This is a genomic window from Halomicroarcula saliterrae (assembly GCF_031624395.1).
Classification (GTDB): Archaea; Halobacteriota; Halobacteria; order Halobacteriales; family Haloarculaceae; genus Haloarcula; species Haloarcula saliterrae.
This window is the reverse complement of sequence record NZ_JAMQON010000007.1, coordinates 110,928-164,067: the sequence shown is the minus strand read 5'-3', so window position 1 is coordinate 164,067 and position 53,140 is coordinate 110,928. Positions and strand designations below refer to the sequence as shown.

The following is a 53,140-nucleotide window of genomic DNA, read 5'->3' as shown; positions in this document are numbered from 1 at the left end:
CGAACGCGTGCTGCGCGAGACGTTCGACGACGCGGGGGCGGCCGGGGTGGTGGCGCGACAGGCCGGCGACATGGCCGACGGGGGGCAGTACGACGCGGACTTCGACGGCGAGCTCACGGTCGATATCGTCGTCGCGAACCTGCAGGACGCCCCCGCCGACTACTCGCTCGCCGAGCGATGGAACTGGTGGCTGGGGGCGCTGGACCTCTCACACGGCGGATACACGCGTTTTAGCGTGCGGCCGGACGTGGACACGCAGTCCTGAAAACGAGCGCCAGCCTCAGAATACTGAGAGCCCGTGAGCCTCTCGTGCGTGGTCGAGGAGCTCCTGTGTCGTGTCGAACTCCTCGCCGCAGCTGCACGTGTGGTACGTGGTCGGGGATTGCTGGCGTGTTGCCATGACGAGTTCACCTTGTTCGGCAATCATAATAATTGTTTATGTAGTAGTGTTACCAGCCCACAAAAGCGATGCTACCACGTCACATGTCCGGGCCGAAGCTATAGTCTGAACAATACTTTTCCCCGCCGGTCGCGTCAGTCACACCATGCGCTCCCGTCTCCGGCCGCTGCTTGCCGCCCTCGGGGCGGCGGTCACGCTCTGGGTCGCGTGGGGACTGTACGTCACCCGGACGACGGCGCGGGTCCCGTTCGAGACTGTCGACGAACTGGACGGCGTCGAGATACGCCAGTACCCACAGACCGTCCTCGTCGAAACGACGGCGCCGACGGCCGGCGAGGCCTTCCGCCGGCTGTTTGGCTACCTCTCCGGGGCGAACGAGGGCGAGAAGCGTGTCGAGATGACGGCACCGGTTCGGACCGACGGCGCCACCGTCGCGATGACGGCGCCGGTGCGGACCGACACGGACGGGGACGGCGTGACGATGACGTTCTGGCTCCCCGCGTCGTACACTCCCGCGACCGCTCCCGTGCCGACCGACCCCCGCGTCAGTCTGGTCGTCGAGCCACCACGGACGGCCGCCGTCCGCGAGTTCGGCTGGTACGCGACCGCCCGCCGCGTCGGTCGCGCCCGCGAGCGACTGCTCGGGACGCTCGCGGCCGACGGCGTCGAGGCGCTGGGCGACCCGGTCGTCCTCCAGTACAACGACCCGTGGACCCCGCCGTTCATGCGGCACAACGAGGTCGCGGTCGATATCGACCCGACGACGCTTTCCGTCGACTGACTCGGCGGCTCCCGTCGCAGTGGCCGTTTATGACTGTCTCCTGCCAGTGTAACTATATTGCTCGAACGCTAACTGTAGCCATCACACGTCTCGAACCATGACCGGCGCAGACTCGTCGGCGGACTACCGTGAGCGGGTGTACGAGGCCTTCGCCGACCGGAGCCGGCCGTTCCCGACGGCGGTGGAGGCGGCACTCACTGCCGGGACGGGCCGGCTCGGCGCCGGCATCGGCTTCCTGACGCGAATCGAGGACGGGACCCAGTATATCGAGCACGCCGTCGGCGGACACGCCGATATCCAGCCCGGGGAGCAGTGCCCGCTGGACGAGGCGTACTGTCGGCGGACCGTCCAGCTGGAGGGCCATCTGAGCGTTCAGGACGCGCGGGTGTCACCGGACGTCCCCGAGCGCGCCTACGAGGCCTTCGGTCTGGGGTCGTACATCGGCTGTAAAATAGTCGCTGGCGATGCGGTGTACGGCACGGTCTGTTTCGCCGACGAGGACCCGCGTGAGCGCCCCTTCTCGGAGGCCGAACAGCTGTTCGTCGAACTCGTCGCCCGGCTGGCCGGCCGTGCCATCGAGCGCCGGGAGTACGAGCGCGAACAGGCCGAACGGACGGCCCAGCTGCGGGCCGAGAAATCCCGGTTCGAGGGCATCGCCCGGAACAGCTTCGACGTCATCTACCGCATCGACACCGCCGGGCAGTTCACCTACGTCTCCGAGGCCGTCGAGCGGGCGCTGGGCTACGGGCCGGCAGCGCTCGTCGGCGATAACTTCGCGACGCACATCTCCGACGCCACGACGCCAGATGCGCTCGACGCGTTCGGTCGGCTCCTCGACGGGCAGACGGTCCAACAGCTCGAACTCACGTTCCTCCACCGCGACGGCCGGGAGGTGCCGATGGAAATCAACGCGACGCCCATCACGAACGGGGGTTCGGTGACGGCGATACAGGGCGTCGCCCGGGACATCACCGAGCGCAAGGAGCGCGAATCCGAGATTCGCCTCCGGACGCGGGCGATGGATGCGGCCGAGGTCCCCATCACCATGGCCGACGCGACGGAGCCGGACAACCCCATCGTCTACGTCAACGACGCTTTCGAGACGGTCACCGGCTACAGCGAAGCCCAGATACTCGGGCACAACTGCCGGATGCTTCAGGGACCGGGCACCGACCCCGAGGGAGTGGCGGTGTTGCGGGAGGGCATCGAAACGAATCAGCCCGCCACGACCCGGATTCTGAACTACCGCCGCGACGGGACGCCGTTCTGGAACCGCATCACGGTGACCCCCATCGAGGACGAGACCGGGACGGTGACGCACTACCTCGGCTTCCAGCAGGACGTGACCGAGCAACAGCGCATCACGCGTCTCGTGGAGCTACTGAACCGCGTGCTCCGGCACAACCTCCGCAACGAACTCACCGTCATCGAGGGGTACACGGACTTCATCCACGACCCTCCAGAGGGGATCGACGTCCAGGCCAAAATCCGCCGGCCGCTCCGCCGGCTGGTGTCGCTCAGCGAGCGGGCCCGCGAACTGGAGAAGCTCGCAAAGCGGGCCCACCAGCCGGTCCGGCTCGACCCGTCCACCGTCCTGACGGCTGTCGCCGACAGACACCGCGAGGAGTTCCCGGCCGCGACGGTCGAGGTCGCCGTCGACACCGGCCGGGACATCTGTGCCGGGACCGAACTCGAGACCGCCATCGGCGAACTGGTGACCAACGCCATCACCCACGACACCGACGGCGACACGACCGTCTCGCTTTCCGCCCGCGACGACGGCGACTGGGTCGTCGTGACCGTCAGCGACGACGGCCCCGGCATCCCGCAGATGGAGGTCGCGGTCGTCGAGGCGGGTCAGGAGACGCCGCTGGAACACGGCAAAGGGCTCGGGCTCTGGCTCGTCAACTGGGTCGTCACGCAGTACGGCGGCTCGTTCCAGCTCGCTTCGGAAGAGGGGACCGTCGCCACGCTCCGCCTGCCGGCCGTCGGGGAGGGCCAGTCTCTCGCGGACGCCGCACGACGGCCGACGGCGCTGTTGCGGTAGCCCGAGCGTACAGCCGTGTTTACTGGAACCATGCAGAGAGCCAGAAAGCCCCGGCTGGCTTCGGTCCCGCGACTCGCTGTGCGCGCTCGCTTTGCTCACGTGCTTGCTTCGTCGGGGTTCCCGAAGCCAGCCGCCCCTTTCATTCCGCCCGTAGCCGGTTGGTCAGCCGGCATGGGCGGGACTGAAAGGGGCCGTGTTCTCGACGAAGCACGGCGACACAAGCACCGCAGGCCAAAGGCCGAGGAGCGCAGCGAGCCGCGCGAGTCGAGAACACGGGGGCTTTCTGGCTGTTTGCGGTCTGGCTCTCCGTACTAAGGACTGCCGCCCTGAACCGACGAAGGCAAACCACGTCGCGGTCTATGAGAGTTCAATGGAGGTCCAGTTCCTGGGTGGGGCCGACGAAATCGGGCGCAGCGCCGTCCTCGTAGACGAGTCGCTACTGCTCGACTACGGCATGGCCAGCGAGTCCCCGCCACAGTACCCGGTCGGCGACGTCGACCCCGACGCCGTCGTGGTGAGCCACGGCCATCTGGACCACGCCGGCGCGGTGCCGGCGCTCATGTCCAGTGGCGACCTGCCGCCGGTCCACTGGACCCCGCCGACGCGGGACCTGGCGACGACGCTGGCCGAGGACACGCTGAAACTCCACGGCTCGACGCCGCGCTGTCCCTTTACCGATACTGACGTCCGACGGCTGACACAGGCTTCGGAGACCCACGGCTACGACGAGTCCTTCGAGGCCGCGGGCTACGAGGTGACGTTCTACAACGCCGGTCACATCCCCGGCAGCGCCCACGTGCTGGTGGACGATGGGGAGACTCGCTTGCTCTACACCGGCGACTTCCACACCGGTGACCAGCGACTGGTCGCGCCCTCGACCGCTCGACCCGAGGCCGACGCGGTCATCTGCGAGTCGACGTACTCGGACGTCACTCACGAGGTCCGCGAGACGGTCGAACAGCGCTTCGCCGAGAGCGTGCAACAGACGGTGTGGGAGGGCGGCACCGTCGTGGTTCCGGCGTTCGCTATCGGCCGAACGCAGGAGGCGATGTTAGTCTGTAACGCTCACGATATCGACTGCTACGTCGACGGGATGGGCCAGCGGGTCACGAAACAGCTGAAACGCCATCCCGAGTTCCTTCGGGACGCCGATGCGTTGCGCGGGGCCACGTCGAGCGCGCGGTTCGTGACCGGGCGGGACGGCCAGCGAAAGCGCATCGCCGAGCAGAACACCGTGATTATCACCACGTCGGGAATGCTCAACGGCGGGCCCGCGATGACCTACGTTCCGGCGATTCGCCACCATCCCACAAACAAGGTCGCGCTGACGGGCTACCAGGTCGAGGGAACGCCGGGCCGCTCCCTGCTCGACACCGGCAGCGCCGAACTCGACGGCCGCGTGATGCCCGTCAGCGCGCAGGTCGAACTCCACGAGTTCTCGGCCCACGCCGACCGCGACGGACTGGTCGGCTTCCTCGACAACTACCGCGACACGCCCGTGCTGGCAGTCCACGGCGACCGGACCGCCGCGTTCGCCGAGGAGCTACGGGCGGAGGGGTTCGAGGCCTCGGCACCGACGCTGGGCGAGACGGTACGGCTCTGAACGGCGTACTCAGTCCCCGTCCCGCTGTTTCAACCACTCGTCCAGCAGGTCGCGGATGGCGGCGTCCCGGTTGTCCCGGTGGTCCGCGAAGGCCTTCTCGTCGACCGCATCGAGCAACGCCTCGTCCAACTCGACGTCGACCTCCTCGAGGTTGAGGAACGCTTCGTCCATGGGTTTTGGGCAGGTGCCGCCCGGATAAATACCCTCGTCAGACGGCCGTCTGGCGTCCGTGTGACGCCGGTCGCTCGCCGTCGAAACCGACTCCACGACGCCGCCCCACTCACCCGCATGGAGCGAACCCATCTGGAGTTCGACCGCTACTTCGAGGTCGCTATGGCGACCGAGGAGGCACAGGCCGCCGAGATGACCGTCGAACCCGGCCGGAGCGTCGGCGGGCCGGAGAACTACCACGCCGACAGCGACCAGTGGCTGTTCGTCGTCTCGGGGACGGGCGTCGCAACGGTGGACGGTGCCGACGAGCGCATCGACGCGGGCGACCTGCTCCGCATCGAGGCCGGCGAGCGCCACGGCATCGAGAACGACGGCGACGAGCCACTGGAGACGGTGAACTTCTACACGCCGCCCAGATAGCGCCGCCGGCTCGCGCGCTTCGCGCCTCGCTCTCACCGCGTCGCTTTCGAGGGTCTGAACGGAGTGAGGAACCTCGCTACTGCTCCGCGGCTCCCGATGGTCGCCGCGTCGCTTTCGAGGCGGCGAGCGTCGCTCGCCGCCTCGCTATGCCACTCCAGCCTGTTCGTCCATCGGGTCGCGGATGTCACCCACGACGGCTTCCAGCGCGTCGGTGACGGTGAGCAGGCCCAACACCTCGCCGTCTTCGAGCACGACTGCCAGCTCCTGACTCTCGGCCTGGAACCGGTCGATGGCGTCGCTGACGCTCGTGTCGGCCGACATCGTCATGGGCGGGGCGGCGACGGCTTCGAGGTCCACCCCGGCCAGCAGGTCGCCCTCGCTCGCGGTGTCGGCCGCCGCCCGGAGCAGTTCGGGGACGTAGACGGTGCCGAGCAGGTCGTCGCTGTCCGCACCGGTCAGCGGATACCGGGTGTGGGGCGTCTCGGCGACCTTCCGAGCGTTCTCGGCGTCGCTGTCGGCCGTCGAGAGCGCGACGACGCTCCCGGCGGGGACCATCACGTCACGGACCTGCTGGTCGCCGGCGTGCAGCGCCGCGAGCACCTCCTCGCGTCGCTCGTCGGAGAGGTCGCTCTCGTCGAGAGTCGCGTGGAGCTTGTTGCGGAGGTCGGCCTGCGTCTCGATGACGTCCTCCTCGGCTTCGAGCCACGCGCCGGACATCTCGACGCCGAAGAGGCCCAGGGTCCACTTCGCGACCCTGTCGCCGACGGAGATGAGCGGCGAGATGAGCTTCGCGAACCAGTACAGCGGCGTCGCGCCGTACCGACAGACGAAGCGAGAGCGCTCGACGCCCAGATACGTCGGCGTCTGCTCGCCGTGGGTGAGGTGCACGAGGTTGATGATGGCGAAGGCGATGGCGGCCCCGAGGCCGATACCCGCCAGCCGCGACCCAGCGAAGGCCGGCTCGAACAGCGCCGCGAGCGCCGGTTCGGCGACGATACCGACGGCGATGGAGGAGGCCGTGATGCCGACCTGACAGCTGGTCAGATATATCTCCAGTTCGCTCGTCATCTCCCAGGCCCGTTCGAGCGCGGGGTTCCCGTCGCCGACGAACTCCGACTCGGTGAACTGTCGCGCCCGGGTCAGCGCGAACTCGATGGCGACGAAGAAGCCGTTGGCGAGGATGAGCGCGAGCCCGGCCAGCAGTCTGACGGTGATCTCGACCGGTTGCATAGGCTGACCGTGGGTTCCGTGTCGTCGCCTGAAAACCTGATGGTTCGGTTACCCGAAGTCGTAGCTGACGCCTGTCAACTCTTCGGACACCGTCCACAGCCGCTCGGCGTCGGCCTCGTCTTGCGAAGCGGCGTTGGACGTCTGGAACTCGGGCGCGCCTCGCATGTCCAGGAACCCGCCCGGGCCGACGTACTCGCCGCCGATGACGTCGTCGCTGACGGCGGCGTACAGCATCGGCAGCGCCCCCTGCGCGGCCGACTGCCCGAACACGGCGTTGGCGACTTTCATCACGCCCATCCGGACGCTCGACCCCATCTCCCGGGGGCCGCGAAACTGCAGGTCGGTGTCCGCGTAGCCGGGGTGGCAGGCGACGCTGACGACGTCCGCGTCGGCCTCGCGCAGCCGCCGCTGGAGCTCGTAGGCAAAGAGGAGATTCGCCAGTTTCGACCGGCCGTAGGCCGACCACTTCCCGTAGTCCCGCTCCGACTGCAGGTCAGAAAAGTCCATCTCGCCGGCGGTGTGGGCCTGCGAGGACTGCGTGACGATACGGCTCTCGCCCTCGCTCGCCCGGAGCGCCGACAGCAGCTGCCCCGTCAGCGCGAAGTGGCCGAGGTGGTTCACGCCGAGTTGCATCTCGAAGCCGTCGGCCGTCTCCTGTCGCGGGATGGCCATCACGCCGGCGTTGTTACAGAGCACGTCGATGCCGTCGTAGGTCTCGATGGCCTCCTCGGCGAAGGCCGCGACGCTGTCGAGGTCGGCCAGGTCACACACGTGGACGTTGAGCGCGCCGCCCCGGACGGTCCGGCGGATATCCGTCGCGGCCGCCTCGCCGCGCTCCGCGCTCCGACACGCCATCACGACCGTCGCGCCCGCGTCGGCGAACGCCTTCGCCCCCTCGTAGCCGAGGCCGCTGTTGGCCCCGGTGACGACCACCGTCTCTCCGTCCATCGCCGGCATCTCGTCGGCGGTCCAGCCTGACATACCCCGATTTGGGACTGCAGACACAGAAACCCCTCGCAATCTGTACGCCTTTGTCGCTCGGGCCCGTACCGCCGGGCGATGAGCGACGTTTCGGTCACCGTCTACACCCGCGAGAACTGCCACCTCTGTGCGCAGGCCGTCGACACTATCGAACGCGTCGCCGACGAGGAAGGCGTCGCAGTCGATATGGACCTCGTGGACGTGGACACGGACGAGGAGCTCCGGGAGGAGTACGGCGAGCGCGTGCCCTACGTCCTGCTGGACGGCTCACCGGCGTTCAAATATCGGGTGGACGAAGCGCGGTTGCGCCGGAAGCTGACGGAGTGAGCAGCACTGTGAGAACCGGCTTCACGTGTTCGTAGTCGCGGTGTACCCATGGAACGCTTCGATTACCGTCGCGACGAGCGCAGCGTTCAGAACTCCCTGTTGTCTGTCCAGGTCCCGATGCTTGAGCGTCGCCGTGTACCACGGCGAGACGTACGACTGCTTCTGGGACCCGCCTCGAACCCAGGCGTCCTCGGGGACGGCGATTCCCGACTCGTGCTTCTGTGTCGTCATCGCAAGTCCGATACACTCGGTATCAGCGAACGGCTGTGTCCCGTCGCTGACGACGACCCACGGTCTGTATGCGGGCCCCGATTTATGCGGTGCCGGGCCCCACCAGACCTCCCCCTGTTCGTCGCTCATCACTCCGTCTCCGCGTCCACTCCTGGTCCCCACTCGTCGGGGTCCTCGGGTCCGAACCGTTCGGTGACGGCCCGTGCGACGCCCATCGAAGCGAGTGTCGTCTCCACGTCGTCTGCATCACCGATGGCCCAGTAGTCGCCCCGGTGGCGAACGAGGTCGCGACCTTCGAGCCGCGAGAGCACGACACCGACGCTCCCGCGCGCGACGTCAGTGGCCTCGTGTATCTCGCTGGGCGTGTACGCCCGGTCCGGATGGGCCCCGAGAAACCCGAGTATCTCCTCGGCGTTCGTCGGGCCGCCAGCACGGAGTTCTTCGACCGGTCCCTCCTCGAAGCGGTCGATGTCAATCGGCATAGCCGGACGTATGTAATCGAGTGTAATAGCTGTAATGGCGACCGCACTCACCGCTGGCTCGGACCGGACGTCCGCTCCCGCTTCCCCTCGGCGACCGCCTCACCCAGCGACGCCGTCGCCGCCCCGGGGTCGTCGGCCCGCGTAATCGCGGTGATGACGGCTACGCCGTCGGCGCCGGCCGCGGCGACCTCGCCGGCGTTCTCGGCCGTGATGCCGCCGATGCCCACGAGGGGGATGTCGACCGCGTCGGCTATCTCGGCCACGCGCTCGGGTCCCACGCCGTGGTCCGCCTCCGGGATGTCGTCTTTCGACTGTGTGCGGTAGACGGTCCCGACGCCGAGATAGTCGGCACCGGCGTCCGCGGCGGCCTCGGCGGCCTCGACCGTCGACACCGAGCGGCCGATGACGGCCTCGGCGCCCAGTAGCTCGCGGGCGACCGGCACCGGCAGGTCGTCGTCGCCCAGATGGACCCCGTCGGCGTCGAGCGCCCGTGCGAGGTCGACCCGGTCGTTGACGACGAAGGCGACGCCGGCCTCGCGGCACTGCGCCCGTATCTCCCGGCCCATCTCGTAGCGCTCGCGGACGGTGCGGTCTTTCTCGCGCAGTTGCACGACGCCGACGCCCCCCTCGATGGCGGCCGCGACGATTTCGCGGGTGGTTCGTCCCGCCGACAGCGACTCGCCGGTCACCAGATAGACGCTCCAGTCGGGCATAGCTGTTCGTGGGGCCGTTGCGGCCCTGACTCTTTTGTCTCCGCCGTGCCCGAACTCGTCTGTCACCGGCCGATGTTTCTCGGAACCGAGCGCGCGTCGCTCTCGCGGCCGCCCTCGCGCTCGCTGAAGACGTACATCGCTTCGATGGCCCCGCCAAAGAGGAATCCGAGGAAATGCGAGAAGTCCGCAATCCATCTGGGACCGGCCAGTATCACGATGAGAAAGAAGCCGGTCGCGAGCGGTATCATGAGGCCGGCGACGACGGTCTGGACTGTTTCGAGCGATGCGTCCTGCAGTGCGTAGTCAGTCGACCGCACGAGCGCGGCGGCGGCGACTCCGAAGACGACGCCGCTCATGCCGACCGTCGGCCCCTGAATGAGGATACCCGTCGCCGTCTTTCCGACCCCCACGGCGATAACCAGCCAGAGGACGTGGCGGTTGCTCGTCAACCACGTCAACACGATTCCGACGGGGAGCCACAGCCGCATGTTCCCGGCGTAGTGGCCCCAGCCAGCGTGAAAGAGCATGTTTACGGTGTAGTTGAAGGGGTTGAACAGGTAGGGGACCCCAGGTAGCCCGAAGACGTCGTCGAACCGGACGCCGTTGGCCGCGAGCACCCCGCTCACCACCGCGACGCCGACGACCGTCACCGGAACGTACCCCACCAGCCGCCTGACCGAGAGCTCCATTCGCTTGCCAGTCGCTTCTGTCCGCCCGCTTGAATTCCTTTCGCCTTTTTCGATGTGAGAATAGCCGTTCGCGTGCCCGGCTCGACTCACGGTCCGAGTGCCGAAACTATTACTCCCGTCGTGCCGTCCGTCCCCACGTGCGAAACTTCCGCGTCGCGACGATATGGGGTATCCCGATAAAGATCAACATCTCCTTGCTGGTCTTTCTACCGGTGCTTGCGTGGCTCATCGGCAGCGGCACGCAAATCGAGACCTACGCCGGCGTCGTCGGCGCCCTCGCCGGAACGGAACTGGACCTCTCGGTCCTGCGGGCCGGTTCGACGCCGTGGCTCATCGGGACACTCGCCGCCGTCGGTCTCTTCGCCAGCGTCACGCTGCACGAACTGGGCCACGCCTGGGCGGCGATGCGCTACGACCTCGAAGTCGAGTCCATCACGCTGTGGATTCTCGGCGGGCTGGCCAGTTTCAAACAGCTCCCCCGGGAGTGGAACCGCGAGCTCGCCATCGCCGTCGCGGGGCCGATAACGAGCATCCTCACCGGCGTGGGCTGTTACGCCGCACTGCTCGTGTTGCCCGACAGCGCGCCGGTGCTCCTGTTCGTCGTCGGCTGGCTCGCCGTGACGAACATCATCCTCGCCGTGTTCAACATGCTGCCGGCGTTCCCGATGGACGGCGGGCGGGTCCTGCGGGCGCTGCTGGCCCGGAGTCGCCCCTACGCCTCCGCGACGCGCATCGCGGCGCGCGTGGGGACCTACTTCGCGATTCTGTTCGCCGTCTTCGGCGTAATTTCCTTTTCGCCGCTGCTGCTCTTGCTCGCGCTGTTCATCTACGGCGCCGCGAGCGGTGAGTCACGGACCGTCGCACTGGCGGACCTGCTCGAAGGCCTGACCGTCGGCGACATCGCACGCCCGACGCGGCTCACCGTCGACGCCGACGCCACGGTCGAGGAGCTGGTCGACCTGATGTTCGCCGAGCGGGCGACGGAGTTCACCGTCACGCAGGGCGGCGAGGTGGTCGGCGTCGTCACCGTCGCCGACTTCCGCGAGCTCTCGACGGCCCAGCGAGAGGCCGATACCGTCGCGGACCTGATGCTGACGGACCTCCCCCGACTGGACGCGGCGATGTCCGCCTTCGACGCGCTGGTCGAACTCGACACCAATCGGGCGACTGCCGCCCTCGTCGAGAGCGCCGAAGGGACCCACGTCGTCTCCCGCGAGGACTTCTCCTCGGCGATGGAGATGCGCCGGCTGGCACAGGCCGACGGCCCGTTCTGACGCAGTCGGTCCGAGCGCCCCGCTGCCGGTAGCTACAAAACCCCGGGTCACACACGACTGGACGATGCAGTCCGGATTCACCGAGACGATTACGTCGCTCGTCGGCACGGACGCGCTAGTGTTGGGGCTGCTGGGCGGGCTCGTCATCGCCGCGATGAACCTCTTTGGGGCGTCGCTGGTGCTGGTGTGGCGCAACCCCTCCGAGCGCGCCCTCGACGCGGCGCTTGGCTTCGCGGCGGGCGTGATGCTCGCGGCGGCCTTCACGAGCCTCATCATCCCCGGCATCGAGGAGTACTCCGGCGGCAACCCGGTCCCGACGCTCGTCGGCGTCGGTCTCGGCGCGCTCTTTCTCGACCAGGCCGACCGCTTTCTCCCCCACGCCCACTATCTACTGACCGGGAGCAAGCGCGAGGACGCGGCCCGGCCCAGCGAGTCGCTACCCGTCGACGAGGAGCGGCTCGCGGGCGTGGTCCTCTTCATCCTCGCTATCACGCTCCACAACATGCCCGAGGGGCTGGCCGTCGGCGTCGGCTTCGGCGCGGCGGCGAGCGACCCCAGCCAGCTCGGCGCGGCCGTCTCGCTGATGCTCGCCATCGGCATCCAGAACATCCCCGAGGGGCTGGCGGTGTCGGTCGCCGCCATCAACGCGGGGCTGGACCGCCGCCTCTACGCCGTCGTCGCGGGTATCCGTGCGGGTGTGGTCGAGATACCCCTCGCCGTTCTGGGCGCGGTCGCCGTCGCTACCGTCGAACCGCTGCTCCCCTACGCGATGGGCTTTGCCGCGGGCGCGATGCTTTTCGTCATCTCCGACGAGATAATCCCGGAGACACACCGGAGCGGCTACGAGCGGGTGGCGACCCTGGGGCTGATGGCCGGCACTATCGTCATGCTGTATCTGGACATCGCGCTCGCGGCGTAAGCCGAACTCAGTTTCAGTAAGGCGGCCAACAGAACTGTCGTTCTGCGAACAGTAATGTGGCTCCCGCGGCTGGCTACACGTATGCCACCGAAGCAACCGCGACCGCTGGTCGTCGGCGTCGTCGGGAGTCTGAACGACGAGAGTGTCACTCGCATCGCCACGGAACGGGCCCTCGAAGCCGCCCGACAGCGCGGCGCTCGCACCGAACTGCTGGACCTGCGGGCGGTCGCCCTCCCCACGTTCGACCCGAACGCGGAGCCGCCGGCCGACGTGGCAGCGCTGACCGACCGCATCGAGGCCGCCGATTCGGTCGTCCTCGGGACACCGATGTACCACGGCTCCTACAGCTCGCCCCTGAAGACGCTGCTCGACTACTGCGGCTTCGACGAGTTCGACGAGACGACTGTCGGCCTGCTGGCCGTCGCCGGCGGCGGCTTCCCGCTGCCCGCCCTCGAACATCTCCGGGCGGTCTGTCGCGCCCTCGACGCGTGGGTCCTCCCACACCAGGCGGCCGTCACCGACTCCCACAGTATCGGCGACGAACTCCCCGAGGGCGACCGGGACCGGGTCGACGAACTCGGCGAGCAGGTCGTCGCCTACGCGGCTATCGACCCCAGCCCGCCAGCCGCGGACGCTCCCGTCCCGACCGACGACTAGTCGAACCGCGTGACGGTGCCCGACTCGTCGAGGACGGCCACGCGCTCGGCGTCGCCGGCGGTGACCGTCACCGCGACCTCCCACGGGTCGTCGTTCCGAACCGCGACGGCGCCGGGGTCGACGACGAACGGGAGCTCCCAGAGCGGGCGCTCGCGGAGGTCCACCCCGTGCTCGTAACAGAACCCCAGGACTTCCGGGTGGTCGAGCAGTATCGCCCCGGCCGGCACGTCGGCGTGGTAGCTGCACTGCTCGCAGTCGAACCCGACCGTGACGGGATGGCCCCGGACGGCGACCGCCTTCGGCGGCGCGTCGTCCCTGACTCGGACCTCGACGTGGCCGGAACACACCGGACAGACGTCGGCGCGGGCCCGCGCCCACGTCGAGCGCGCCACCCGGTCGAACGCCCGCCCCAGTTCGTCGCCGCTGCGGTCGACCAGCCCGCCGGGGTCGAAGGGGTACCGGAGGTGTCGCCGCCCACACGCCACGCAGGCGACGCGGCCGCCCCTGATAGTCTCGTAGGTGAACGCGAGGCCGCCGCCACAGTCGATACAGGACCCCGAGAGGGGCTCGCGCTCGACCCCGTGTTGCTGGTGGAAGGCCCCGTCGTGGATGGCGTCGACGACGCGGTGGCCGGGGTAGGTCAGCGCGTAGGCGCCCGAGCCGGTCTTGGCGACGAAACGGCCCTCCAGCTTCGAGAGGTGGTAGTTGAACTTCCCGCTGTCGCGCTCCCCGACGCGCTCGCGCAGCGCCGAGAACGAGAGGCGCTGTTCGTCGGCGTCACCCAGCTCGCGCAGGATGCCGATACGCAGTTCGTGGCCCACCAGCCCGAACGCCGCCTCCGGCGAGATGTCCGCCCGGTCTTCCTCGACCATACCGGCGTGTGTGCCGGGCGACTAATAGGTCCTACCTGTCGTAGGGCCAGTTCGGGTCCCGGTCGAACTCGTCCGGGTCGAGACAGCTCCCGGCCTCGTCGGGCGTGCAGGCGCCGTATTCACGAAAGTTCTCCCGGGCTGTCGACAGGGAGACGTGGTTGCTCTCGCCCACGTAGTCGTCGTCGCCGAACTGCGTCGGGTCGTCGAGCCAGTGACAGACCGGACAGACCTCGTAGGACCCCGGCTGTCCCTCCGGCAGCGTCTGATAGCCACAACACGGGCAGTACCCCAGTTCCCGCGCTGCGGGGTTGCCGGGCGTGTCGGTCGACATGTGCCGTGGTATGGCACGACACATCAAAGAACTACCGGGTCGTTCGACGGACCGCCTCACTCGGACTGGGCGGCCTCTACCTTGTCGGCGTGTTTCTCCAGTTCGGCGGCCATCTCGCGGGCCTGTGCCGGCGTGAGTGTCACCTTGTCGGCGTGGGGTTTCACGCTGTCCAGTTGGGTGTTGTCCAGTTCGAGCTGGAGGGAGACGTGGTCGGGGTTCTTCTTCGGCGAGGTGACGTTCAGCACGGCCAGGGCCTCCTCGTCGAACCCGTGGCCCTCTATCTCGCCGTCGAGCAGGTCGAAGGTCGTGTACGCGTTGACCGTCATGATTCGGTCTACCATATGCCTGCTTTCGGAGGCGCCGACTTAACGACTGTCCGTCGACCGCTGGGTTCCGTTCGCGTTCAACACGTCGAGGACCTGTACGTTGGCACGGTCGAAGACGGCGCGCATCTCCTCGCTCAACGGGGCGTCCGTCACGAATATGTCGACGTCCTCGACGCTCGCGAACTCCCTGAAGCTCTGTCGCTCGACTTTGCTCCCGTCCGCGACGAGGATGACGAGCCGCCCGCCGTCACACAGCAGGGACTTGATGCGCGCCTCGTCTTCGTTGGAGACCGAGAGCCCGCCGTCGGACTGGATGGCGTCCGTTTCGAGGAACACCACGTCGAAGTTCGTCTTCCGGAGATACGACTCGGCGCTCGGGCCGACGAGCGCGTCGGACGTTCGACGGAGCGAGTCCCCGACGACTTTCACGTCGCCACAGGTCTCACGGAGCTCGAACGCGTTTTCGGGTGAGTTCGTCGCCACGAGTAGGGTGAGCGACTCCGGGAGGACCTTCGCCACTTCCATCGTCGTGGGCCCGGTGTCGAAGAACACCGCGTCGCCGTCGCTGAGTTCGCCGACGGCGCGCTCCGCGATTGCCCGCTTGCCGCTCGGGTTCGTGACCGTCTCCTGTGCCTGTGTGCGGCCGGTGCTGCCGTTCGATGCCGGGAGAGCCCCGCCGTGGAACCGCTCGATGAGACCGTCCTCGGCGAGGGACGCGAGGTCCCGTCTGATCGTCGCACCGGACACGCCGAACTCCTCGGTGAGCTCCTCGACAGTGACTCTGTCGGAGTTGTTCACCATTTTGGCGATCCGTTTGCGTCGTTTGTCTGGCAACATGTCTACTGGCGAATCTGCTCCTTCCGTGCCGACACCGCACAGCGACGGACGGACGTGTGCGACTCAGCGTCGTTTGCGCGTATCACCGTGTACCCCCCGAGACCGGCGTCCGAACGCGGCTTCGCTCGACCCGAGCTTCACGTATCATCGAGATATCCGGGCGTTTGGAGCGACCGCTGGTAACTGATAATACTGTGGTACCAGTGATAAATACTGTGTCTCATGACTACGTGAGTAACCCGAACAGCGTCACGACGACGGTGCCGATGCTGCTCACTATCGCGCCGCCGTAGACTCCGGTCGCGTAGTTGGACGCGGCAATCACTGCGAGTCCGAGGGCGATGGCGAACACGGCGAGCGTCGTCGGAGGGGCCTCGCGAAGAGTTTCGGTCTCCATTGTTAGACCGTGACTTTCTGTTCGGGTTTCGAGTCGTGTGTCAGCGACTCCCCGGTCTCCGGGTCGAAGTACTGCAGCGAGTCTCTGTCGAACCGGAGGTTCACGCTGTCGCCCCGCTCGACCACCGTGTCGGGGTCGACGGCGGCCTTGATGTTCTGGCCGGTGTCGAGGCTGAGTTCGAGTATCGTCTTCTCGCCCTGTGGCTCGACGACGTTGACGGTCGCCGGGTGGACGTTCGCCGGGACGCCGTCCTTGTTCAGCGCGATGTTTTCGGGCCGGATGCCGAGGACGACACGGTCGTCCAGATAGGGCGTGAGCGGGTCGATGAACTCGTCGGGCACGTCGTGCGTGTCCCCGCCCAGTTCCAGCAGGAACTTCCCTGTCGAGGACTCTTCGAGGGTCCCTTCGAGGAAGTTCATGCTCGGTGAGCCGAGGAAGCCGGCGACGAACATGTTCCGCGGGTTCATGTAGACGTGTGTCGGTTCGCCGACCTGCTGTATCTGACCGTCGTCCATGACCGCGATCTGGTCCGCGAGCGTCATCGCCTCGACCTGGTCGTGCGTGACGTACACCGTCGTCGTCGACAGTTCGTCGTGGAGCTTGTTCAGCTCCGCGCGCATCTTCACGCGGAGCTTCGCGTCGAGGTTCGACAGCGGTTCGTCCATGAGGAACACCGCCGGGTCACGGACGATAGCGCGACCCAGCGCGACCCGCTGTTGTTGCCCGCCAGAGAGCTCGGCCGGCCGCCGGTCGAGCAGGTCCTCTATCTGTAACAGTTCGGCGGCCTCCTGGACGCGGTCAGTGATGACGTCTTCGGGGGTGCTGTGCTGTTCGAGACCGAACCGCATGTTCCCGCGGACGGTCTTGTGCGGGTACAGCGCGTAGTTCTGGAACACCATCGCGATGTCCCGTTCGTAGGCGCGTCTGTCGTTGACGACGTCTTCGCCGATGTGGATATCGCCGTCCGTCGCCCGCTCGAGTCCCGCGATGAGACGGAGGGTCGTGGTCTTTCCACAGCCCGACGGGCCCACCAGCACGGTGAAGCTCTCGTCGGGAATATCCAGCGAGATACCGTCGACTGCCGTGACGTCGTCGAATTCCTTTACAAGTTCGGTGAGTTCTACGTGTGACATGATTGTTACTCCTTGACCGCTCCCTGCGTCAGTCCGCTCACGATGTACTGCTGGAAGAACAGCCCGAACAGGATGCCGGGCAACGCAGCTATCATCCCTCCGGCGGCCAGATGCGCCCAGTCGACGAAGTCGTCCGCGACGAACAGCGACACCGCAATCGGGAGCGTCTGTGCCGACTCGGAGGACGTGAGGACCAGTGCGAAGACGAACTCGTTCCACGAGAAAATAAAGGCGAGAATGGCCGTCGCCGCGATGCCGGGCTTGGCCATCGGGAGAATTATCTTGAAGAACGCCTCCCAGCGCGAGCAGCCGTCGATTCGGGCCTGCTCGTCGAGGGACTCGGGGACGCCGTCGAAGTAGTTCTTCATTATCCAGACCGCGAAGGGGAGGTTGAAGAAGGTGTACGTGAGTATCAGCGCCAGGCGCGTGTCGTACAGGCTCCCCGTGAGTCCCCCGATGAGCGGCGGGCTCGACATGATCTGGAAGAACGGGACGATGAGCGCTATCGGCGGAATCATCCGCGCGCCGACGATCGACAACAGGAGCGTCTTGTTGCCCATGAAGTCGTGCCGGGAGAACGAATACCCCGTGAGCGTCCCGAGCGTGACACAGACGATAGTGGTCGTTATCGCCACTATCATACTGTTCATCGTGTAGAACTCGAAGGGCCGGTTCGTGAAGATGTCTACGTAGTTCTGGACCGTCGGGTCCCGTGGGAAGAAGGTAATCGGGAGTGACAGCACCTCACTCGTCGGTTTGAGGCTGGTAATGAAGATGTAGTAGATGGGGAACCAGATGACGACGAGATAGATTCCGAGCAGCAGGTACGTTCCCAGTCGCTCGCGCACGACGGACGGCCACTCGTTTTGCGTCTCCAGTCCCAGCGACCGACGGATGCGGTTGAGTCTCGATTTTTCCGTGCTCATGCTTCGTAGGGTGATTCGCCGAATATCTTGTACAGCGTGGCCACGATGGCGAACGTCACGGCCAGTAGAACGACGCCCAGCGCCGCGCCGGAGCCGGGCGAGTTGAACACCTGTGCAGTACGGTACAGCCAGGAGGCCCACACCTCGGTGGCCTTCCCGGGACCGCCACCGGTCATCACCCAGACGAGGTCGAGCGCGCGGATGTCGAAGATGATGCGGATGGTCAGTGCGACCAGAATCGACGGTTTCAGGAACGGATACGTGACGTTCCAGAACCGCGACCAGCGGCTCGCTCCGTCCACCTCGGCGGCGTCATACAGCTGCTCGGGGACGTTCTGGAGCCCCGCGAGCAGGATGATGATGATAAACGGTGTGAACACCCACACGTCGGCGATGATGAGCGCGACCATCGCCAGCGCCCCGTCGGACAGAAACGGGATGTTTCCGCTGATGATGCCCAACCGTTGTAATAGCCCGTTTATCGCGCCGAAGTCGGCCTGGAACATCCAGCGCCACATGAGGCCGCTCATCACGTAGGGCAGAATCCACGGGACGATTACCGCCGTTCGGAACCACCCTCTGCCCTTGAGGTCCTTGTTTAGCAGTATCGCGATACCCAGCCCGAGGAGAAACGAGATCGTCACGCTGCAGCCGACGTAGACGACCGTGTTTCTGGTGAAGGCCACGAAGTCCGGATTGAAGAGACCGAACGCCGCGTTGCTGCCCTCACGCGCCAGTATGAGCCGCCTGAAGTTCCGGAGGCCGACGAACTCCATCTCGTTTGTGACGGGGTTCCGGAACTGGAAGCTACTGATGAGCAGCTTGGCGGTCGGATAGACGATGATAGCAGCGATCCACAGCAGTGTCGGCCCGACGGTCAACGGGACGAACAGCTTGTCGAGTTTGCGCCGCCACTCTTGCCTTTCTGTTGACATTATGGGTGAAGAATCGGAGCGACTCTCTCAGATGAGGCCGATATCCTGATACAGGTTCTCGATGTTGCTTTGCGCGTCGCTGAGGGCGGTTTCGGGGTCCTTGTTCCCGAGCAGCGCCGTCGTGATCTGCTCGTTGAGGAAGTCGTCGACCTGTGGCTGTGCCATGTACGTCTCGCTCTGGGCGTTTTCGAGGTTGAACCGCATGTCTTCGAGCAACCAGGACGGGTACTCGTCTTTGATCTCTTGGTCGTCGTAGACGTCGGGCACGACACAGGGGTTGCCCTCGACGAGCATGTTGTTCTTACAGGACTGTCGGGTCGTCATGAAGCGGGCGAACTGCTGTGCGGCGTCTTTGCGCTCGGAGAACGCCGAGATGCTGATACCGTTCGTGTCCTGGAACGTCGCGCGGCCGCCCGGCCCTTCGGGCGGTCGAGCGCTGCCGACGCGCCCCTCCTCCCACTCCTCTATCGCCCGCGAACCGAGCGGTGTCCACGACTCGACGGTGGCGTACTGACCGGCGACGAAGTTGTCACCGATGCCACCCTCGCCGAGACTGGATATCCCGTCCGGAATGATGCCGCGCTCGCGAAGGTCACTGAAGAACTCGAGGGCTTGCACGCCCTCCTCGCGGAACACCGGCTCGTTGTTGTCGTTGAACAGCTGGCCGCCGGCCTGGTAGAGGAACTGCTTGAAGCTGAACACCGATTTGTCCGCCCAGGTGAACGCGAAGCCGGACTTCTCGCCCTGTGAGAGCTGCTCGCCCTGACTGAGCACCTCGTCCCAGGTGCCCGGCGGGGAGTCAAAGCCCTGCTGTTCCAGATACTGCTGGTCGTAGAGATAGGTCCCCCACTTCCCGAACTCGGGGGCCATGTACGTCTGGTCGTCGAACTGGACCAGGTCCACGAGCGGGTCGGGGAACTTGTTCATGTGGTCGCTGTCCAGGTCGATCGGTTCGAGCCACTCCGAACTGACGAAGTCCGCCAGCCACCACGTCGGACCGTTGAACACGTCGACCTGGCTGTCCTGATTCCGCCAGATAGTGGTGAGGCTGGTCTTCAGGTTGCTCCACGGCACTTCGTTGACCTCGACGGTGATACCGGTCTCTTGCTCGAACCGGTCGATGTTCTCCGCCGTTCCGGGGTCGAACTCCAGCGACCCGGAGTTGTAGAACACGATTTTGTCGGACGTGGACTCCGATCCGCTCCCCGTGAGACCACCACAGCCAGCGAGCGCGACAGAACCGGCAACGCCTGCGCCTTTGATGAACCTTCGCCGAGTTCGATTACCGTTCTTTTGCATACAAATGTGCACAAAAACTGCACACATTATAAATCATGTGGTTAGTTGACTGATATTGTTCACGGCAAATATTACCTGACAACGCAGTAAAAAGCAGCATAATGCGGTTATGAAGCATTTAATCGACGGTTCTGAGAGCGGGGTCGATAGCGAGTGGGACTTTTCACCGTAGCGCCATGAGCATCTTTGCTCATCAGGTGCACAAATTGTCCGTTGTTGGTGCACATTTTCCGAAACGGAGTGGACACCTGTCGCTCAAAACACCGGTCGCAGTGCGGCGTGCACGGACGGTCGCTGCGGACGAACCGCGTCTCCGGGCTCTATTCGTCGCCGAATCCGACGGCTGTCGCGTCCGTTCGCGCGCGACCCGCGGCCGCGTCGAGGTCGAACTCGCGGACGATTTCGCCGTCCCGAAGCAGGGGTTCCATGAGCGACTCGGCGTCGTCGGGCCCCTCGCGGTCGGCCAGCCCGATGTGGTGACCGCCGTCGGCGGTCCGGTAGACGGACTTCTTGCCGGTGAGCTTCCCGCGCTTGGCCGCGGGCTCGCCGTCGACTTCCACGATGTCGAGTGCGAAATCGAGCGGGTCGGCGTTCGAGACGTAGCTGCCGACGCCGAAACCGTCGGCCACGTCCCGCAGCTCCCGGAGCTGTGCGGGTCCGAGCCCGCCGGAGCAGAAGATGTCCACGTCCTCGTGGCCGTGTGCGTCCAGCGACCAGCGGACCTCCCGCGCGATGTGGCGGAAGTCGCCCCGGCGCGAGCCGGTGGTGTCGAGACGCACACCGGCGAGGTCTTCGACCGCCTCGGCCGCCCGCAGGGCCTCGTCGACCTCGTCGGAGTAGGTGTCGACCAGCGCGATGCGCGGGGTCGACTCGGGGACGGCCTCGTCGAAAGCCCGCCACGCCGCCTCCTGCTCGCCTCGGCCGAAGCAGATCAGCAGCGCGTGGGGCATCGTCCCGCCGGCCTCGCGGCCGAGGATGTCGCCGGCCGCGACGTTCGAGAAGCCGTCGAACCCGCCCAGCAGCGCCGCCCGCTCGACCATCGCGCCCAGCGACGGGTGGACGTGCCGGGAGCCAAAGGACAGCACCGTCGAGTCGGGGGCCGCCCGCCGGGCTTCGAGCGCCCGCGTGGCGACGCCGGTCGGATGGGAGAGCAAGCCGAGCAGGGAGGTCTCCAGCCGCCCGAACTCCCGGTAGGACCCCTCGATTCGCAGCACGGGTCCCCCGTCGAACAGCGTCCCCTCGGGCAACGCATCGGCGTCGAGCGAGTGGCCCGACAGCAGCGTCGCGGCGTCTTTTAATCCGGCCAGCAGGTGCCACTCGCCGGTGGGGAACTGGTCGGCCGTCACCTCTGCGACCACGTCCGGGTTCCGTCCGGCGTGGTCGAGCGCCTCGACTGTGCGGTCGAAGTACGCGTCAGTCGCCCGCCCGGACGCGATTGCCTCGGCCGGGACGATGTCGAATTCCTCGGTCATTACCCCGGTCTTAGCGCGGCGGTGGAAAAAACGAGCGGGTGACGGACACCCCCGACGACCCGACCGCGGAGACCCACAACCCTGAGCCGAAAGGGCCGATTCGAGAGCGGAGCCGTCCCCGCAGTCTGGCTGCTCCGCCGTGTCGCTGTCTGCCGCCCTCGACCCAAATACGAGCGCGTCAGCCACCCGAACGGTGAATTCCGCTCAGGTCGTCGACGGTCGGCCCGTTGACGATGCGGACGGTCCTCCCCGACCGAACGATACGGAACGCGTCGGCGAACTCGCTGTCTTCCGGCACCACGTAGACGTTCCCGCGCGGGTTGCGGGCGTCGTGTTCCCCGGTCAGCGCACCGCGATAGGCGTTCGCGAACTGCCGGGCGTCGCGCTCGCTGTCCCAGCGGCTCTCCCAGACGTAGCCGCCGCCACCGTCCCCGTTCCGGTAGGGCACGACCGTATCGCCGGCCCACCCCTCGGACGGGCGGCTCACGAAGCTGTAGCGGTCGGCGGCGGTCCGGTCGTTGTGGTACATCGTCGCGAAGATGGAGGCCTCGCCGACGGTGTCACCGACCGGGTCGCGGTCGAAGCGCTCCCACTCGGCGTTCGAGCGGTCGGCGACGGTCACCTCGACGGGCGTCTCGCCGGGGTAGCGCTCGGGGTGAATGACCTGCTCGGAACTGTCGGGGTAGTCGTCGTGGAGCGCGTCGACGGCGCCCCAGCCGCCCCGGTCGTAGACGGTGTCGATAAAGCCCGGCCCGCTGACGTAGGGCTGGATGATGACGGTGAAGACGCCGGAGTTCTGCCCGCCGCCGCTCCCGCCGCCCCCACCGTCGCTGTCGGGCCGCTCGATGCAGCTCCAGCCGTTCCGACACCGCTGTTCGTAGGTCCGCTGGACGTAGTTGGCCTCGCCCTCGACGACGCCGTTTCTGGACAGCTGGGTGTCCTGTGTCTCGGGCGACCCGTCGAGCCCGAACTGCTGGTCCTGCAGGGCGTGGACGAGCTCGTGGGCCAGCGTCCCCCGGTCGATGACCGGCGTGTCCGAGGGGCTGACGACGACGATGCGGTCCTCGCTCGGGGAGTAGTACCCCAGCACCGAACTGTCCCGCGTGTCGCTGATGGCCTCGTCGCTGCCCTCGGACTCGCCGACGAGCAACAACGACTCCCACACCTGGTCGTTCCACGGGTCCCCGCCGGGGCCGGCGCCGCTCCCGTTCGACCGCGAGCGGTCGCGGTACTCGGCCCGCGAGACGACTTCGACCGGGACGGTCGAGGTGAACTCCCGGTCGCGGATGCGCTCGATCCGGGCCATCGTCCGGGCGGTGACGGCCTCGCGCTCGCTCTCGTTGAGCCCGTCGCTCGTCGTCACGTCCACGGGGTCGTCGTACCAGTAGCCGTTCTCCCAGCCGATGGCGTCCCCGCCGCGTGGCTCCTCGGGATGGCCGACGAAGGGTATCGAACAGCCGGCCAGAACCACGCAACCAACCGCGAGCAGGAGGACGAGCGCCCTACGCATCGTAGAGCTCGGTCAGTTCGGCCTCGGTCGGAGCGTTCACCACGGTGACAGTGTCACCCTCGACGTGGACGGCGAGCGCGTCGCTGAAGGGGCTCCCGGGTTCGACGACCCAGTTCCCGTCTGCGGTCCGGCTCCCGCCCCAGTGCTGGATGACCCGCTCCCACGTGGACGCGAACCGCGCCGCGGCGGTGTCGTCCGACCACGTGGTCCGCCAGACGTACCCGGTCTCCGAACCGTTAGTGTAGACCTGCATGCGGCCCCCCTCCCAGTCGCGCGTCGCGGGGAGGTCGTAGTTGTACGGGTCCGTGCGGTCGAGCTGGCCGCCGTCGAAGTTGTAGAACTGGCTCGGGCTCACGACGGCCGCCGACCGGTTGTAGCTATCGCCCATCGTGTACCCCATCGACGCGGCGATGGCCGACGGGCCGACGGTCGCGTAGTCGGGCCGGTCGCGGTCGGCCGACGGTCGCACCTGCGTCCACTCCTCGCCCGGCGTGGCCGGAATCGTCACCGCGCGCGGCTCCCACTCGGGGTAGTCGGCCGCGGTCGTGACCTCGCGAGCGCCGTCGGGCACGTCGTCGTAGGCGGCGTTCACCGCCGCCCAGCCGCCCCGGGCCCGGAGGTCGGAGACGAACGTCGACCCGTCGCTGTACGGGAAGTACACCAGATAGAAGACGCCGTAGTGGGCCGGTCCGCCGCTCCCGCCGCTCCCGCCGGTCGCCTCGGTGACACACGTCCACTCGGCCCCGCACCGGTCGGTGTACAGCGTGTCGACGGTGCGGGCGTCGCCCTCGACGAGCCCGTTGCGCCCCTGTACCGCGTCGCGCGTGCTGGCGTTGCCGTCGAGCCCGAATCGCTGGTCCTGCAGGGCGTGGACGAGCTCGTGTGCGAGGGTTCGCTCCCCGATTCGGGGCGTCTCGGAGTTCGTGACGATGACGATGGCGTCCCTCGACGGGCTGTAGTACCCCTGGACGCTGTCGCCGAGCGTGCTCTCCTGGGTCTCGATGGAGCTTCGGTCCTCGCCGACGAGGAACAGCGCCTCGAACTTCGCGTTGTCGAACGTCCGCAGCGAGTCGCCGTAGCTCCCGTTGCTACTGTTTGCTCGATAGGCCGACCGGGAGACGGTCTCGACGGGAACGCTCCCGTCGAACTCCAGCCCGCGGACGTGCTCGACGCGGGCCATCGACCGGTTGACGACCGCCGACAGCTCGCTCTCGTTGAGCCCGTCGGTGTTGTTCACCGCCAGCGGGTCGTCGTGCCAGTAGCCGTTCTCCCAGCCCAGGCGGTCGGTCGCGGGGTCCGGGCGGACGCTCCGGCGCTCCGTGGCGTTCCCCGAGCGCTCGGTCCCCTCGCCCACCGCCGGCGTGACGACTTCGTCGGGCGTCTCGGTCGCGTTCGGCCCCGGCGTCGCACTGTCCGTCCCCGGCCCCAGCCCCTGACAGCCCGCAAGCAGGAGGGCCACGGCACAGAGTACGGCAGTAAACTCACGTCGCATTACCGGACTCTCGGTGGGCACGGTGAAAAGTCGCACGCCCGAACATTCGTACGTGTCGCGGCCGAACAGTCGCGTATGGAGCTGGACCCGACACGGACGGCCCTCGTGGTCGTCGACATGCAGAACGGTTTCTGTCACCCGGAGGGGAGCCTCTACGCGCCCGACAGCGAGGCCGCCATCGAGCCCGTCGCCGGACTGGTCGAGCGGGCCCGCGACGCCGGTGCCAGCGTCGTCTTCACCCGCGACGTACACCCGCCCGAGCAGTTCGAGGACGCGCACTACTACGACGAGTTCGACCGCTGGGGCGAACACGTCGTCGAGGGCTCGTGGGAGGCCGAACTCGTCGACGAACTGGTCCCCCGGGAAGACGAACTGGTGGTCGTCAAACACACCTACGACGCCTTCCACGAGACGCAACTGGAGGGGTGGCTCGACGCCCACGGCGTCAAAGACCTCGTCATCTGCGGGACGCTCGCGAACGTCTGCGTCCTCCACACCGCGTCCAGCGCGGGGCTGCGGGACTTCCGCCCCGTCCTCGCCGAGGACGCCATCGGCTTCATCGAGGAGGGCCACCACGAGTACGCGCTGGACCACGCCGACTGGCTCTTCGGCGAGGTGGCCGACCGGGACGCGGTGACGTTCGCCTGAGATGGGCGGCCCCGTCCGCGGCGAGGTCCCCGAGGTCGGTGACGGCCCGGAGTACGACCTCGATTTCCGAGCCCACCCCGAGCGCTACCGACACACGCCCGACGAACAGGGGGCGTTCAAGATCGAACCGTACAAGAGCGAACTGCTGCCCGACTGGACCGTCAGCGACCTGACGCCCGCCGCCGAGGCGGCCCAGACCATCCACGACCGGTACCGGAGCTACCGGGACGACGGTGAGTTCGTCGGGATGGACATGGCCCGAAAGTACCTCCAGATGGGGTGGACGCGGGCGATGCGCTACGCGAAGTACCCCGGCGGGCGGAAGTACGACGACGGCGAGGAACGCGAGCCCGAGCGGTGGTACGACACGGAAAAGCGCCGCATCGCCCGAATCTACCGGTTCCACCTCGACCGCGTCCGTGCGGACCCGGCCTACGCGCGGGCCGTCGACGCCCACCGCGAGCGCTACGGCGGGGACTGAGGACTGCCGCCGCTCTCGTTCCCGTTCGGCTAGCCCGCGACTGCCGCTGGGCCCGATGGCCGCAATCTCCGACCGCAGACGCGTTACCGTATCACCCGCGGATGTCTAGGGAAACGCCATAGCGTGTTATGTGTTGTCACACTGTACTGTCGAGTGGTGAACACGATGTCCCTGTCAGCCAGCGCGCCGCCCGACGAGGCGGCCCTCGACACGCTTCGAGCACAGGTCAGGGGTACGGTGCTCGTTCCGGACGACGAGGGGTACGAGGAGGCCCGGACGGTCTGGAACGCGATGATAGACGCACGGCCCGCGGTCGTCGCCCGGGTCGCGGGGGCCGCGGACGTGATGGCCGCGGTCGCCTTCGCTCGCGAGCACGGGCTGGAGCTCGCCGTTCGCGGCGGCGGCCACAACGTGGCCGGCACTGCGGTCGCCGACGGCGGCCTCGTCGTCGACTGCTCGCCGATGGACTCCGTCCGGGTCGACCCCGACGCCAGGCGCGCGTGGGTCGAACCCGGGGCTCGTATCCACGACGTCGACGTGGAGACGCAGGCACACGACCTCGCGGTCCCGGCCGGCTTCGTCTCCACGACCGGCATAGCCGGGCTGACGCTGGGCGGCGGTTTCGGCTACCTCTCGCGCAAACACGGCCTGACCGTCGACAGCCTCCGCTCGGTTGAACTGGTGACCGCCGACGGCGAGTTCGTCCGGGCCAGCGAGGACGAGCACTCGGAGCTGTTCTGGGCGCTCCGGGGCGGCGGCGGCAACTTCGGCGTCGTGACGGCCTTCGAGTTCGACCTCCACGACCTCGCCTCGCCGATACTGGCCGGTCCGGTCGCGTACCATCTCGACGACGCCCCGGCGGTGCTGCGCGAGCTGACCGCGGCCGTCGACGCGGCCTCCGACGAGGTCGCCTGCCTCGTGGCCATGCGGCAAGCGCCGCCGGCGCCGTTCCTCCCCGACGACGTCCACGGTGCGCCCGTCCTCCTCGTCGTCTTGCTGTACGCAGGTGACGTGGCGGACGGCGAGGACGCGCTCGCCCCGCTCCGGGCCATCGGCGACCCCATCGCGGACGCTGTCGGCCCGAAACCGTACGCGGTGTTCCAGACGGCGTTCGACGAGGCGTCGGCTCCCGGGGCCCGGAACTACTGGAAAGCCCACTACCTCCCGAGGCTCTCCGACGCGGCTATCGACGCCATGTGTGGCGCCGCGGCCGACATCGAGTCGCCGGAGACGACGCTGGGTATGATGGCGATGGGCGGCGAAATCGCCTGCCGGCGGGCCGACGCGACGCCCTACCAGCACCGCGACGCCGAGTGGGCCGTGAACATCCAGTCACGCTGGCGCGAGGCCGACGAGGACGACGAGCACGTCGCCTGGGCCCGCGACGCCTTCGACGCGCTCACGCCCCACGCGACCGGCGGCGTGTACGTCAACTTCATCAGCCGCGACGAGCGCGAGCGCGTCCACGACGCGTTCGACGCGGAGACCTACGAGCGCCTCGCGGCGGTCAAGGCCGAGTGGGACCCAGAGAACGCGTTCCACCGCAACCAGAACATCGAGCCAGCGGGGTGAGCCGGCCGCTCGCGGCCCTACGACGGCGCCCGCCGCTCGACGCTGACCGTCACCTGTTCGCCCACGGCGAGGTCGACGCCCTCGCCGACCAGTTTCACGCCGGCGTCGTCGCGCGAACAGAACAGCGCCACGCCGGTGACGGGCTCGCCGTTCGCGAGCACGTCGAGGTCGTCCCACGCGACGGTGCGCCCCTCGGCGACGCCGACCCGCTGACCCGCTAGTCGCGCCGTCCCGCCGCCGTCGCCGCCGAGCAGGCCGCCCCAGTCGTAGTGCGACAGACCGCCGTCGAGGACGCCGGCACCACCGTTCCCGCCCGCCAGCCCGACGAACCGCTCGCCGGGCGCGGGATGGGCTGGCGAATCGAGGCGTGCCCACGTCTCGCCGGCTTCGACGACGATGCCGGTGCCGTCCCACGCCAGCGGTTCCACGTCGACACCCGCCTCGACGGGGAGCGAGCCCCCCGCTCGGTAGGGGTTCGCGTCGTGCGAGCGAAAGCCCAGATGGACGTGGTTCGGGACCCACGGCGCGAAAAAGCCCGCCCGGACGAGTCCGCCGAGGTCGTCGCCAACCGCGACGCGGTCCCCGGGTTCGACCCCCGGTTTCACGTGGAGCAGGCGCGCGACGTGGTCGCCGGTGTCGACCAGTATGAGATAGTCGTGTTCGGCGGCGTAGGCTTTCGGCGGCGCCCGAACCGTCTTCGTGTCGACCACTTCGCCGGCGACCGGTGAAGGGGCCCGCGCTCCCTCCGGGTAGAGGTCTATCGCACACCCCCTGTCGTGGGCGGCGAAGGGGGAGTTGTACAGCGAGAAGCGGTAGTACTGTTCTAGCACCGCTCGCGGGACGGTGACGGCCATTGCCGTCGGTTGGGCACCGGCGAGCATGTGCCTGTCGTCCGAGGGTTCATCAGCGATGCCGAAACCACGGTCGCGTATGCGCTGAGTACCGCCGCGACGGGTCCAGCGGGAGCGCGACACAGCCCGTCGCGACGCGCCGTGTCGCCTGTTCGATTCAGTACCACGTACGCGAGGATTCCGCAGTGCGTACAGCCCGCTCTACCCACGGTAGCTGCCGACTGCGGACGGGCCGCTCCGGCGTTCGACTCACTGCGAGCGGCGTTCTCACGTCACGCCGTCCGCCACAGCGCGACCACGCCGGCCACGAGCGCGACGCTTCCGCCGACGAGCAGCGCGGGACGGTAGCCGACGCGACTGCCGGCGGCGGCGAACCCGACCGGACCGACGGTCGCGCCCAGCGAGACGACGCTCGTCCGCAGGCCGAACACGCCGGCCCGGTAGCGCGCGCGGGCCATCCCGCTGACGAGCCCGTCGATAGCGGGTAACACCGCGCCCTGACCGGCGCCCACCGCGAGCGTGCCAAGCGTCACGACCAGCGGCCCCGGGGCCAGCCACACGGTCAGCAGGCCGACACCGTAGGCGCAGTAGCCGGCGGCGACGAGCTGGGCCGGCGCGAGCCGCGTGGCCAGCCGGCCGCCCGAGAGGGCGACCGCGGCCGTCGACAGCGCGGCGGCCGAGAGCACGACGCCGATGGCCAGCGGCGGCTGGTCAAACGAGTCCGCAAGCAGGAACGGGACAGCGGTGAGAACGCCCCCGAACAGCAGCACGTAGGCGGTAAAGGAGGCGGCGAAGACGGTCGCCGCGGTGCGTCGCGGGAGCGTCCCGACGCTGTTGCGGAGATACGCCAGCCCGTTCTCGCGGGTGGTGGCCGGCGGATCGTCGAGCCGTCGCAGCGCCCACAGCGCAACGGGGAGTCCGACGGCGTAACAGAGGAACGGGGTCTGCCACGAGCGCGCGCCGAGCACGCCGCCAAGCAGCGGGTACACCGCTGCGCCGATGGAGATAGCCGCGGCGTTGGCACCGAGGGCTGCGGCGCGCTCTACGCCCTCGAAGGTGTCGCCCAGAAGCGTCACGCTGAGGCTGAACACGCCGCTCGCGGCGACACCCTGTCCGGCCCGGAGCAGCAAAATCGCGTCGAACGTCGTCACCGCGGCCACGGCGAGCCCACACAGCGAGTACAGTGTCAGACTCCCCACGAGCACTGGTCGGCGGCCGTAGCGGTCGGCCAGCGCACCGGCGACCGGCGAGAGGACGATGCCCGGCAGCGTGTAGACCGTGATTATCAGGCTCGCCTGTTCGTCGCCGACGCCGACCGCCGAGGCGATGCTCGGCAACAGCGGGCTGACGAGCGTGACACCGAGCACGCCGACGAGCGTACTCACCAGCGCGATGCGGAGTACTCTCGACGCCCACGGCACGCCGCCGGTCGGTGTCGTCGTCACATGGGCCCCCTCGCTCGGACGAGGGAAACCGCTGCTGTTCCGGCACAGCGGTTTTGCTCGCCCACACCGTAGCCGACCCATGCGACTCCTCCGGGGCCGTGCCGGCGACCACGAGCGGGATTACCAGCGCACCCGCGAGCTGGTCGACCGCGTCGCCGCCGACGCGGTCCCCGGGCTCCGGGTCTGGCGACCTCACCGACAGGTCGCCTTCGGCCGCCGAGACCGGCGCGAGGCGGGGTACGAGCGGGCCCACGGAGCCGCGACCGAACGGGGGTACGCCGTCCTCGAACGCGAGGTCGGCGGCCGCGCCGTGGCCTACACGGGCAACACCGTCGCGTTCGCGCTGGCCGAACCGCCGGACCAGGGCCGCCGGGGTATCGCTACCCGGTACGACCGCGTGGCCGCGGCGGTCCGGCGGGCCCTCGAAACCGTCGGTGTCGACGCGAGCGAGGGCGAACCACCGGACTCGTTCTGTCCCGGCGCCCACTCGCTGCAAGCGACCGGCAAACTCGTCGGTATCGCCCAGCGGGTCCGCCAGGACGTGGCGCTGACCGCCGGCGTCGTCGTCGTCCGCGACCACGCCGCCATCGCTGCTGTGCTCGACCCGGTGTACGACGCGCTCGGGGTCCCCTTCGACCCCGACTCGGTGGGCAGCGTGGTCCGGGCCGGTGGCGATAGTGACGGCCTCCTCGACGCGCTGGAGACCGAACTCGCGGGCGCCGTCCCGTGACCGGCCGCGACCGCATCCGGGACACTTAGGGGTTCCCCCGGCCCAGAGTCGGTATGCTCATCCGCAACGCGACACTCGCCGACGGCCGGCAACGGGATGTCCGGGTGCGCGGCGAGACCATCGCCCAGGTCGGTCGGGACCTCTCGACGGAGGACGAGCGCACCGTCGACGTCTCCGGCAAACGGTTGTTCCCGGGGATGATAGACACACACGTCCACTTCCGACAGCCCGGCTACGCCCACAAGGAGACGTGGTCCAGTGGCTCCCGCGCCGCGGCGGCGGGCGGCGTGACGACCGTCGTCGACCAGCCAAACACCGACCCGCCGACCGTCGACGGCGCGGCCTTCGACGGGAAGGCCGACTTCGCGGCCGACGCCGTCGTCGACTGGGGGATAAACGGCGGCGTCACGGCCGACTGGGACCCCGAGAGCCTGTTCAGCCGGCGGCTCTTCGCGCTGGGCGAGGTGTTTCTGGCCGACTCGACCGGCGACATGGGTATCGAGCGAGCGCTCTTCGAGCGGGCCCTCGCCGCGGCGACCGACCACGGCGTCACGGTGACGGTCCACGCCGAGGACGCGGACTCGTTCAACGACGACGCCATGGCCCGCGAGGACGCCGACGCCTGGAGCGCCTACCGCACCGCGGAGGCCGAGCACCGCGCCGTCCGCCGGGCCTGCGAGGCCGCGGAGCAGGTCGGCGCCCGCATCCACATCGCTCACACGTCGACGCCCGAGGGCATCGACATCGCCGCCGACGCGGGGATGACGACCGAGGTGACGCCCCACCACCTGCTGCTCTCCCGCCGGGACCTCCGCGACCTCGGCACCTACGGGCGGATGAACCCGCCCTTGCGCCGCGAGAAGCGCCGCCGCGAGGTGTACGAGCGGGTCGCCGACGGCACCGTCGACATGATCGCGACCGACCACGCGCCCCACACGCCAGAGGAGAAAGACGTCAGCATCTGGGACGCTCCTTCCGGAGTGCCCGGGGTCGAGACGGCCCTGCCGCTCATGCTTGCCGAGGCCGCCGACCCCGACACCGACCTCGGCTACGAGCGAGTGCGCGACCTGACGGCGACGAACCCCGCCGCCGTCTTCGATATCCCCCAGAAGGGCGCTATCGAGCCCGGCAAGGACGCCGACCTCGTGCTGGTCGACACCACCGAGACCACCGAGATACGCGCTGACGAGCGCCACACCGACTGCGGCTGGACGCCCTTCGAGGGTTTCGACGCCGTCTTCCCCGAGTGGACGATGGTCCGGGGGACGACGGTGTTCGAGCGCGACCCCGAGGGCGACGTGTTCTACGACCACGCGGGCGAGAACGTCCGCGACGCCGACGGCGAACTAGTCGAGTGAGTGTGTGCAGCGCCCTTCCGATTGCGCCGTGGCGACGTGCTGTGCGTCCGCTGACCCCGTTCACTCGGGCTCTACCGACTCCTCGGGCTCCTCGCCTTTCTCTAGCCGATAGTCGGGGACCGGCAGGACGACGCCGAAGACGAGCCGGTAGGCGGCGACGCCGAGGCCGCCACCGGTCAGTCCCGCGGCGCTGACGGCTGCGACCGGCGTCGCGAGCAGGACGGCGAAGGCGACGCCGACGGCGACGGTGACGAGAAACGCAGCCACCGTGGCCACCTCCGGGTAGACTCCCGGTACCACGTCGTGTTCGGCGAGAAAGACCGCGACGGCGATGAGCGCTGCGATGGTCGCCGTGACGACCGGAACGGCGCGGACGGCTTCGACGCCGTCGCTGAACACCCCGGCCCCGATCATGATGGTCGACAAGAACAGGTCGGATTTCAGGACCGACAGCTCCTCACTTCTCATCGACACCGAACTCGTGGCCACACTCGGGGCAACACACCTCGTCGTGGCGCAGTGCCGCCGAGTGTTCCCGGACCTCCCGCATCACCGTCGAGATGCGGTCCTCGGCCTCCATCTCGTCCTCGACGGCGAGGTCGACGCCCTCGACTTCCAGCAGGAACTTCGCGACCTCCGTCGACTCGTACATCACGTCGTCCAGTTCCTCGGCGGTGAAGAAGTCCGACATCGCGCCGTAGAGGAACGTCGCACCGGCTTTCCGGACCTTCTCCTCGAAGGAGGCACGGGCCTGATTGACCGCCTGGGGCGTGTAGGTGTCGGTCATGAACGGCACGAGTTCGGGGAGGTTCTCGCCGATCTTCGTCATCTCGACGCCGGTCTCGGTGCGGAAATCCGCACAGAGGCGGGCGATGGCCCACTCGCGGGCCGTGATGTAGGTCCGCTCGCGCAGGAACTCGTTGGCCCGGTCGTAGGTCCCGCTCTCTATCTTGGTAAAGCGCTCGTACTTCCGAACGTCTTCGGGCACGTCAGTCCCAGCCGGCTCGGTCGACTGACCCTCGATATCTCCCTGTTCCTCGCCCGACTCGTCGGGCTCGTGGGGCGTGACGACCCGCGTCGGCTCCTCGTCTTCGGGCGGCGGTGTCATGGCCGTCAGTGTGTGCCCCCGGCGAAAAAGCGTATCGCCCCAGCCGTGGCCACGCCGCCACCGCGGGGCTCAGCAGGCCCCGCGCTCGGCGAGGGCCGCTTTGTCCTCGTCCCGGAGACTGATACCGTGTGACTGGAGCTCCGCGACCAGCTTCGCCCTGGAGCAGTCGCTCTGTGCCGACGCCGTCTCGAGCGTGAAGGTTCCGTCGCGGTACAGCTGTAGCGCCGTGTTGAGAGTAGTGTGTGACATACTCACTCACATCTGAGGCGAACTATCATATGAAGATTTCGTCCAATCAGACACTACATATATCCATGAATAAAACCGAATTTAACACCTAGTAGCCGTCACGACGGGTCGGCCCAGTATCCGAAACTGACCACCGCCTCCGCCCGGGCCGGCCGGTCTGTACCGACTCCTAAGCGTCATGTGGCTTTTTGACCGATGACGCTGATGGCCATACATGGACATTCTACTCGGTGTTGGGGGGAGTGAGCTGTCGTATCACGCGCTGGAGGAGACCATCGACCGCGCACAGGAGACCGGCGACGACGTGACCGTCGCTATCTTCCACAACGAAGAGGTCAGCGCCGACACCGACGAGATTCAGGAACGGGTCGAGGAGACACTCGCCGAAGCCGACTTCGAGGCGCCGATACGCCGTCTCGACGGTGGTTCGCCGGGGAGCGAACTCATCGCGCTGGCCGAAAACGAGGAGTTCGACCGCATCGTTCTGGGCGGCGGCGAGCGCTCGACGCTCGGGAAGATACAGCTCGGTTCCATCGTCGAGTTCGTCCTGTTGAACTCCCAGACCCCGGTGACTCTCATCCGATGACACGCGAGTATCCGGACGAACCGGCCGACGACTTCCCGCGACCGCCCTGGACCGTCACCGACCGCGAGGGCCGCGAGGTGGAGCTAGCGGCCGCCGACGCGGCCGACCGCGAGAGCGTTCTGGAGATGTACCTCTCGTTCGACCCGGCCGACCGGGCCCAGGGGATTCCGCCGGCACGGGAGGCGGCCATCGACGACTGGCTCGACACGATTCTGAGCGAGGAGACGCTGAACGTCGTCGCGGTCCACCAGGGGAGCGTCGTCGGCCACGCGACGCTGGTCCCGGACCGCCACGGCGAACACGAGCTCGCTATCTTCGTCCTGCAGGCGTTCCAGGGCGCCGGTATCGGCACCCACCTCGTCGAGGCGCTGCTGGGGCTCGGTCAGTCGCGGGGGCTGGAGAAGGTGTGGCTGACCGTCGAGCGGTGGAACGACCCCGCGGTCGCGCTGTACAAGAAGGTCGGGTTCGAGACGACCAGCGCCGAGAGCTTCGAGATAGAGATGAGTATCCGACTCTAGACCGACAGCACCGGCTGACTGGCGTATTCGAGCACGTAGAGGGCGGCCCGGCCGACGGCGTCGTCGCTGCTCGCGGCCCGCGGGATGACGAGGAACTCCGCGTCGATATCTTCGGCCACGTCGAGCACGACGCTCCCGGGATTTTGTAGCAGCCGTTTCTGCGAGAACGCCGTCGCCGTCGAGGTGTCGAGCGTCACGTCGTGGCCCAGTTCGTGGGACCGCTCGCGGACCCGTCGCGTGAACTCCCGGTGGTCCTGTGCGACCGACTCCGCGTCGACAGTCCCCTTATCGAGGTCCCGTCGCAGTCGTTCGTCCAGCACGAACAAGAGGTGGAGGCCGGCGTCGTACCGCTCGGCGATGGCGGTCGCGTACGCCGCTGCTTGCTCTGACCGGTCGCTCCCGTCGACCGGGACGAGCACGAGGTCGATGTCCATCACCACTGTCTGTGACCGCGCCCGGCAAAAAGCCACCCATCGCTTTCGGTGCGGGCGATGATGGGTGGCCTTTTTGAGCGTCGCCCGCCCAGCATGGCGTATGTTCGACACGGTGGTCATCGCGACGGACGGCTCGGGCAGCGCACAGCGCGCCGTCGAAGCCGCCCTCGACCTCGCCGCGAAGTTCGACGCGACCGTCCACGCGCTGTACGTCGTCGACGAAGGTGAAGTCGAGTCCACGCCCGACGATGTCCGCGACGTACTGGAGCGGGCCCTCGCGACGACCGGCGGTCGCGCGCTCACCTTCGTCCGGGAGGCGGCCCAGGCCGACGGCGACGGCGACGTGGTCACGGCGGTTCGCCACGGCGATCCGGCCGACGAGATACGCACCTACGCCGAGGACGTGGACGCCGACCTCATCGCGACCGGGACCCGGGGCCGCCACGGCGACCACGGGTTCTTGCTCGGCAGCGTCGCCGAGGAAATCGTCCGCCACGCGCCGATGCCGGTGCTGTCGGTCCGCCAGCTCGAAGGCGAGGCCAACCCCGAGCGCCAGGAGGTCTGAGCCGCTGCGACTGACGCGCCCACGGGTCACCGTGCCCCGGATTTCGCGTGGCGAAATCCGGACCGCCGGGTTCATTGCCGCTGACTGGCACATGCGGGCATGGACGACTGGCTCATCGACGACGACCGTCTCTCTATCGGCCGCAAATCAGTGCTCCCCGGTGAGGGCTTTTTCTATCCGGATTCGTTCGAGGAGGAACAGCGCGAGGCGGAGGCCGCCGAGACGCTCACCGGCGCGGGCGTCGTGGTCATCGCCGACCCGGACGCCGACGGGCTGGCCTGTACGGCGCTCGTTCGCGAAGCCCACGGTGCCGGGGCACTCCTGCCCGCCGGGCCGCACAACCTCCAGGAAGCGCTCGCCTGGGCCGCCGAGTACGCAGAGCCCGACGCGGCGGTGTTCGTCTGTGACCTCTGTCCCGACAGCGAGGACGACCTGGGCGCGCTCGCGGACCTGGTCGACCACGTCGACGCTGTCACGTGGTTCGACCACCACCAGTGGGACGACGACCTCGGCGCGCTCGTCGACGAGTCGGGCGTTTCCCGAACCGTGGGCGACTCCGAGGAGGTCTGTACCGCCGACGTGGCCCTCGAACAGCTCGACCACGAGTTCGGCGAGCAGTGGGCACAACTGGCCGCCGTCACGCGGGACCACGACCTCTGGATTCGCGACGACGAGCGCAGCGACGACCTCGCCGACTTCTCCTACTGGGCCGAACCCGAGGAGTACATCGAGGCCGTCGCCGAGCACGGGCCGGACCTCTCGCCGGAAGTCAGGGAGTTCCTCGCGGAGAAGCGCGTCGAGAAGGAGGCCCTCATCGAGAAGGCCGTCGAGCGCGCGGAGCTGCGCGAGGTCGGCGAGTGGACCGTCGGCGTCACCTACGGCCGCTGCTCGCAAAACGAGGTCGCCGAGGCGCTGCGCGAGCGGGGCGCCGACGCCGCCGTCATCGTCAAGCCCGCCGGCTCGGCCTCGATTCGTGGCACCGACGACTTCGAGCGCGCCCACGAGGTCGCCCGGCAGGTCAACGGCGGCGGCCACCCCAAGGCCGCCGGCTGCAAGCCCGACATCTACGACGACATGATGGACTACGCCCACCACTGGACCACACAGGGTGCGGTTGCGAAACAGGCTATCGTCGACGCGTTCAAGCGGCTGCCCGAGGAGGAAGACGAGGAGTAGCGAGCGGCGCGCGTCTCGAACTGGAACGGTGAGCGACGCGAACCCGTACGGCGTCGGTGGCCGGCCTCGGGGTCCGCAACGCTGATACGTCCGGTCTCCGACACGAAAGCTGATGTCACCAGCCCTCCCCCGGCTTGTTCCCGACGACCTCGATGTCACCGGTAACGTCGTCACGGCCCTGCTCGTCGGCGTGACCATCTATGTCGTCGACGGCTCGCTCGGCTACGCCGCTGGGTCGGCCGCCGGGTTCCTCGCACTGAAACTATCGGCCGACCTCGCCGGCGCCGTCGTCGGCGACTACGCGGACAACGTCCTGTTGGGGTTCCTGGTTCTGGTCGCCACGGGATACCTGGTCTCGTTGGGCGGGTCGTGGTGGCTCGCCGCGGGCTTTGCCCTCTGTGGCGGCTGGTTCCTCCTCGACGGCGTCCAGCATCTCCGACACGGCGTCACGCGCGAGGAGGTCGCCGTGCCGTACCGCCACGACGGGAGCGTGTTGACCGGTCTGCCGAAGGCGTTGCTCGTCAGGCTGGCTGAACCCGTGTTACTCGCTCGGCGGCGGGACGACGGTGCCCATCGCGACGGTGTCGACACGGAACGGTAGCAAGTACCGTTCCGGGACCACTACGGGTAAGTGGTGACGGGCCGACCGAACGCCCATGGCAGGCGCTGGGGCGGCGATACTGTTCGGGGTCTTCTTCGTCGTACTCGGCGGTATCGGCGTCTACTACCCGGACCGTTTCGGCATGGGATGGGCGTCGCCCGCCACTATCGAATCGGACCCCGAGGCCGCGGCGGCACAGGCGCGTCGGTCGATTCAACTCCGCGGCCAGCTGCTCGTCGCGCTCGGGCTGGTGCTCCTGCTGCTCGGTGTCGTCGGTCTGTTCTGACCGCTGTCGACCGTCCTGCAGCGTGCCGACGGTCGACGGTGGGACTCGTCACACCTCGACGACCCACTTATCGGAGTACCGCTCGCCGCAGGCACAGACGGCGTAGGCGTGGATGACGTCGCCCTCGGCGTACATGCCGCCGACCTCCTCGTTCTGTGCCTCGGCGAAGGCGAAGACGAACTTCGTCGTGTGGTTTGCCTCGGGCTCTTCCTCGGCGACGGGACAGTTCGCGTCGGTGCAGTCGTCGTGGACCTCGCCCTCGGTCTTCATGGCCTGCTGGGCCAGCCCCATCGGGTCGATGCCGGTCGCGGACTGGAAGGCGCTGCGGCCCCGGTCGCCCGGCAGGACCAGGACTTGCCCGTCGTCGACGCGGTCGGCGTAGTCGGCCAGCGCTTCGGGGTTCGAGACGGCGTCCTCGTGGAGGAAAAAGAGGACGTCGTCGACGCGCTCGCCCGCCAGAAACTCGGCGTGGTTGCTCATGCCTGAGAGGAGTCGGCCCCCGCCCAAAAGTACCGCGCTCTCGTCCGTGCCGACCGCCCACACCGCTGGCGCCGCGGTGTCGTCGCTTTACCTATCAGGCAACGGACTGGTAGTTAGGTATATGATTTTTTAGGCAGGCCAAAGATGAACTGAAGCACGCGACGGCCCGAACAAAACACGGCCACAGGAGCCGGACACCGTCCCGGATTGGCACCGGCGACGGATTCGCGACACCGGGAGCGACGGCTAACGTACCAGATTACACACCTGTCCGTTAAATTTAAATAATTTTTAGGCTAGCCTAAAATCGCATGTCTCGGACAAGCACGACAGAACCGGTGTATCGGGTCACAGCCGCCGGAGGTGGGCCGGCGTGAGCTACCAGAGCAATCGCGCGATACTCTCCCAGCAGGCCAGTCGGGAGTCGAGCGCCCGGACCTATCCGCGATATCTCCCACTCGCGATACGCGAGGCCGACGGCGTCGTCGTCACCGATATGGACGGCAACGAGTACTACGACTGTCTCGCCGGGGCGGGGACGCTCGCGCTGGGCCACAACCACCCCGCGGTGGTCGAGGCGATGGAGACGGCCATCGAGGCCGACCGACCGCTCCACACCCTCGACATCTCGACGCCGGCCAAGGAGCGGTTCGTGGACTCGCTGTTTGCGAGCCTGCCCGACGAGTTCAGCGACCGGGCGAAGATACAGTTCTGTAGCCCGGCGGGGACCGACGCCGTCGAGGCGGCGCTCAAACTCGTGAAGACGGCGACGGGCAACCGGAGCGTGCTGGGTTTCCAGGGCGCCTACCACGGGATGACGAGCGGGGCACTCGCCCTGATGGGCGATACGGACGCCAAGGGGCCGATTCCGGGGCTGATGAACGACGTCCACCACCTCCCGTACCCCTACGACTACCGGTGTCCGTTCGGGACCGACGGTGAGGGCCACCGGACGGCCAGCCGGTACGTCGAGAACGTGCTGGACGACCCCGAGAGCGGCATCACCGAGCCCGCCGGGATGATACTCGAACCGGTACAGGGCGAGGGCGGCGCGCTGCCGGCTCCCGACGAGTGGCTGCGGGAAATCCGTCGCATCACCCGCGAGCGGGACATCCCGCTCGTCCTCGACGAGATACAGGCCGGGCTCGGACGGACCGGCGAGCTCTACGCCTTCGAGCACGCGGATATCACGCCCGACGTGGTGACGCTCTCGAAGGCCGTCGGCGGCGGCCTCCCGCTGGCCGTCGTCGTCTACGACGAGTCCCTCGACGTCTGGGAGCCCGGCGCCCACGCCGGCACCTTCCGGGGGAACCAGCTGGCGATGGCGGCCGGCGAGGCCACCATCGAGTACGTGCTGGACAACGACCTCGACGACCACGCCGCCGCCGTCGGCGCGCGCCTCCGGTCGGAGCTTGCCGCCACGGCCGAGCGCTTCGAGGTCGTCGGCGACGTGCGCGGCCGCGGGCTGATGCTCGGCGTCGAGTTCGTCGACCCCGCCGCCGATTGGCAGGGCGCCGGGCCCCACGCCCCCCACAGCGACTTTGCGACCGCCGTCCAGTCGGCGTGTTTCGACCGCGGGCTCATCATCGAACTCGGGGGCCGGGGCGGCGCCACTGCCCGGTTCCTCCCCCCGCTCGTGCTGACCGCCCAGCAGGCCGACGAGGTGGCCGCCATCTTCGAGGAGGCCGTGGCGGCCGTCGCGGCCGAGACCGACCGGCCGGAGGCGACGGCATGAGCAGCGCGGAGCTGTTCCTTGGCGGCGAGGCCGGCGAGTCGGCCTACCGGGCGGCGATGGGGCGGGCGACCGACGCCGTCCTGTCGTCGTTCGCCGACGACGAGGACCCCTACTCGGGCTTTTCCCCCGAGGAACTCGCCGACCAGTTCGACGAGCCGGTCATCCCCGAGACGGGGACGGGGCTGGCGAGCGCCATCGACGAGGTCGCGGAGACGGTGCTCGCCCACTCCGTCGGGACCTCGAACCCCCACTGTGTCGCCCACCTCCAGTGTCCGCCGATAATTCCGGGGCTGGCCGCCGAGTCGATGCTCGCCGCGACCAACCAGTCGCTCGACTCCTTCGACCAGGCCCCCGCGGCGACGGTCATCGAAGAGCGGGTCGTCACCGCGCTGTGCTCGCTGTTCGACCTGCCGGCGATGGCCGACGGCGTGTTCACGAGCGGCGGGACACAGTCGAACGTGCAGGCGCTCCTGCTCGCCCGTGACCGCTTTTGCAGCCGGGCGTTCGGCCGGGACGTCCAGCAACGCGGGCTCCCGCCCGAAGCCGAGGAGCTACGCATCGTCTGTTCGGCGGAGGCCCACTTCACCGGCAAGCAGGCCGCCCACCACCTCGGACTGGGGGAGGACGCGGTCGTCACGGTCCCGACCGACGAGCGCCACCGGATGGACCTCGACGCGCTCGATGCGACCCTCGCCGACGTCGATGGCACCCCGTTCGCGCTGGTCGCGACGGCGGGGACGACCGACTTCGGGAGCGTCGACCCACTCGACGATATCGCGGACCGTGCCCGCGAGGCGGCCCTCTGGTTCCACGTCGACGCGGCCTACGGCGGCGCCCTCGCCGTGACCGACAGGCGTGACCTGCTCGACGGCATCGACCGCGCGGACTCCGTCGCCGTCGACTTCCACAAGCTGTTCTACCAGCCGATAAGCTGCGGGGCCTTGCTGTTGCGCGACCGGGCGTCCTTCGAGTGGATGGCCCGCAACGCCGCCTATCTCAACCCCGAGGCCCACGACGACGCCGGCGTCCCGAATCTCGTCGGGAAGTCGATGCAGACCACCCGCCGCTTCGACGCCCTGAAGCCGTATCTCACCTTCCGGGCGCTCGGCCGGGAGGGGCTGTCGACTCTCATCGAGTCCACCCTCGAACTGGCCGAGGACGCCGCGTCGCTGGTCGCTAACGCCGAGGACTTCGAGCTGCTGGGCGACCCGACGCTCAACGCCGTCGTCTTCCGCTACCGACCGGAGGAGGGGATGGCCGACGAGACGGTGAGCCGTATCAACGCCGCGACCCGCGAGGCGCTGCTTGCCGACGGCCGGGCCATCGTCGCCCGGACCACCGTCGACGGGGTCACCAGCCTGAAGTTCACCCTGTTGAACCCCACGACGACGCTCGACGACGTCGGCGCGATGCTCGACATCATCCGCGAGTGTGCCGAGTCGGTCGTCGCCGGCCGGGAGGTGGCGGAATGAACCGCCACGCAGTGCCGGCGACAGACAGCGTCGCCGCCGGCCGGGAGGTGGCAGAATGACCTGCCACGCAGTGCCGGCGACAGACAGCGCCGCCGCCGGCCGGGAGGTGGTAGAATGAGCCTCGATACCGACCATCGCGGCCGGACTGTCGACCCCGAGCGGCGCGCGGACGACGCGACCGTCCACGCGTTCCTGAACTGCTACCTGCGGGAGACCGGCGAGTACACGGTCAGCGAAGAGTCCCGTGCCGGCGTCGACCCGGGGCCGGACGGCCTCCTGCGGACGACGCTCCCGGCGCGGGACATCGAGTTGCTGGCCCCGCTGCGGTACCGCTCTCCCACCGAGCGCCACCTGTTCGAGACGCCCGTTCGGTATCGGCTCCCCGACGGGGACACCTATCCGGCAAGTACCGCGACGCTGGCCGCGATGGTCATCACCGACCTCTCGCTGTCCCGTGACGGCGTCTCGGTCCCCGACGCCCTGCTCGAACGCGTCCTCCGGAGCAAGGACAACACTGCGACCTTCGTCGCGGCCCGTGCGGACGACCCCGTGATGGCCGACCCCTGGCCCTCGTTCCGGGCCGCAGAGCAGGCGCTCGTCTTCGGCCACCACCGGCACCCGACGCCCAAGAGCCGACAGGGCATCGCCGACCGGAACCGGTCGACCTACGCGCCGGAGCTGCGGGGGTCGTTCCCGCTCGCGTTCTTCGCGGCCGACCCGTCCATCGTGACCACCGGCTCCGCGCTGGCCCGTTCGGCCCCGACGCTCGTCGAGGACATGCTCGGGCAGGACCCCGAGGTCGGCGCGGGGCTCCTCGCCGAGTTCGGCGACGACGTGCTGTTGCCCGTCCACCCGTGGCAGGCGGACTACCTCCGCGACCAGCCACACGTCCAGCGCCACCTCGGCGACGACCTCTCCTATCTCGGCCAGTTCGGCCGTGAGTTCGCCCCGACCACCTCCGTCCGGACACTCTACAGCGAGGACGCCCGGTACATGGTGAAGTCGTCGCTGTCGGTGACGATAACGAACTCCGTCAGGACGAACAAGCGGGCGGAGCTCGAACGCGGCGTCGCGGTGGCCGAGCTGCTCGATACGGCCTTCGGCCGGGAGCTCGACGACGCGTTCCCGGCGTTCGACATCGTCCCCGACCCGGCGTATATCGCCCTCGACGCGGGCGATGACGAGGAATCCGGGCTGGAGACGACGCTGCGGACCAACCCGTTCCGGGGCGAACTCGCGACCCGCTCGACGCCCGTCGTCGCGCTGTGCCAGGACGCTATCGAGGGCCAGTCACGGCTGGGCCGGCTCGTCGAGGACATCGCTGCGCGGGAGGGGCGGGACACCGCGGCCGTCAGCAGGGACTGGTTCCGGCAGTACCTCGAAATCAGCGTGCGGCCGGTCCTCTGGCTCTATCTCGTCCAGGGTGTCGGCGTCGAGGCCCACCAGCAGAACTCGGTGCTGACGCTCGACGCCGAGGGGTATCCCAGCGAGTTCCGCTACCGCGACAATCAGGGCTTTTACTTCCCCGAGTCGCCCTACCCCGACGTCGACTCGTACCTGCCCGGCGTCGGCGAGCGCGCGGAGACCATCTGTGCCGACAGCGTGGCCGACGAGCGGCTCCGCTACTACGTCATCCTGAACAACGCCATCGACGTGGTCAACGCCTTCGGGACGGCCGGGCTGGTCGACGAACGCGACTTACTCGGCGTGCTCCGGACCGAACTGGAACGCGCCCGCGACCGGTACGACCGCGACTCCTCGACGCTGCTTGCCCCGCTGCTCGAATCGCCCACAGTCCCCTGCAAGGCGAACCTGCTGACGCGGTTCCGGGGGCTGGACGAACTGGAGAACGACATCGAGAACCAGTCCGTCTACACGGACGTCACCAACCCGCTCGTCACCGCACTCGACACATGACAGGACCAGACGCGACAGTCGCGGCCGACTACGACTACCAGACCTACGACCGCAGTATCGACCGACAGATATCGCTCCGTCAGGCGAGTCTCTCCGACCTCGGCCGGCTCCACGCCTGGCTCGGGAGCGACCACGTCAAACCGTACTGGCAGCTCGACCTGCCGCTGCCGGCGTTCCGGGCGGAACTCGAATCGAAGCTCGCAGACGACCACCTGACGCCCTACGTCGGCTGTCTCGACCACGTCCCGATGAGCTACTGGGAGTGTTACTGGGCCGCCGAGGACGACGTGGCCGCCCACTACGACGCCGACCCCAGCGACCAGGGCGTCCACCTGCTCATCGGCCCCGAGGAGTACCTCGGACAGGGGTACGCCGCGTCGCTGCTGCGGGCCGTCGTCGCCATGCAGTTCCGACACCCCGACACCGAGCGGGTCATCGCGGAACCGGACGCCCGCAACGACCGGGTCGTCCACGTCTTCGAGCAGTGTGGCTTCGAGCGACGCGACCAGTTCTACTTCGACGAGGCCGAGAAGGAGGCGACGCTGCTGGTCTGTGACCGCGACCGCTTCGAGCGCGAGGTCGTCGGCGACCCGACGGCCCGCCCCACGCAGGTGGTGGCCGCCGATGAGTGAGCCCGTCCACGACGTCCTCGGCGTCGGTATCGGGCCGTTCAACCTCGGACTGGCAGCCCTCCTCGACGGTGTCGAGGCGGCGCTCGACGCCGTGTTCCTCGAACGGGACGCGGAGTTCCACTGGCACGAGGGGATGTTGCTCGACGGCGCGACGCTGGAGGTCCCGTTCCTGGCCGACCTCGTGACGCTCGCGGACCCGACGAACCCGTACAGCTACCTCAACTACCTCCGGGAGACCGGCCGCATCTACGAGTTCTACTTCTACGAGACGTTCCAGACGCCCCGGAAGGAGTACGACGACTACCTCCGCTGGGTCACGGACCGGCTCGACAGCTGTCAGTTCAGCCGGGAAGTGACTGCGGTTCGCTGGGACGACGACGCCGACCAGTTCGTGGTCACGACCCGCGACCCGCGGACCGACGAACGCGACGAGTACCGGGCGCGAAACCTCTCGCTCGGTATCGGTTCGCGGCCACAGGTTCCCGAGCCGTTACAGGGCCACCCCGACAGCGACGTGTTCCACACCGCCAGATACCGCCACCGCCGGGACCGCGTTCTGGACGCCGAGTCGGTGACGGTCGTCGGGTCGGGCCAGAGCGCCGCCGAAGTGTTCCAGGACCTGCTTCAGCGCCAGGCCGACCACGACTACCGGCTGGACTGGCTCACCCGCTCGGACGGCTTCTTCCCGATGGAGTACTCGAAGCTCGGGCTCCAGCACTTCACGCCGGAGTACGAGCGCTACGTCTACGACCTCCCACAGGGGCGGAAAGACGAGCTCATCCCCGATCAGGACATCCTCTACAAGGGAGTGGATCCGGGGACCAGCGCCGAGATATACGACCTGCTCTACCGGCGCTCCATCGGCGACCGCGAACCCGACGTGGGACTGTTCGCGATGACGGAGGTGGGGGATATCGAGGCGCTCGACGACACCTACGCGCTGGACTGCCACCAGTGGCAGGCCGAGGAGTCGTTCGTCCACGAGAGCGAGGTCGTCGTGCTGGGCACCGGCTACGAACGCCCGGTCCCGGAGTTTCTCGACCCGCTGGCCGAGCGTATCAACTGGGACGACAGGGGCCGCTTCGAGGTGCTCGCGGACCACCGGCTGGACGTCGACGTCGCCGGGGACGTGTTCCTGCAGAACGCGGAGCTCCACACTCACGGCGTCGGCGTCCCGGACCTCGGGCTCGGCTGTGACCGGAACGCGACCTTCGTCAACCGCCTGCTCGGCGAGACCCGCTATCCCGAGGACACTGACACCGTCTTCCAGGACTTCGCCGTCGAACAGTTCCTGAACCACGCGCCCGGGGCCTCGCGCCGCGGGCCGGAGCAGCCACCGAAACCCACCCAGCAATGAATCCACACGACACCCGACTGCGCGACGCACTCGACGAGGACGTCTGGCGGACCGTCCAGAGACGGCTCCTGACGAAGATGGTCGAGGAGTTCAGTTACGAGGAGATACTCACGCCGCGGAAGGTCGACGCCGGCGAGGACGCCGCCAGGTACCGGTTCGACCTCGGCGAGGCGAGCTACCGCTTTACCGCGACCGAACGGCTGCTCGACAGCCTCTCCGTCGACGGCGACACCGTCGAACGGCGGGGCGAGGACGGCTGGGTGGCGGTCGAGGACCCGACGACCCTGCTCCGGGACATCGGCGAGTCGACGGCCCTGGACGGCCTCACAGAGGGGAACCTGCTCCGGGAGTTCAGGCGGACGCTGCTGGCCGACGCCCACATCGAGGCCCGGCGACGCGACCGCGAGGGGTTCGACCCGCTCGACCTCGACTACGCCCGTCTGGAAGGCGAGATGACGGGCCACCCGTGGATAACCTACAACAAGGGCCGTCTGGGCTGGGGGTACGACGACTACCGCGACTACGCCCCGGAACAGAAAGAGCCCGTCACCCTGTCGTGGGTCGCCGTCCGGAAGCGAAAGGCCACGTTCGCCGGCACCGAGTCGGTCGACCACGACTCGCTCGTCCGCGGGGAGCTCGGCGCGGCCTACGACCAGTTCCGCGACCGGCTCTCGGACCGCGGGCTCGACCCCGACGCCTACTATCTCGTGCCCGTCCACGACTGGCAGTGGGACAACAGCATCGTCCCGCTGTTCCCCGGCGACATCGCGGCCGACGACATCGTCCCGCTGGGCGAGGGGCCCGACGCGTACCTCCCACAGCAGTCGGTCCGGACGTTCGTCAACGTCGACGACGACTCGAAACACCACGTGAAGGTGCCGATGCGCATCCACAACACGCTCGTCTGGCGCGGGCTCCCCGGCGAACGGACGGAGGTCGCGCCGACCGTCACCGAGTACATCCACGGCATCTACGAAGACGACCAGTTCCTGCAGGACGAGGGCCTGATTCTGCCCGGCGAGATAGCCGGCATCAACTACGACCACGGGGAGTTCACCGACATCGACGGCTCGCCCTACCAGTACCACGAGCTGCTGGGCGCAATCTGGCGCGAGTCCATCTACACGTTCCTCGAAGACGACGAGCGGGCGATAACGCTCGCTGCGCTGCTCCACGTCGACGGGGAGGGCCGGCCCTACATCGCCCGTCTCGTCGAGCAGTCCGGGGCGACCACCGACGAGTGGGTGGCCGCCTTCTTCGACACCGTGCTCCCGCCGCTGTTGCACTTCCTCTATCGCTACGGAACGGTGTTCTCGCCGCACGGACAGAACACGATACTCGTCGTCGAGGACGGTCTCCCGTCCCGGCTCGGCGTCAAGGACTTCGTCGACGACGTGAACGTCAGCGACCAGCCCCTCGACGAGCTCGACGCGCTTCCGGACGAGCTGTCGGACGTGCTCCGGACGGAGCCACCGGAGGGGCTCTGTCAGTTCGTCTTCTGTGGGTTGTTCGTCTGTGTGCTCCGGTACGTCGCCGACATCCTCGCGACCCACGAGGGGTACCCCGAGACCGAGTTCTGGGGACACGCCCGGGCCACCGTCCACGACTACCAGGCGTCGTTCCCCGAACTCGAAGACCGGTTCGAGCTGTTCGACCTGTTCCAGCCGGAGTTCACCAAGCTGACGCTCAACCGCAATCGGTTGTTCGAGTCCGGCTACGGTGACGCGCCGGGACGGCCCCACGCGGCGACACACGGGACCGTCACGAATCCGCTCGTCGAAGTCGCCGACGAGCGCTCGGAGACCCCGCCCAGTCCAGCCGACGACTGAGCGGGGAGCCCGGTCGCCCCCACAGTTTTGGCCCGCGCGCCGGAAGCCGGGAGTATGTCCGGACTCAGCGACTACGTCACCGACATCGTCCACGAACCGTCCCAGGACACGGACTCGGGGTTCGACCTGACCGTCGCCGAGGTGTTCGAGGTGGTCGAACCCGGCCACGTAGACTTCGGCGGCGGCGAACTCGAAGCCGCGGGGACGGTGCCACACGACGCCGACAAGCGTGACCCGGACGACGATTACGAGTGGTGGTCACTGAGCGCCGGCCAGTATCTCGTCGAGTTCAACGAATCGCTCACCGGCGAGGCGACGGTCACCCTCCAGCCGCGGACGGCGCTGCTCGAACGCGGGGCCACGCATCCGACGCTGCACGTCGCCGAACTGCCGAGAGTCCCGCTGTCGGTCGGCGGCGCCGGGATCGAACTCAAGGAGAACGCTCGCGTGAGCACCGTCGTCGCTGCAGACACGTAGACGGTCGCGGCTCAGTCGTCGGCCGGGGCGAACCCGTCCGACGCCGATTCGGCGGCGGCGTCGGGCTCGCCTGCCGACACCGTCCCCAGACTGTCGGCCGCGCGGGACAGCGACTCGGAGGCGACCCGCTGGCGTTCGCTCCAGCGCTCCGTCGAGAGTTGCAGGTCGTCCATCGCGCGGTTCAGCGCCGTCACACTCCGGCTCAGCCCGTCGGCAGAGGCCGACAGCGTCGTCAGGGAGGTTCCGAGGGTCGTCGCGTCCGGCTCGCGTGGGTTCGTCTTGGTCATCGTATCTATTCCATCGAACTACGGATGGCTGTGCGCACTACCTAACTAGTTAGCAGTAAACTCGCCAAACTAACATTATATATCATGCAACAGGCCCCGAACTGCTCGGACCGACGCTTCGATGCGTTTTTGAAGCGCGATTGATTGAACTGACGTATGGCTGAATTCACGGTCGCCGTCTCCGATCCGGAGAGCGGCCACACCTACCAGATCGACATCGACGGACAGGACGCCAACCGATTCATCGGTCGCGAACTCGGCGACGAGGTCGACGCCGGCGCCGTCGGCCTCGACGGCTACACGGTCGAACTGACCGGCGGCTCCGACACGGCCGGCCGACCGATGCGCCCCGACGTCCGCGGCGTCCAGACGAAGTCCATCATGTCCGACGGCGGCATCGGCTTCGAGCCGACCACCGACGGCGAGCGCAAGCGAATCACCATCCGCGGCCGCGAGGTCAGCGACGAGACCCGCCAGATCAACGCCAAAATCGTCGGTCGCGGTAGCGAGGACGTCGAGGAGCTGCTCGCCGACGACGAGTGAGCGCCACCGTCGTAGGCAGTCCAGCACCGTGTCGCCCCGTAGCGACCCCGTTACGACAATTCCCATGAGCGAACGTGTCCCAAGCGACCACGACGCGGTCGACACCCACCGTGTCCCCATCGAAGCCGTCGGTCGGACCGGCCGTCCCCGCGTCGTCCTCCCCGACGACCTCGGCCTGAGCGACGGCGCCGTCGTCACGCTCGCGCTGGACGGGGACGACTACGAGGCCCGCGTCGAGACCAGCATCGAGGGCGAGACGGTCATCACTCACGCCGCTGACAACCGCCGGCTGGCCCGCGAACGCGACGGGGAGAACCGCCTCGCCGAGTGGGTCGCCGACGCCACCGTCTCGGTCGGCGGGTCGGCCCACCTCGACGTCGTCACTGCGGGCCATCAGTACGGGCTGCGCACGCCCGGGACCCGGGTCGTCTACACCGCGACCGACGCCCCCGACTCCAGCCTGTCGGACATCGCCAGCGACCTCGACGGCTGAGCGCGTCGGTGTCTGGGCCGTGACCGACAGCCCGGTTTTTCCAGATGATACTCGCGCGAAACGCTCAATATCCGGGCGACTGTAGCAACGCCACCGTGTCGGAATCCGTCATCGCTGACTTCGTCGGCCAGTTCAACTCCGAGGTGGCCAGCCGCAGCGACCCCATCAAGGGTCGCGTCGTCCTCTCCCAGAAGCGGCTGGTGCTGGCCGCAAGCGAGGAGGACAAGCTGACGATTCCGCTGGAGTCCATCTTCGATATCGCCATCGGCCAGGTGCCGCCGGACCTGGGCGAGTTCTTCCAGTCGACGGTGACCATCGCCTTCGAGAAGTCGGGCAAACGACTCGTCGCCGGCATCGAGGCCGACGACGAGAAAATCGAGAAGTTCGGCACCGTCCTGTTCAAAGCCATCGTCAACGGCACCGAGACGACGGTCAGGGAGCGCGCTCGCGTCGGTGGCCGCGTCACCGACGAGGGGTTCCGCCGCGCGAACCTCTTTCTCAAACCCGGCTCCGTCGAGTTCCGCCGCGACGACGGCAGCTTCGTCGTCGAACTCCAGACCGTCTCGGACTTCGAGCGGACCACGCGGGAGATACACGGCGCCGACCGACCGGTGCTGGTCGTCCGGCACATGATGGACGGCACCGCCGTGACGACGGAGGCGGCGCTGGCCACCAGCCGGAAGATGTCCATCCTCGGGCGCTATCTGCGCCGGGAGTACTCCGACCTGATGGAGCAACTCCGGAAGATAGAGCTCACGAAGGGCAAAAAGGAGGTGCTCGTCGCCATCTACTCCACCGGCGATATGGACGGGATGCCGCTGGCCTCTATCCTCGGGAAAGACTCCTCGGAGGTGTCCATGCTGTTGCAGGACCTAGCGGAGGACGGGCTCGTCCAGGACGGCGCCGACGGCCCGACGCTCACGCCGACCGGACAGGTCGTTGCGAGCCGGCACCTAGAAGACGTCAACGCCTAACGCACCTACGTTTTGCACGCTCCGGCGGTCCTGCGCCGACGGCGCTCGACACGCCTTGCGTGGCGGCTTCTTCGCGCGGCGAAGCCGCGCGGCAGTCCGCTCGCCGCGGTGGAACCGGCGGCTTTGCTCACGGCTTCACCGTTCGCATTCGCGGTCGCACGCGACCGCGCAGCCCCCGGATGCCCACTCTTACAGCCCTGCCCTTCCCCGTCAGCGCGGCACTGAGGCCGCGCTCGGCCCACCGTACCGCTACTCCTCACTCGTCCGCGACCAGTTCCGCCGCCAGCCGCGCGGCGTCGGCGCCGGTCTCGCCCAGCACGTAGGTTATCGGTTCGATGCCGAACGCGCCCCGATGGAAGAGCACGTCGGGGACCGAACCGCGCTCCCCGAACTGCTCGGTGAGCCGGTCCCCGCGGTTCTCGTAGCCCGCCTCGAACGCCATCCGGTCGAGACCGCGTGTCTCGGCCGCGTCGAGGACGGCGTCGTCGGTGGCGAGGTTGACCGCGCCCCGGCGGTCGGGGGCTTCGGCCATCGCCGCCAGAATCGTGGTCGCCACGTGCTCGGACGCGCCGAACTCGGGGTTGGCGGGCACCTCGACCCGGCCGCCCATCTCGTAGATGCGACCCGGAATCGCGGCCACGTCGGCGACCTCGGTCGCCTCGGGCAACGCGGTCCCGACGTTGGTGCCGACGTTGGGGACGGCCGTGGCGACGCCGGGGCTGGTCGCGAGCACGCGGGCGGCCTCGCGCACGTCGTCGAGCACCGCCCGCTCGGTGTGTAGCTCCGGGTTCGCGCCCCGGACACAGAGGTCACAGCCCAGCCCCTCCAGTTCGGGCATCGCCTCCTCGTGGAGCTCACAGATGGGACCGCGGTCCTCGAAGGCCCGGACGAGTTCGAGCACCGCGGCCAGCGCGTCGTAGCCGTCCATCTCCCCGTCGGCCAGCCCCGCCGCGACCGACGCGACGGTCTCGGCGGTTCGGGGATGCTCGGCGATTCGCGACTCCAGTTCCGGCTCGCCGCTGACGTACGTCGAGACGGCCGCCTGGGTCACCCCGAGATGCTCGGCTATCTCCCGCTGGGTCAGCCCGTGTTCGCCGAGTTCGCGGGCCAGCAGCACCCGCAGCGTCGGCAACACGTCCTCGACGACGATTTCGCTGGGCAGCCGGAGCGACATACCCCGCCGTTCGGGGAGCGCTGTCTTATATTGTCGGCCCGCCGCCGCTGTATAAGTAGATTATACCACTAGCTTATATCACGGTGGGCCGCCCACACTCGCCCATGAGCTTCACCGACGAACTGGCTGACATCGGCGACCCCGTCTGGGACGCCACCGTCGCTCACCCGATGGTCGAACAGCTGGGCGAGGGGACCCTCGACGAATCGCCCTTCCGCTACTGGGTCCGGCAGGACTACGTCTATCTCGTCGAGTACGCCCGCGTGTTCGCGCTGGGCGCCGCCAACGCCCCCGACCTGGCGCGGATGAGCACCTTCGCCGAACTGCTGGATTCGACCATCAACACGGAGATGGACCTCCACCGGGCCTACGCAGCCGACTTCGGCATCAGCGAGGCCGACCTCGAAGCCACGGAGCCGTCCCCGACCACGCAGGCGTACACTGACTTCCTCGTCCGGGTCGCCGCGACGGGCACCTTCGGCGACCTCGTGGCCGCCCTGCTCCCGTGTATGTGGGGGTTCAACGAGACCGCCGAACGACTCGACGCCGCCGGCCGGCCCGACCACGAGGGCTACAGCGAGTGGATAGAGACGTACGCCGGCGAGGACTTTTCCGACCTCACGGAGTGGTGCAAACAGCTGATGGACGACGTGGCCGAAGACGCCACCGAGGCCGAGCGCGAGCGCTACCGGGACATCTTCGACACCTCCGCCCGCTACGAGTACCGCTTCTGGGACGCCGCCTGGCGCGAGGAGGGGTGGGGCATATGAGCGGTCGCGGTGACGGGGCGTCCCCGGCGGACGTGCCGGCCACCTACGCCGACTACGCCAGCGACCGGGAGGACCCCCGCTTTACCGACTGGCTCCGCGCGCAGTCGGGCGACGCCTGGGACGATGCGACGGCCCACGAGTTCGTCCGCGAGCTCCACGACGACACGCTCGACGACGCCGTCTTCCGGCGCTATCTCCTGCAGGACTACGCCTTCGTCGAGACGCTGGTCGGCGTCTTCGGCTACGCCGTCGGCGATGCGCCGACGATGGACGCGAAGGCGCGGCTCGTCGACTTTCTGGCGACGGTCACCAGCGACGAGGACGATTACTTCCGGCGTTCCTTCGAGGCACTGGCGGTCCCCGAACCCCGCTACGAAGACCCGACACTGACCGCGTCGACGGCGGCCTTCCGTGACCTCCTCCTGCGGGCGGCTCGCGAGGGCGACTACGCCGAGACGCTCGCCGTGCTGGTGCCCGCCGAGTGGGTCTACCTGACCTGGGCGACCGACGACGGCCTCGCCACGGCCGACGGCCCCGACCGGTTCTACCTGCGGGAGTGGATAGAGCTGCACGCCGTCCCCGAGTTCGAGGCCTTCGTCAGCTGGCTCCGCACAGAGCTCGACCGCGAGGGCGCCGCTGCGAGCGAGCGCCGTCAGGCTGGACTGGCCGAACTCTTCTGTCGGACGGTCGACCTCGAAGCCGCCTTCTTCGACGCGGCCTACGAAGGGAACCACTCTCCCGAGACCCCGGGAACCGGCGGTGACCGCTGATGGTCGGCACCACGCTGGCGCTCGGGCTGACGGTGGCGACGCTCGTCTGCTTTGCCGCCCTCGGCATCTGGTACACCCGACGAGGGGACCGCTCGACGGACGAGTTCCTCACCGCGCGCAACTCGATGGGCCCGGGTCGGACCACGGCGACGCTCGTCGCCTCGTCGATGGGCGTCTGGATTCTGCTGTCGGCCCCCGAAGCCGGGGCCGGCTTCGGTATCGCCGCCGTCGTCGGCTACGGCATCGGGACGGCCGTGCCGATGTTCGTCTACTCGAAGCTCGGCCCGCGCGTGCGCGAACTGCTCCCCGAGGGCCACTCGCTGACGGAGTACGCCCACGCCCGCTACGGCCCGGCGATGTACGGCTTCGTCGTCCTCGTGAGCGCGCTGTACATGTTCGTCTTCGTCGCCGCCGAACTCACCGGCATCGCGGCCGCGCTCTCGCTGGTCGCCGGCGTCCCCCAGTGGCAGACGGCCGTCCTCGTCGGCGGGTTCGTCCTCCTCTACACCGGCTACGGCGGCCTCCGGGCGACCATCGTCACCGACACTGTTCAGGCCGTGCTCGTCGTGCCGCTACTGGCTATCGTCGCGGGAGGCGTCGTCCTCGCCGTGGGCGGGCCCAGCGCTGCGGTCTCGGGCGTCGCGGCCGCCGACCCGGCGCTGCTCGACCCGACCGACGCCGCCGGCCTCCAGTTCGGGCTCGCGCTCGCGTTCGCCATCTTCGGCGCCGAGATGGTCAACCAGACCTGGTGGCAACGCATCTACGCCGGGCGCAGTAGTCGAACGGTCGCCAGCGGCTTTCGCAACGCCACCGTGCTCAACGGCGCCATCGTCGTGGTCGCCGCGCTGCTCGGCGTCGTCGCCGTCGGACAGGGCAGCGTCGTCACCGACATCACCAGTTCGGCGTACAACGCCGACGTGGCCTTCTTCGCCCTCGTCGAGAGCGCGTTCGGCGAGGCCGTCCTGCTGGGCGTCGTCTTGCTCGCCCTCCTGCTCGTCGTCAGCTCCGTCGACTCGCTCTTTTCGGCGCTGGCCAGTCTGGTCACCGCGGACCTCCCGCGACTGCTCGCCGACCCGGACGACCGGACCTTGCGGCTCGGCGCCCGCCTCCTGACGCTGGTCGTCGCCGTCGCCGCTATCTACGTCAGCCTCCGCGCTCGTAGCGTCC

At 68.3% G+C, this 53,140-nt stretch carries 61 protein-coding genes (2 of these 61 only partly in view); 33 read left to right on the top strand and 28 right to left on the bottom strand.

Annotated elements, in window-relative coordinates:
* The 4 genes from NDI56_RS19955 to NDI56_RS19940 all read left to right on the top strand — a co-directional run.
* Positions 1 to 265: the 3' portion of a WNWW family protein gene (locus tag NDI56_RS19955; RefSeq protein ID WP_470303426.1), read on the top strand. The gene continues 47 nt to the left of window position 1, outside the view; 265 of the gene's 312 nt are visible here — the last part of the coding sequence; its start codon lies beyond the left edge, outside the window; the stop codon is at positions 263 to 265.
* A 280-nt stretch (positions 266 to 545) separates the two neighbouring features.
* On the top strand, positions 546 to 1,181 hold the full coding sequence (locus NDI56_RS19950; protein WP_310921565.1) for an SOUL family heme-binding protein: 636 nt from the start codon (positions 546 to 548) through the stop codon (positions 1,179 to 1,181).
* A gap of 97 nt (positions 1,182 to 1,278) precedes the next feature.
* Positions 1,279 to 3,228, top strand: coding sequence for a PAS domain S-box protein (locus NDI56_RS19945; RefSeq protein WP_310921564.1), 1,950 nt, complete (start codon positions 1,279 to 1,281; stop codon positions 3,226 to 3,228).
* 370 nt (positions 3,229 to 3,598) lie between these two features.
* Positions 3,599 to 4,831: an MBL fold metallo-hydrolase gene (locus NDI56_RS19940; RefSeq protein ID WP_310921563.1), complete on the top strand. Its 1,233-nt coding sequence runs from the start codon at positions 3,599 to 3,601 to the stop codon at positions 4,829 to 4,831.
* A gap of 9 nt (positions 4,832 to 4,840) precedes the next feature.
* Here the strand turns inward: NDI56_RS19940 and NDI56_RS19935 are convergent, their stop codons facing one another.
* The gene (locus NDI56_RS19935) at positions 4,841 to 5,002 is read right to left on the bottom strand and encodes a ribbon-helix-helix protein, CopG family (RefSeq protein ID WP_310921562.1); all 162 of its coding nucleotides are present in this window, start codon (positions 5,000 to 5,002) and stop codon (positions 4,841 to 4,843) included.
* Positions 5,003 to 5,119: 117 nt separating this feature from the next.
* On the opposite strand from NDI56_RS19935, the gene NDI56_RS19930 reads away from it, so the two are divergent.
* Positions 5,120 to 5,422, top strand: coding sequence for a cupin domain-containing protein (locus tag NDI56_RS19930; RefSeq protein WP_310921561.1), 303 nt, complete (start codon positions 5,120 to 5,122; stop codon positions 5,420 to 5,422).
* Between the two features lie 144 nt (positions 5,423 to 5,566).
* Here NDI56_RS19930 and NDI56_RS19925 read toward each other — a convergent pair whose 3' ends face one another.
* On the bottom strand, positions 5,567 to 6,652 hold the full coding sequence (locus NDI56_RS19925) for a hemolysin family protein (RefSeq protein WP_310921560.1): 1,086 nt from the start codon (positions 6,650 to 6,652) through the stop codon (positions 5,567 to 5,569).
* A gap of 48 nt (positions 6,653 to 6,700) precedes the next feature.
* Positions 6,701 to 7,633: an oxidoreductase gene (locus NDI56_RS19920; protein ID WP_310921559.1), complete on the bottom strand. Its 933-nt coding sequence runs from the start codon at positions 7,631 to 7,633 to the stop codon at positions 6,701 to 6,703.
* A gap of 78 nt (positions 7,634 to 7,711) precedes the next feature.
* Here NDI56_RS19920 and NDI56_RS19915 point away from each other — a divergent pair, with 78 nt between their 5' ends.
* A complete protein-coding gene (locus tag NDI56_RS19915; protein WP_310921558.1) occupies positions 7,712 to 7,960 on the top strand; it encodes a glutaredoxin family protein in 249 nt (82 codons plus the stop codon).
* A 21-nt stretch (positions 7,961 to 7,981) separates the two neighbouring features.
* Here the strand turns inward: NDI56_RS19915 and NDI56_RS19910 are convergent, their stop codons facing one another.
* From NDI56_RS19910 to NDI56_RS19895, 4 genes are all read right to left on the bottom strand, one after another.
* A complete protein-coding gene (locus NDI56_RS19910; RefSeq protein ID WP_310921557.1) occupies positions 7,982 to 8,320 on the bottom strand; it encodes a type II toxin-antitoxin system PemK/MazF family toxin in 339 nt (112 codons plus the stop codon).
* Positions 8,320 to 8,673: a MarR family transcriptional regulator gene (locus tag NDI56_RS19905; RefSeq protein WP_310921556.1), complete on the bottom strand. Its 354-nt coding sequence runs from the start codon at positions 8,671 to 8,673 to the stop codon at positions 8,320 to 8,322. The genes NDI56_RS19910 and NDI56_RS19905 overlap by 1 nt, the downstream gene beginning before the upstream one ends.
* 47 nt (positions 8,674 to 8,720) lie before the next feature.
* Positions 8,721 to 9,386: a thiamine phosphate synthase gene (thiE, locus tag NDI56_RS19900; RefSeq protein WP_310921555.1), complete on the bottom strand. Its 666-nt coding sequence runs from the start codon at positions 9,384 to 9,386 to the stop codon at positions 8,721 to 8,723.
* Positions 9,387 to 9,448: 62 nt separating this feature from the next.
* Complete coding sequence (locus tag NDI56_RS19895; RefSeq protein WP_310921554.1) at positions 9,449 to 10,075, bottom strand: rhomboid family intramembrane serine protease; 627 nt, start codon at positions 10,073 to 10,075, stop codon at positions 9,449 to 9,451.
* Positions 10,076 to 10,212: 137 nt separating this feature from the next.
* On the opposite strand from NDI56_RS19895, the gene NDI56_RS19890 reads away from it, so the two are divergent.
* The 3 genes from NDI56_RS19890 to NDI56_RS19880 all read left to right on the top strand — a co-directional run bounded on the left by NDI56_RS19890 (position 10,213) and on the right by NDI56_RS19880 (position 12,925).
* On the top strand, positions 10,213 to 11,349 hold the full coding sequence (locus NDI56_RS19890) for a site-2 protease family protein (RefSeq protein WP_310921553.1): 1,137 nt from the start codon (positions 10,213 to 10,215) through the stop codon (positions 11,347 to 11,349).
* A gap of 64 nt (positions 11,350 to 11,413) precedes the next feature.
* Positions 11,414 to 12,268 carry a ZIP family metal transporter gene (locus NDI56_RS19885; protein ID WP_310921552.1) on the top strand — a complete coding sequence of 285 codons (855 nt, stop codon included), beginning with the start codon at positions 11,414 to 11,416 and terminating at the stop codon, positions 12,266 to 12,268.
* 81 nt (positions 12,269 to 12,349) lie between these two features.
* A complete protein-coding gene (locus tag NDI56_RS19880; RefSeq protein ID WP_310921551.1) occupies positions 12,350 to 12,925 on the top strand; it encodes an NADPH-dependent FMN reductase in 576 nt (191 codons plus the stop codon).
* Here the strand turns inward: NDI56_RS19880 and NDI56_RS19875 are convergent.
* The 12 genes from NDI56_RS19875 to NDI56_RS19820 form a co-directional block, all read right to left on the bottom strand.
* A complete protein-coding gene (locus NDI56_RS19875; protein ID WP_310921550.1) occupies positions 12,922 to 13,797 on the bottom strand; it encodes a DUF7351 domain-containing protein in 876 nt (291 codons plus the stop codon). The genes NDI56_RS19880 and NDI56_RS19875 overlap by 4 nt on opposite strands.
* Before the next feature lie 31 nt (positions 13,798 to 13,828).
* Positions 13,829 to 14,128 carry a CPCC family cysteine-rich protein gene (locus NDI56_RS19870; protein WP_310921549.1) on the bottom strand — a complete coding sequence of 100 codons (300 nt, stop codon included), beginning with the start codon at positions 14,126 to 14,128 and terminating at the stop codon, positions 13,829 to 13,831.
* Between the two features lie 56 nt (positions 14,129 to 14,184).
* Entirely contained in the window at positions 14,185 to 14,469 is a 285-nt protein-coding gene (locus NDI56_RS19865; protein ID WP_310921548.1) for a DUF6360 family protein, read from the bottom strand.
* A gap of 24 nt (positions 14,470 to 14,493) precedes the next feature.
* On the bottom strand, positions 14,494 to 15,291 hold the full coding sequence (gene glpR, locus NDI56_RS19860) for an HTH-type transcriptional regulator GlpR (RefSeq protein WP_310921547.1): 798 nt from the start codon (positions 15,289 to 15,291) through the stop codon (positions 14,494 to 14,496).
* A 226-nt stretch (positions 15,292 to 15,517) separates the two neighbouring features.
* The gene (locus tag NDI56_RS19855) at positions 15,518 to 15,688 is read right to left on the bottom strand and encodes a hypothetical protein (RefSeq protein WP_310921546.1); all 171 of its coding nucleotides are present in this window, start codon (positions 15,686 to 15,688) and stop codon (positions 15,518 to 15,520) included.
* A 2-nt stretch (positions 15,689 to 15,690) separates the two neighbouring features.
* On the bottom strand, positions 15,691 to 16,821 hold the full coding sequence (locus tag NDI56_RS19850; protein WP_310921544.1) for an ABC transporter ATP-binding protein: 1,131 nt from the start codon (positions 16,819 to 16,821) through the stop codon (positions 15,691 to 15,693).
* A 5-nt stretch (positions 16,822 to 16,826) separates the two neighbouring features.
* Positions 16,827 to 17,747, bottom strand: coding sequence for a carbohydrate ABC transporter permease (locus NDI56_RS19845; protein ID WP_310921542.1), 921 nt, complete (start codon positions 17,745 to 17,747; stop codon positions 16,827 to 16,829).
* Positions 17,744 to 18,682, bottom strand: coding sequence for a carbohydrate ABC transporter permease (locus NDI56_RS19840; protein ID WP_310921541.1), 939 nt, complete (start codon positions 18,680 to 18,682; stop codon positions 17,744 to 17,746). The genes NDI56_RS19845 and NDI56_RS19840 overlap by 4 nt, the downstream gene beginning before the upstream one ends.
* A gap of 27 nt (positions 18,683 to 18,709) precedes the next feature.
* A complete protein-coding gene (locus NDI56_RS19835) occupies positions 18,710 to 19,855 on the bottom strand; it encodes a sugar ABC transporter substrate-binding protein (RefSeq protein ID WP_310921540.1) in 1,146 nt (381 codons plus the stop codon).
* Between the two features lie 446 nt (positions 19,856 to 20,301).
* On the bottom strand, positions 20,302 to 21,453 hold the full coding sequence (locus tag NDI56_RS19830; RefSeq protein WP_310921539.1) for a nicotinate phosphoribosyltransferase: 1,152 nt from the start codon (positions 21,451 to 21,453) through the stop codon (positions 20,302 to 20,304).
* Positions 21,454 to 21,631: 178 nt separating this feature from the next.
* Positions 21,632 to 22,963: an Hvo_1808 family surface protein gene (locus NDI56_RS19825; protein WP_310921538.1), complete on the bottom strand. Its 1,332-nt coding sequence runs from the start codon at positions 22,961 to 22,963 to the stop codon at positions 21,632 to 21,634.
* Positions 22,956 to 24,455, bottom strand: a complete 1,500-nt coding sequence (locus tag NDI56_RS19820; RefSeq protein WP_310921537.1) for an Hvo_1808 family surface protein — start codon at positions 24,453 to 24,455, stop codon at positions 22,956 to 22,958. Before NDI56_RS19820 ends, NDI56_RS19825 begins: the two co-directional genes overlap by 8 nt.
* A 75-nt stretch (positions 24,456 to 24,530) precedes the next feature.
* Between NDI56_RS19820 and NDI56_RS19815 the strand changes: the two genes are divergently transcribed.
* The 3 genes from NDI56_RS19815 to NDI56_RS19805 all read left to right on the top strand — a co-directional run bounded on the left by NDI56_RS19815 (position 24,531) and on the right by NDI56_RS19805 (position 27,156).
* Entirely contained in the window at positions 24,531 to 25,103 is a 573-nt protein-coding gene (locus tag NDI56_RS19815) for a cysteine hydrolase family protein (protein WP_310921535.1), read from the top strand.
* Position 25,104: 1 nt separating this feature from the next.
* The gene (locus tag NDI56_RS19810) at positions 25,105 to 25,584 is read left to right on the top strand and encodes a DUF4385 family protein (protein ID WP_310921534.1); all 480 of its coding nucleotides are present in this window, start codon (positions 25,105 to 25,107) and stop codon (positions 25,582 to 25,584) included.
* 165 nt (positions 25,585 to 25,749) lie between these two features.
* Positions 25,750 to 27,156, top strand: coding sequence for an FAD-binding oxidoreductase (locus tag NDI56_RS19805; protein ID WP_310921533.1), 1,407 nt, complete (start codon positions 25,750 to 25,752; stop codon positions 27,154 to 27,156).
* Positions 27,157 to 27,173: 17 nt separating this feature from the next.
* Here NDI56_RS19805 and NDI56_RS19800 read toward each other — a convergent pair whose 3' ends face one another.
* Both NDI56_RS19800 and NDI56_RS19795 read right to left on the bottom strand, forming a co-directional pair.
* Positions 27,174 to 28,010 (bottom strand): DUF8155 domain-containing protein, encoded by an 837-nt coding sequence (locus NDI56_RS19800; RefSeq protein ID WP_310921532.1) that lies wholly within the window; start codon positions 28,008 to 28,010, stop codon positions 27,174 to 27,176.
* 269 nt (positions 28,011 to 28,279) lie between these two features.
* Positions 28,280 to 29,452, bottom strand: coding sequence for an MFS transporter (locus tag NDI56_RS19795; RefSeq protein WP_310921531.1), 1,173 nt, complete (start codon positions 29,450 to 29,452; stop codon positions 28,280 to 28,282).
* 79 nt (positions 29,453 to 29,531) lie between these two features.
* Here NDI56_RS19795 and NDI56_RS19790 point away from each other — a divergent pair, with 79 nt between their 5' ends.
* Together NDI56_RS19790 and NDI56_RS19785 are read left to right on the top strand one after the other, a co-directional pair.
* Positions 29,532 to 30,182, top strand: coding sequence for a lipoyl protein ligase domain-containing protein (locus NDI56_RS19790; RefSeq protein ID WP_310921530.1), 651 nt, complete (start codon positions 29,532 to 29,534; stop codon positions 30,180 to 30,182).
* A 53-nt stretch (positions 30,183 to 30,235) separates the two neighbouring features.
* Positions 30,236 to 31,540, top strand: coding sequence for a dihydroorotase (locus NDI56_RS19785; protein WP_310921529.1), 1,305 nt, complete (start codon positions 30,236 to 30,238; stop codon positions 31,538 to 31,540).
* A gap of 60 nt (positions 31,541 to 31,600) precedes the next feature.
* Here NDI56_RS19785 and NDI56_RS19780 read toward each other — a convergent pair whose 3' ends face one another.
* The 3 genes from NDI56_RS19780 to NDI56_RS19770 are packed head-to-tail and all read right to left on the bottom strand — an operon-like array spanning position 31,601 to position 32,897.
* Entirely contained in the window at positions 31,601 to 32,008 is a 408-nt protein-coding gene (locus NDI56_RS19780) for a hypothetical protein (RefSeq protein ID WP_310921528.1), read from the bottom strand.
* Positions 31,998 to 32,657, bottom strand: coding sequence for a DUF5806 family protein (locus NDI56_RS19775; RefSeq protein WP_417936048.1), 660 nt, complete (start codon positions 32,655 to 32,657; stop codon positions 31,998 to 32,000). Before NDI56_RS19775 ends, NDI56_RS19780 begins: the two co-directional genes overlap by 11 nt.
* Before the next feature lie 60 nt (positions 32,658 to 32,717).
* Positions 32,718 to 32,897 carry a DUF7317 family protein gene (locus NDI56_RS19770; RefSeq protein WP_310921526.1) on the bottom strand — a complete coding sequence of 60 codons (180 nt, stop codon included), beginning with the start codon at positions 32,895 to 32,897 and terminating at the stop codon, positions 32,718 to 32,720.
* Between the two features lie 214 nt (positions 32,898 to 33,111).
* Here NDI56_RS19770 and NDI56_RS19765 point away from each other — a divergent pair, with 214 nt between their 5' ends.
* Together NDI56_RS19765 and NDI56_RS19760 are read left to right on the top strand one after the other, a co-directional pair.
* Positions 33,112 to 33,483, top strand: coding sequence for a universal stress protein (locus NDI56_RS19765; protein WP_310921525.1), 372 nt, complete (start codon positions 33,112 to 33,114; stop codon positions 33,481 to 33,483).
* On the top strand, positions 33,480 to 34,001 hold the full coding sequence (locus NDI56_RS19760) for a GNAT family N-acetyltransferase (RefSeq protein WP_310921524.1): 522 nt from the start codon (positions 33,480 to 33,482) through the stop codon (positions 33,999 to 34,001). Before NDI56_RS19765 ends, NDI56_RS19760 begins: the two co-directional genes overlap by 4 nt.
* Here the strand turns inward: NDI56_RS19760 and NDI56_RS19755 are convergent.
* The gene (locus NDI56_RS19755) at positions 33,998 to 34,435 is read right to left on the bottom strand and encodes a universal stress protein (protein ID WP_310921523.1); all 438 of its coding nucleotides are present in this window, start codon (positions 34,433 to 34,435) and stop codon (positions 33,998 to 34,000) included. The genes NDI56_RS19760 and NDI56_RS19755 overlap by 4 nt on opposite strands.
* Before the next feature lie 100 nt (positions 34,436 to 34,535).
* On the opposite strand from NDI56_RS19755, the gene NDI56_RS19750 reads away from it, so the two are divergent.
* From NDI56_RS19750 to NDI56_RS19735, 4 genes are all read left to right on the top strand, one after another.
* Positions 34,536 to 35,000 carry a universal stress protein gene (locus NDI56_RS19750; RefSeq protein WP_310921522.1) on the top strand — a complete coding sequence of 155 codons (465 nt, stop codon included), beginning with the start codon at positions 34,536 to 34,538 and terminating at the stop codon, positions 34,998 to 35,000.
* Between the two features lie 99 nt (positions 35,001 to 35,099).
* Positions 35,100 to 36,176, top strand: a complete 1,077-nt coding sequence (locus tag NDI56_RS19745; protein WP_310921521.1) for a DHH family phosphoesterase — start codon at positions 35,100 to 35,102, stop codon at positions 36,174 to 36,176.
* Positions 36,177 to 36,288: 112 nt separating this feature from the next.
* A complete protein-coding gene (locus NDI56_RS19740; protein WP_310921520.1) occupies positions 36,289 to 36,777 on the top strand; it encodes a hypothetical protein in 489 nt (162 codons plus the stop codon).
* Between the two features lie 55 nt (positions 36,778 to 36,832).
* Entirely contained in the window at positions 36,833 to 37,063 is a 231-nt protein-coding gene (locus NDI56_RS19735) for a hypothetical protein (protein WP_310921519.1), read from the top strand.
* Positions 37,064 to 37,111: 48 nt separating this feature from the next.
* On the opposite strand, the gene NDI56_RS19730 is transcribed toward NDI56_RS19735, so the two are convergent.
* Positions 37,112 to 37,543 carry a DUF5807 family protein gene (locus NDI56_RS19730; protein WP_310921518.1) on the bottom strand — a complete coding sequence of 144 codons (432 nt, stop codon included), beginning with the start codon at positions 37,541 to 37,543 and terminating at the stop codon, positions 37,112 to 37,114.
* 373 nt (positions 37,544 to 37,916) lie between these two features.
* On the opposite strand from NDI56_RS19730, the gene NDI56_RS19725 reads away from it, so the two are divergent.
* The 7 genes from NDI56_RS19725 (at position 37,917) to NDI56_RS19695 (ending at position 46,962) form a co-directional block, all read left to right on the top strand.
* A complete protein-coding gene (locus NDI56_RS19725; RefSeq protein ID WP_310921517.1) occupies positions 37,917 to 39,278 on the top strand; it encodes a diaminobutyrate--2-oxoglutarate transaminase in 1,362 nt (453 codons plus the stop codon).
* Entirely contained in the window at positions 39,275 to 40,750 is a 1,476-nt protein-coding gene (locus NDI56_RS19720) for a pyridoxal phosphate-dependent decarboxylase family protein (protein WP_310921516.1), read from the top strand. Before NDI56_RS19725 ends, NDI56_RS19720 begins: the two co-directional genes overlap by 4 nt.
* A gap of 114 nt (positions 40,751 to 40,864) precedes the next feature.
* On the top strand, positions 40,865 to 42,667 hold the full coding sequence (locus NDI56_RS19715) for an IucA/IucC family protein (RefSeq protein ID WP_310921514.1): 1,803 nt from the start codon (positions 40,865 to 40,867) through the stop codon (positions 42,665 to 42,667).
* On the top strand, positions 42,664 to 43,299 hold the full coding sequence (locus NDI56_RS19710) for a GNAT family N-acetyltransferase (RefSeq protein WP_310921513.1): 636 nt from the start codon (positions 42,664 to 42,666) through the stop codon (positions 43,297 to 43,299). Before NDI56_RS19715 ends, NDI56_RS19710 begins: the two co-directional genes overlap by 4 nt.
* Positions 43,292 to 44,656 carry a lysine N(6)-hydroxylase/L-ornithine N(5)-oxygenase family protein gene (locus NDI56_RS19705; protein WP_310921512.1) on the top strand — a complete coding sequence of 455 codons (1,365 nt, stop codon included), beginning with the start codon at positions 43,292 to 43,294 and terminating at the stop codon, positions 44,654 to 44,656. Before NDI56_RS19710 ends, NDI56_RS19705 begins: the two co-directional genes overlap by 8 nt.
* The gene (locus tag NDI56_RS19700; protein ID WP_310921511.1) at positions 44,653 to 46,485 is read left to right on the top strand and encodes an IucA/IucC family protein; all 1,833 of its coding nucleotides are present in this window, start codon (positions 44,653 to 44,655) and stop codon (positions 46,483 to 46,485) included. The genes NDI56_RS19705 and NDI56_RS19700 overlap by 4 nt, the downstream gene beginning before the upstream one ends.
* A gap of 54 nt (positions 46,486 to 46,539) precedes the next feature.
* The gene (locus NDI56_RS19695; RefSeq protein WP_310921510.1) at positions 46,540 to 46,962 is read left to right on the top strand and encodes a dCTP deaminase/dUTPase family protein; all 423 of its coding nucleotides are present in this window, start codon (positions 46,540 to 46,542) and stop codon (positions 46,960 to 46,962) included.
* 11 nt (positions 46,963 to 46,973) lie between these two features.
* On the opposite strand, the gene NDI56_RS19690 is transcribed toward NDI56_RS19695, so the two are convergent.
* On the bottom strand, positions 46,974 to 47,249 hold the full coding sequence (locus NDI56_RS19690) for a hypothetical protein (RefSeq protein WP_310921509.1): 276 nt from the start codon (positions 47,247 to 47,249) through the stop codon (positions 46,974 to 46,976).
* 156 nt (positions 47,250 to 47,405) lie between these two features.
* On the opposite strand from NDI56_RS19690, the gene NDI56_RS19685 reads away from it, so the two are divergent.
* The 3 genes from NDI56_RS19685 (at position 47,406) to NDI56_RS19675 (ending at position 49,259) form a co-directional block, all read left to right on the top strand.
* Complete coding sequence (locus NDI56_RS19685) at positions 47,406 to 47,792, top strand: 30S ribosomal protein S6e (RefSeq protein ID WP_310921508.1); 387 nt, start codon at positions 47,406 to 47,408, stop codon at positions 47,790 to 47,792.
* A 64-nt stretch (positions 47,793 to 47,856) separates the two neighbouring features.
* Positions 47,857 to 48,285: a DUF7112 family protein gene (locus NDI56_RS19680; RefSeq protein ID WP_310921507.1), complete on the top strand. Its 429-nt coding sequence runs from the start codon at positions 47,857 to 47,859 to the stop codon at positions 48,283 to 48,285.
* A gap of 95 nt (positions 48,286 to 48,380) precedes the next feature.
* Positions 48,381 to 49,259, top strand: coding sequence for a CheF family chemotaxis protein (locus tag NDI56_RS19675; RefSeq protein WP_310921506.1), 879 nt, complete (start codon positions 48,381 to 48,383; stop codon positions 49,257 to 49,259).
* A 256-nt stretch (positions 49,260 to 49,515) separates the two neighbouring features.
* Here the strand turns inward: NDI56_RS19675 and NDI56_RS19670 are convergent, their stop codons facing one another.
* A complete protein-coding gene (locus NDI56_RS19670) occupies positions 49,516 to 50,433 on the bottom strand; it encodes a thiamine-phosphate synthase family protein (protein ID WP_310921505.1) in 918 nt (305 codons plus the stop codon).
* A 104-nt stretch (positions 50,434 to 50,537) separates the two neighbouring features.
* On the opposite strand from NDI56_RS19670, the gene tenA reads away from it, so the two are divergent.
* The 3 genes in view from tenA to NDI56_RS19655 are tightly spaced (each overlapping or abutting the next) and all read left to right on the top strand, a layout consistent with a single transcriptional unit that may run on beyond the window.
* The gene (gene tenA, locus NDI56_RS19665) at positions 50,538 to 51,203 is read left to right on the top strand and encodes a thiaminase II (protein ID WP_310921504.1); all 666 of its coding nucleotides are present in this window, start codon (positions 50,538 to 50,540) and stop codon (positions 51,201 to 51,203) included.
* The gene (locus NDI56_RS19660; RefSeq protein ID WP_310921503.1) at positions 51,200 to 51,973 is read left to right on the top strand and encodes a TenA family protein; all 774 of its coding nucleotides are present in this window, start codon (positions 51,200 to 51,202) and stop codon (positions 51,971 to 51,973) included. The genes tenA and NDI56_RS19660 overlap by 4 nt, the downstream gene beginning before the upstream one ends.
* Positions 51,973 to 53,140 carry the 5' portion of a sodium:solute symporter family transporter gene (locus NDI56_RS19655; protein ID WP_310921502.1) on the top strand. The gene runs 353 nt beyond the window's last position, so the window shows 1,168 of its 1,521 coding nt (coding positions 1-1,168); it begins with the start codon at positions 51,973 to 51,975; the stop codon falls past the right edge of the window. Before NDI56_RS19660 ends, NDI56_RS19655 begins: the two co-directional genes overlap by 1 nt.

What these genes read in the sequence shown, in the direction of transcription:
- NDI56_RS19750 (WP_310921522.1), top strand. Translation starts at nt 34,536, where the DNA reads ATGTTCGACACGGTGGTCATCGCGACGGACGGCTCGGGCAGCGCACAG.
- NDI56_RS19940 (WP_310921563.1), top strand. Translation starts at nt 3,599, where the DNA reads ATGGAGGTCCAGTTCCTGGGTGGGGCCGACGAAATCGGGCGCAGCGCC.
- NDI56_RS19805 (WP_310921533.1), top strand. Translation starts at nt 25,750, where the DNA reads ATGTCCCTGTCAGCCAGCGCGCCGCCCGACGAGGCGGCCCTCGACACG.
- NDI56_RS19740 (WP_310921520.1), top strand. Translation starts at nt 36,289, where the DNA reads ATGTCACCAGCCCTCCCCCGGCTTGTTCCCGACGACCTCGATGTCACC.
- NDI56_RS19685 (WP_310921508.1), top strand. Translation starts at nt 47,406, where the DNA reads ATGGCTGAATTCACGGTCGCCGTCTCCGATCCGGAGAGCGGCCACACC.
- NDI56_RS19730 (WP_310921518.1), bottom strand. Translation starts at nt 37,543, where the DNA reads ATGAGCAACCACGCCGAGTTTCTGGCGGGCGAGCGCGTCGACGACGTC.
- NDI56_RS19950 (WP_310921565.1), top strand. Translation starts at nt 546, where the DNA reads ATGCGCTCCCGTCTCCGGCCGCTGCTTGCCGCCCTCGGGGCGGCGGTC.
- NDI56_RS19790 (WP_310921530.1), top strand. Translation starts at nt 29,532, where the DNA reads ATGCGACTCCTCCGGGGCCGTGCCGGCGACCACGAGCGGGATTACCAG.
- NDI56_RS19845 (WP_310921542.1), bottom strand. Translation starts at nt 17,747, where the DNA reads ATGAGCACGGAAAAATCGAGACTCAACCGCATCCGTCGGTCGCTGGGA.
- NDI56_RS19840 (WP_310921541.1), bottom strand. Translation starts at nt 18,682, where the DNA reads ATGTCAACAGAAAGGCAAGAGTGGCGGCGCAAACTCGACAAGCTGTTC.
- NDI56_RS19920 (WP_310921559.1), bottom strand. Translation starts at nt 7,633, where the DNA reads ATGTCAGGCTGGACCGCCGACGAGATGCCGGCGATGGACGGAGAGACG.
- NDI56_RS19930 (WP_310921561.1), top strand. Translation starts at nt 5,120, where the DNA reads ATGGAGCGAACCCATCTGGAGTTCGACCGCTACTTCGAGGTCGCTATG.
- NDI56_RS19705 (WP_310921512.1), top strand. Translation starts at nt 43,292, where the DNA reads ATGAGTGAGCCCGTCCACGACGTCCTCGGCGTCGGTATCGGGCCGTTC.
- NDI56_RS19765 (WP_310921525.1), top strand. Translation starts at nt 33,112, where the DNA reads ATGGACATTCTACTCGGTGTTGGGGGGAGTGAGCTGTCGTATCACGCG.
- NDI56_RS19850 (WP_310921544.1), bottom strand. Translation starts at nt 16,821, where the DNA reads ATGTCACACGTAGAACTCACCGAACTTGTAAAGGAATTCGACGACGTC.
- NDI56_RS19825 (WP_310921538.1), bottom strand. Translation starts at nt 22,963, where the DNA reads ATGCGTAGGGCGCTCGTCCTCCTGCTCGCGGTTGGTTGCGTGGTTCTG.
- NDI56_RS19810 (WP_310921534.1), top strand. Translation starts at nt 25,105, where the DNA reads ATGGGCGGCCCCGTCCGCGGCGAGGTCCCCGAGGTCGGTGACGGCCCG.
- NDI56_RS19865 (WP_310921548.1), bottom strand. Translation starts at nt 14,469, where the DNA reads ATGGTAGACCGAATCATGACGGTCAACGCGTACACGACCTTCGACCTG.
- tenA (WP_310921504.1), top strand. Translation starts at nt 50,538, where the DNA reads ATGAGCTTCACCGACGAACTGGCTGACATCGGCGACCCCGTCTGGGAC.
- NDI56_RS19770 (WP_310921526.1), bottom strand. Translation starts at nt 32,897, where the DNA reads ATGTCACACACTACTCTCAACACGGCGCTACAGCTGTACCGCGACGGA.
- NDI56_RS19880 (WP_310921551.1), top strand. Translation starts at nt 12,350, where the DNA reads ATGCCACCGAAGCAACCGCGACCGCTGGTCGTCGGCGTCGTCGGGAGT.
- NDI56_RS19875 (WP_310921550.1), bottom strand. Translation starts at nt 13,797, where the DNA reads ATGGTCGAGGAAGACCGGGCGGACATCTCGCCGGAGGCGGCGTTCGGG.
- NDI56_RS19680 (WP_310921507.1), top strand. Translation starts at nt 47,857, where the DNA reads ATGAGCGAACGTGTCCCAAGCGACCACGACGCGGTCGACACCCACCGT.
- NDI56_RS19925 (WP_310921560.1), bottom strand. Translation starts at nt 6,652, where the DNA reads ATGCAACCGGTCGAGATCACCGTCAGACTGCTGGCCGGGCTCGCGCTC.
- NDI56_RS19745 (WP_310921521.1), top strand. Translation starts at nt 35,100, where the DNA reads ATGGACGACTGGCTCATCGACGACGACCGTCTCTCTATCGGCCGCAAA.
- NDI56_RS19760 (WP_310921524.1), top strand. Translation starts at nt 33,480, where the DNA reads ATGACACGCGAGTATCCGGACGAACCGGCCGACGACTTCCCGCGACCG.
- NDI56_RS19870 (WP_310921549.1), bottom strand. Translation starts at nt 14,128, where the DNA reads ATGTCGACCGACACGCCCGGCAACCCCGCAGCGCGGGAACTGGGGTAC.
- NDI56_RS19905 (WP_310921556.1), bottom strand. Translation starts at nt 8,673, where the DNA reads ATGCCGATTGACATCGACCGCTTCGAGGAGGGACCGGTCGAAGAACTC.
- NDI56_RS19755 (WP_310921523.1), bottom strand. Translation starts at nt 34,435, where the DNA reads ATGGACATCGACCTCGTGCTCGTCCCGGTCGACGGGAGCGACCGGTCA.
- NDI56_RS19855 (WP_310921546.1), bottom strand. Translation starts at nt 15,688, where the DNA reads ATGGAGACCGAAACTCTTCGCGAGGCCCCTCCGACGACGCTCGCCGTG.
- thiE (WP_310921555.1), bottom strand. Translation starts at nt 9,386, where the DNA reads ATGCCCGACTGGAGCGTCTATCTGGTGACCGGCGAGTCGCTGTCGGCG.
- NDI56_RS19710 (WP_310921513.1), top strand. Translation starts at nt 42,664, where the DNA reads ATGACAGGACCAGACGCGACAGTCGCGGCCGACTACGACTACCAGACC.
- glpR (WP_310921547.1), bottom strand. Translation starts at nt 15,291, where the DNA reads ATGTTGCCAGACAAACGACGCAAACGGATCGCCAAAATGGTGAACAAC.
- NDI56_RS19830 (WP_310921539.1), bottom strand. Translation starts at nt 21,453, where the DNA reads ATGACCGAGGAATTCGACATCGTCCCGGCCGAGGCAATCGCGTCCGGG.
- NDI56_RS19935 (WP_310921562.1), bottom strand. Translation starts at nt 5,002, where the DNA reads ATGGACGAAGCGTTCCTCAACCTCGAGGAGGTCGACGTCGAGTTGGAC.
- NDI56_RS19815 (WP_310921535.1), top strand. Translation starts at nt 24,531, where the DNA reads ATGGAGCTGGACCCGACACGGACGGCCCTCGTGGTCGTCGACATGCAG.
- NDI56_RS19915 (WP_310921558.1), top strand. Translation starts at nt 7,712, where the DNA reads ATGAGCGACGTTTCGGTCACCGTCTACACCCGCGAGAACTGCCACCTC.
- NDI56_RS19910 (WP_310921557.1), bottom strand. Translation starts at nt 8,320, where the DNA reads ATGAGCGACGAACAGGGGGAGGTCTGGTGGGGCCCGGCACCGCATAAA.
- NDI56_RS19785 (WP_310921529.1), top strand. Translation starts at nt 30,236, where the DNA reads ATGCTCATCCGCAACGCGACACTCGCCGACGGCCGGCAACGGGATGTC.
- NDI56_RS19735 (WP_310921519.1), top strand. Translation starts at nt 36,833, where the DNA reads ATGGCAGGCGCTGGGGCGGCGATACTGTTCGGGGTCTTCTTCGTCGTA.
- NDI56_RS19690 (WP_310921509.1), bottom strand. Translation starts at nt 47,249, where the DNA reads ATGACCAAGACGAACCCACGCGAGCCGGACGCGACGACCCTCGGAACC.
- NDI56_RS19780 (WP_310921528.1), bottom strand. Translation starts at nt 32,008, where the DNA reads ATGAGAAGTGAGGAGCTGTCGGTCCTGAAATCCGACCTGTTCTTGTCG.
- NDI56_RS19715 (WP_310921514.1), top strand. Translation starts at nt 40,865, where the DNA reads ATGAGCCTCGATACCGACCATCGCGGCCGGACTGTCGACCCCGAGCGG.
- NDI56_RS19945 (WP_310921564.1), top strand. Translation starts at nt 1,279, where the DNA reads ATGACCGGCGCAGACTCGTCGGCGGACTACCGTGAGCGGGTGTACGAG.
- NDI56_RS19670 (WP_310921505.1), bottom strand. Translation starts at nt 50,433, where the DNA reads ATGTCGCTCCGGCTGCCCAGCGAAATCGTCGTCGAGGACGTGTTGCCG.
- NDI56_RS19820 (WP_310921537.1), bottom strand. Translation starts at nt 24,455, where the DNA reads ATGCGACGTGAGTTTACTGCCGTACTCTGTGCCGTGGCCCTCCTGCTT.
- NDI56_RS19885 (WP_310921552.1), top strand. Translation starts at nt 11,414, where the DNA reads ATGCAGTCCGGATTCACCGAGACGATTACGTCGCTCGTCGGCACGGAC.
- NDI56_RS19720 (WP_310921516.1), top strand. Translation starts at nt 39,275, where the DNA reads ATGAGCAGCGCGGAGCTGTTCCTTGGCGGCGAGGCCGGCGAGTCGGCC.
- NDI56_RS19895 (WP_310921554.1), bottom strand. Translation starts at nt 10,075, where the DNA reads ATGGAGCTCTCGGTCAGGCGGCTGGTGGGGTACGTTCCGGTGACGGTC.
- NDI56_RS19695 (WP_310921510.1), top strand. Translation starts at nt 46,540, where the DNA reads ATGTCCGGACTCAGCGACTACGTCACCGACATCGTCCACGAACCGTCC.
- NDI56_RS19800 (WP_310921532.1), bottom strand. Translation starts at nt 28,010, where the DNA reads ATGGCCGTCACCGTCCCGCGAGCGGTGCTAGAACAGTACTACCGCTTC.
- NDI56_RS19660 (WP_310921503.1), top strand. Translation starts at nt 51,200, where the DNA reads ATGAGCGGTCGCGGTGACGGGGCGTCCCCGGCGGACGTGCCGGCCACC.
- NDI56_RS19700 (WP_310921511.1), top strand. Translation starts at nt 44,653, where the DNA reads ATGAATCCACACGACACCCGACTGCGCGACGCACTCGACGAGGACGTC.